Annotated in this window: 61 protein-coding genes and 3 tRNA genes (2 of these 64 cut by a window edge); 9 read left to right on the top strand and 55 right to left on the bottom strand. The window is 61.4% G+C overall.

Translation table 11 applies throughout. The annotated features are described in order from the left end of the window. The 6 genes from J1C56_RS03335 to J1C56_RS03310 form a co-directional block, all read left to right on the top strand. Positions 1-988 carry the 3' portion of a DNA polymerase III subunit delta' gene (locus J1C56_RS03335; RefSeq protein WP_214386660.1) on the top strand. It extends 68 nt beyond the left edge of the window, so 988 of the gene's 1056 nt are visible here — the last part of the coding sequence; its start codon lies beyond the left edge, outside the window; its stop codon occupies positions 986-988. Positions 989-1074: 86 nt separating this feature from the next. Then, a complete protein-coding gene (gene metG / locus J1C56_RS03330) occupies positions 1075-2616 on the top strand; it encodes a methionine--tRNA ligase (protein ID WP_214385934.1) in 1542 nt (513 codons plus the stop codon). 11 nt (positions 2617-2627) lie between these two features. Further along, a complete protein-coding gene (locus J1C56_RS03325; RefSeq protein WP_214385932.1) occupies positions 2628-3410 on the top strand; it encodes a TatD family hydrolase in 783 nt (260 codons plus the stop codon). A gap of 4 nt (positions 3411-3414) precedes the next feature. Next, on the top strand, positions 3415-4230 hold the full coding sequence (locus tag J1C56_RS03320) for an MBL fold metallo-hydrolase (protein WP_214385931.1): 816 nt from the start codon (positions 3415-3417) through the stop codon (positions 4228-4230). A gap of 390 nt (positions 4231-4620) precedes the next feature. Further along, a complete protein-coding gene (locus J1C56_RS03315) occupies positions 4621-6048 on the top strand; it encodes an ISNCY family transposase (protein WP_214385929.1) in 1428 nt (475 codons plus the stop codon). Between the two features lie 261 nt (positions 6049-6309). Then, positions 6310-6930: a class I SAM-dependent methyltransferase gene (locus J1C56_RS03310; RefSeq protein WP_214385928.1), complete on the top strand. Its 621-nt coding sequence runs from the start codon at positions 6310-6312 to the stop codon at positions 6928-6930. Between the two features lie 51 nt (positions 6931-6981). Here the strand turns inward: J1C56_RS03310 and J1C56_RS03305 are convergent, their stop codons facing one another. The 36 genes from J1C56_RS03305 to rpsL all read right to left on the bottom strand — a co-directional run bounded on the left by J1C56_RS03305 (position 6982) and on the right by rpsL (position 30289). After that, positions 6982-7410 carry a DUF6691 family protein gene (locus tag J1C56_RS03305; RefSeq protein ID WP_214385927.1) on the bottom strand — a complete coding sequence of 143 codons (429 nt, stop codon included), beginning with the start codon at positions 7408-7410 and terminating at the stop codon, positions 6982-6984. Positions 7411-7412: 2 nt separating this feature from the next. Continuing rightward, complete coding sequence (locus J1C56_RS03300; RefSeq protein WP_214385926.1) at positions 7413-7841, bottom strand: YeeE/YedE family protein; 429 nt, start codon at positions 7839-7841, stop codon at positions 7413-7415. Beyond that, the gene (locus tag J1C56_RS03295; protein ID WP_214385925.1) at positions 7834-8163 is read right to left on the bottom strand and encodes an ArsR/SmtB family transcription factor; all 330 of its coding nucleotides are present in this window, start codon (positions 8161-8163) and stop codon (positions 7834-7836) included. Before J1C56_RS03295 ends, J1C56_RS03300 begins: the two co-directional genes overlap by 8 nt. Before the next feature lie 299 nt (positions 8164-8462). Continuing rightward, entirely contained in the window at positions 8463-9773 is a 1311-nt protein-coding gene (locus tag J1C56_RS03290) for a replication-associated recombination protein A (RefSeq protein ID WP_214385924.1), read from the bottom strand. A gap of 61 nt (positions 9774-9834) precedes the next feature. Beyond that, positions 9835-11316: a DegQ family serine endoprotease gene (locus tag J1C56_RS03285; RefSeq protein WP_214385922.1), complete on the bottom strand. Its 1482-nt coding sequence runs from the start codon at positions 11314-11316 to the stop codon at positions 9835-9837. Between the two features lie 195 nt (positions 11317-11511). After that, a complete protein-coding gene (rplQ, locus tag J1C56_RS03280; protein WP_109577111.1) occupies positions 11512-11940 on the bottom strand; it encodes a 50S ribosomal protein L17 in 429 nt (142 codons plus the stop codon). Positions 11941-12048: 108 nt separating this feature from the next. Further along, positions 12049-13059, bottom strand: coding sequence for a DNA-directed RNA polymerase subunit alpha (locus J1C56_RS03275; RefSeq protein WP_055976463.1), 1011 nt, complete (start codon positions 13057-13059; stop codon positions 12049-12051). Positions 13060-13155: 96 nt separating this feature from the next. Continuing rightward, entirely contained in the window at positions 13156-13545 is a 390-nt protein-coding gene (gene rpsK / locus J1C56_RS03270) for a 30S ribosomal protein S11 (RefSeq protein ID WP_184774718.1), read from the bottom strand. 130 nt (positions 13546-13675) lie between these two features. Then, a complete protein-coding gene (gene rpsM / locus J1C56_RS03265) occupies positions 13676-14044 on the bottom strand; it encodes a 30S ribosomal protein S13 (RefSeq protein ID WP_214385920.1) in 369 nt (122 codons plus the stop codon). 188 nt (positions 14045-14232) lie between these two features. After that, complete coding sequence (locus J1C56_RS03260) at positions 14233-14823, bottom strand: adenylate kinase (RefSeq protein WP_214385918.1); 591 nt, start codon at positions 14821-14823, stop codon at positions 14233-14235. Further along, a complete protein-coding gene (gene secY / locus J1C56_RS03255) occupies positions 14820-16160 on the bottom strand; it encodes a preprotein translocase subunit SecY (RefSeq protein WP_184774722.1) in 1341 nt (446 codons plus the stop codon). Before secY ends, J1C56_RS03260 begins: the two co-directional genes overlap by 4 nt. Positions 16161-16293: 133 nt before the next feature. Further along, the gene (gene rplO / locus J1C56_RS03250; RefSeq protein WP_184774723.1) at positions 16294-16767 is read right to left on the bottom strand and encodes a 50S ribosomal protein L15; all 474 of its coding nucleotides are present in this window, start codon (positions 16765-16767) and stop codon (positions 16294-16296) included. 21 nt (positions 16768-16788) lie between these two features. Further along, positions 16789-16986 (bottom strand): 50S ribosomal protein L30, encoded by a 198-nt coding sequence (gene rpmD / locus J1C56_RS03245; protein WP_109577106.1) that lies wholly within the window; start codon positions 16984-16986, stop codon positions 16789-16791. Positions 16987-17014: 28 nt separating this feature from the next. Beyond that, positions 17015-17584: a 30S ribosomal protein S5 gene (gene rpsE, locus J1C56_RS03240; RefSeq protein ID WP_214385916.1), complete on the bottom strand. Its 570-nt coding sequence runs from the start codon at positions 17582-17584 to the stop codon at positions 17015-17017. A 128-nt stretch (positions 17585-17712) separates the two neighbouring features. Continuing rightward, entirely contained in the window at positions 17713-18072 is a 360-nt protein-coding gene (rplR, locus tag J1C56_RS03235) for a 50S ribosomal protein L18 (protein ID WP_214385914.1), read from the bottom strand. Positions 18073-18159: 87 nt separating this feature from the next. Then, positions 18160-18693 carry a 50S ribosomal protein L6 gene (rplF, locus tag J1C56_RS03230; RefSeq protein WP_214385912.1) on the bottom strand — a complete coding sequence of 178 codons (534 nt, stop codon included), beginning with the start codon at positions 18691-18693 and terminating at the stop codon, positions 18160-18162. A gap of 35 nt (positions 18694-18728) precedes the next feature. Then, on the bottom strand, positions 18729-19127 hold the full coding sequence (gene rpsH / locus J1C56_RS03225) for a 30S ribosomal protein S8 (protein WP_067961896.1): 399 nt from the start codon (positions 19125-19127) through the stop codon (positions 18729-18731). 12 nt (positions 19128-19139) lie between these two features. After that, a complete protein-coding gene (rpsN, locus tag J1C56_RS03220; protein ID WP_214385909.1) occupies positions 19140-19445 on the bottom strand; it encodes a 30S ribosomal protein S14 in 306 nt (101 codons plus the stop codon). A gap of 27 nt (positions 19446-19472) precedes the next feature. Beyond that, a complete protein-coding gene (gene rplE, locus J1C56_RS03215; protein ID WP_184774729.1) occupies positions 19473-20030 on the bottom strand; it encodes a 50S ribosomal protein L5 in 558 nt (185 codons plus the stop codon). Then, positions 20023-20337, bottom strand: coding sequence for a 50S ribosomal protein L24 (gene rplX, locus J1C56_RS03210; protein WP_214385907.1), 315 nt, complete (start codon positions 20335-20337; stop codon positions 20023-20025). Before rplX ends, rplE begins: the two co-directional genes overlap by 8 nt. Before the next feature lie 12 nt (positions 20338-20349). Further along, entirely contained in the window at positions 20350-20718 is a 369-nt protein-coding gene (gene rplN, locus J1C56_RS03205; RefSeq protein WP_006205457.1) for a 50S ribosomal protein L14, read from the bottom strand. 68 nt (positions 20719-20786) lie between these two features. Beyond that, positions 20787-21026, bottom strand: a complete 240-nt coding sequence (gene rpsQ / locus J1C56_RS03200; RefSeq protein WP_115732103.1) for a 30S ribosomal protein S17 — start codon at positions 21024-21026, stop codon at positions 20787-20789. Positions 21027-21037: 11 nt separating this feature from the next. Next, positions 21038-21238, bottom strand: coding sequence for a 50S ribosomal protein L29 (gene rpmC / locus J1C56_RS03195; protein ID WP_108608185.1), 201 nt, complete (start codon positions 21236-21238; stop codon positions 21038-21040). A 13-nt stretch (positions 21239-21251) separates the two neighbouring features. Next, the gene (rplP, locus tag J1C56_RS03190) at positions 21252-21665 is read right to left on the bottom strand and encodes a 50S ribosomal protein L16 (protein ID WP_055976423.1); all 414 of its coding nucleotides are present in this window, start codon (positions 21663-21665) and stop codon (positions 21252-21254) included. Between the two features lie 27 nt (positions 21666-21692). Then, complete coding sequence (gene rpsC / locus J1C56_RS03185) at positions 21693-22412, bottom strand: 30S ribosomal protein S3 (RefSeq protein ID WP_214385905.1); 720 nt, start codon at positions 22410-22412, stop codon at positions 21693-21695. Further along, positions 22412-22801 carry a 50S ribosomal protein L22 gene (gene rplV / locus J1C56_RS03180; protein ID WP_055976417.1) on the bottom strand — a complete coding sequence of 130 codons (390 nt, stop codon included), beginning with the start codon at positions 22799-22801 and terminating at the stop codon, positions 22412-22414. Before rplV ends, rpsC begins: the two co-directional genes overlap by 1 nt. A 1-nt stretch (position 22802) precedes the next feature. Next, a complete protein-coding gene (gene rpsS, locus J1C56_RS03175; RefSeq protein WP_055976414.1) occupies positions 22803-23081 on the bottom strand; it encodes a 30S ribosomal protein S19 in 279 nt (92 codons plus the stop codon). 15 nt (positions 23082-23096) lie between these two features. Continuing rightward, positions 23097-23930, bottom strand: a complete 834-nt coding sequence (gene rplB, locus J1C56_RS03170) for a 50S ribosomal protein L2 (protein ID WP_055976411.1) — start codon at positions 23928-23930, stop codon at positions 23097-23099. A gap of 22 nt (positions 23931-23952) precedes the next feature. Next, entirely contained in the window at positions 23953-24246 is a 294-nt protein-coding gene (locus J1C56_RS03165; RefSeq protein WP_067961884.1) for a 50S ribosomal protein L23, read from the bottom strand. Then, positions 24243-24863 carry a 50S ribosomal protein L4 gene (rplD, locus tag J1C56_RS03160; RefSeq protein ID WP_214385903.1) on the bottom strand — a complete coding sequence of 207 codons (621 nt, stop codon included), beginning with the start codon at positions 24861-24863 and terminating at the stop codon, positions 24243-24245. The genes J1C56_RS03165 and rplD overlap by 4 nt, the downstream gene beginning before the upstream one ends. After that, positions 24863-25573, bottom strand: a complete 711-nt coding sequence (gene rplC, locus J1C56_RS03155; protein WP_214385901.1) for a 50S ribosomal protein L3 — start codon at positions 25571-25573, stop codon at positions 24863-24865. The genes rplD and rplC overlap by 1 nt, the downstream gene beginning before the upstream one ends. Positions 25574-25631: 58 nt before the next feature. After that, entirely contained in the window at positions 25632-25940 is a 309-nt protein-coding gene (gene rpsJ, locus J1C56_RS03150) for a 30S ribosomal protein S10 (protein WP_006205468.1), read from the bottom strand. Between the two features lie 64 nt (positions 25941-26004). Then, positions 26005-27180, bottom strand: a complete 1176-nt coding sequence (gene tuf, locus J1C56_RS03145) for an elongation factor Tu (protein ID WP_214385878.1) — start codon at positions 27178-27180, stop codon at positions 26005-26007. A gap of 67 nt (positions 27181-27247) precedes the next feature. Continuing rightward, positions 27248-29338 carry an elongation factor G gene (fusA, locus tag J1C56_RS03140; protein ID WP_214385899.1) on the bottom strand — a complete coding sequence of 697 codons (2091 nt, stop codon included), beginning with the start codon at positions 29336-29338 and terminating at the stop codon, positions 27248-27250. Positions 29339-29370: 32 nt separating this feature from the next. Next, positions 29371-29841: a 30S ribosomal protein S7 gene (gene rpsG / locus J1C56_RS03135; protein WP_067961877.1), complete on the bottom strand. Its 471-nt coding sequence runs from the start codon at positions 29839-29841 to the stop codon at positions 29371-29373. Positions 29842-29917: 76 nt separating this feature from the next. Further along, on the bottom strand, positions 29918-30289 hold the full coding sequence (gene rpsL, locus J1C56_RS03130) for a 30S ribosomal protein S12 (RefSeq protein ID WP_008837709.1): 372 nt from the start codon (positions 30287-30289) through the stop codon (positions 29918-29920). A 475-nt stretch (positions 30290-30764) separates the two neighbouring features. On the opposite strand from rpsL, the gene J1C56_RS03125 reads away from it, so the two are divergent. After that, positions 30765-31046, top strand: a complete 282-nt coding sequence (locus J1C56_RS03125; RefSeq protein WP_214385897.1) for a transcriptional regulator — start codon at positions 30765-30767, stop codon at positions 31044-31046. A gap of 28 nt (positions 31047-31074) precedes the next feature. On the opposite strand, the gene J1C56_RS03120 is transcribed toward J1C56_RS03125, so the two are convergent. From J1C56_RS03120 to J1C56_RS03045, 16 genes are all read right to left on the bottom strand, one after another. Then, positions 31075-32496, bottom strand: coding sequence for an APC family permease (locus J1C56_RS03120; RefSeq protein WP_246591086.1), 1422 nt, complete (start codon positions 32494-32496; stop codon positions 31075-31077). 219 nt (positions 32497-32715) lie between these two features. Next, positions 32716-33810: an esterase-like activity of phytase family protein gene (locus tag J1C56_RS03115; RefSeq protein WP_214385895.1), complete on the bottom strand. Its 1095-nt coding sequence runs from the start codon at positions 33808-33810 to the stop codon at positions 32716-32718. Between the two features lie 135 nt (positions 33811-33945). After that, positions 33946-38142, bottom strand: coding sequence for a DNA-directed RNA polymerase subunit beta' (gene rpoC, locus J1C56_RS03110; protein WP_214385893.1), 4197 nt, complete (start codon positions 38140-38142; stop codon positions 33946-33948). 180 nt (positions 38143-38322) lie between these two features. Beyond that, positions 38323-42456, bottom strand: a complete 4134-nt coding sequence (gene rpoB / locus J1C56_RS03105) for a DNA-directed RNA polymerase subunit beta (protein WP_214385891.1) — start codon at positions 42454-42456, stop codon at positions 38323-38325. 201 nt (positions 42457-42657) lie between these two features. Beyond that, positions 42658-43029 (bottom strand): 50S ribosomal protein L7/L12, encoded by a 372-nt coding sequence (rplL, locus tag J1C56_RS03100; protein ID WP_214385888.1) that lies wholly within the window; start codon positions 43027-43029, stop codon positions 42658-42660. Between the two features lie 54 nt (positions 43030-43083). After that, entirely contained in the window at positions 43084-43602 is a 519-nt protein-coding gene (rplJ, locus tag J1C56_RS03095) for a 50S ribosomal protein L10 (protein WP_214385886.1), read from the bottom strand. 388 nt (positions 43603-43990) lie between these two features. Next, a complete protein-coding gene (rplA, locus tag J1C56_RS03090) occupies positions 43991-44689 on the bottom strand; it encodes a 50S ribosomal protein L1 (RefSeq protein ID WP_214385884.1) in 699 nt (232 codons plus the stop codon). Between the two features lie 4 nt (positions 44690-44693). After that, entirely contained in the window at positions 44694-45122 is a 429-nt protein-coding gene (rplK, locus tag J1C56_RS03085; RefSeq protein WP_055973823.1) for a 50S ribosomal protein L11, read from the bottom strand. Between the two features lie 155 nt (positions 45123-45277). After that, positions 45278-45805, bottom strand: coding sequence for a transcription termination/antitermination protein NusG (gene nusG / locus J1C56_RS03080; protein WP_115732114.1), 528 nt, complete (start codon positions 45803-45805; stop codon positions 45278-45280). A gap of 26 nt (positions 45806-45831) precedes the next feature. After that, positions 45832-46032: a preprotein translocase subunit SecE gene (gene secE / locus J1C56_RS03075; RefSeq protein WP_184774692.1), complete on the bottom strand. Its 201-nt coding sequence runs from the start codon at positions 46030-46032 to the stop codon at positions 45832-45834. Positions 46033-46334: 302 nt separating this feature from the next. Next, positions 46335-46410: transfer RNA gene (locus J1C56_RS03070), tRNA-Trp, on the bottom strand. Positions 46411-46572: 162 nt separating this feature from the next. Then, positions 46573-47052, bottom strand: coding sequence for a group II truncated hemoglobin (locus J1C56_RS03065; protein ID WP_214385882.1), 480 nt, complete (start codon positions 47050-47052; stop codon positions 46573-46575). A 175-nt stretch (positions 47053-47227) separates the two neighbouring features. After that, positions 47228-48829 carry a hypothetical protein gene (locus J1C56_RS03060; protein ID WP_214385880.1) on the bottom strand — a complete coding sequence of 534 codons (1602 nt, stop codon included), beginning with the start codon at positions 48827-48829 and terminating at the stop codon, positions 47228-47230. Positions 48830-48956: 127 nt separating this feature from the next. Further along, complete coding sequence (gene tuf / locus J1C56_RS03055; RefSeq protein ID WP_214385878.1) at positions 48957-50132, bottom strand: elongation factor Tu; 1176 nt, start codon at positions 50130-50132, stop codon at positions 48957-48959. Positions 50133-50328: 196 nt separating this feature from the next. Next, positions 50329-50402: transfer RNA gene (locus J1C56_RS03050), tRNA-Gly, on the bottom strand. A gap of 122 nt (positions 50403-50524) precedes the next feature. Further along, positions 50525-50609 (bottom strand) — tRNA-Tyr (locus tag J1C56_RS03045). A gap of 198 nt (positions 50610-50807) precedes the next feature. Here J1C56_RS03045 and rlmB point away from each other — a divergent pair. Further along, positions 50808-51656 (top strand): 23S rRNA (guanosine(2251)-2'-O)-methyltransferase RlmB, encoded by an 849-nt coding sequence (gene rlmB, locus J1C56_RS03040; RefSeq protein WP_214385876.1) that lies wholly within the window; start codon positions 50808-50810, stop codon positions 51654-51656. A 117-nt stretch (positions 51657-51773) separates the two neighbouring features. Further along, positions 51774-52649, top strand: coding sequence for a WD40/YVTN/BNR-like repeat-containing protein (locus tag J1C56_RS03035; RefSeq protein WP_214385874.1), 876 nt, complete (start codon positions 51774-51776; stop codon positions 52647-52649). 115 nt (positions 52650-52764) lie between these two features. Here the strand turns inward: J1C56_RS03035 and J1C56_RS03030 are convergent, their stop codons facing one another. The 3 genes in view from J1C56_RS03030 to gcl are tightly spaced (at most 33 nt apart) and all read right to left on the bottom strand, a layout consistent with a single transcriptional unit that may run on beyond the window. Continuing rightward, positions 52765-53682, bottom strand: coding sequence for a 2-hydroxy-3-oxopropionate reductase (locus tag J1C56_RS03030; RefSeq protein WP_214385872.1), 918 nt, complete (start codon positions 53680-53682; stop codon positions 52765-52767). Between the two features lie 33 nt (positions 53683-53715). Beyond that, positions 53716-54513, bottom strand: a complete 798-nt coding sequence (gene otnI, locus J1C56_RS03025; RefSeq protein WP_214385870.1) for a 2-oxo-tetronate isomerase — start codon at positions 54511-54513, stop codon at positions 53716-53718. 19 nt (positions 54514-54532) lie between these two features. Continuing rightward, on the bottom strand, positions 54533-54993 hold the final stretch of the coding sequence (gene gcl, locus J1C56_RS03020) for a glyoxylate carboligase (RefSeq protein WP_214385868.1). It continues 1321 nt past the right edge of the window; 461 of the gene's 1782 nt are visible here — the last part of the coding sequence; the start codon falls outside the window, past its right edge; the stop codon is at positions 54533-54535.

The following is a 54993-nucleotide window of genomic DNA, read 5'->3' as shown; positions in this document are numbered from 1 at the left end:
CCCGCGCCTTTTCGGCCACGAGCAGGCGATCGCAATGCTGACCGCAGCCTACCGCTCGGGGAAGCTTCCGCATGCGCTGATCCTCGCCGGACCGGTCGGCATCGGCAAGGCGACGCTCGCCTTCCACCTCGCCCACCATTTGCTGCGGTATCCTGACTATCGCAACGCACCGGAAGAGCTGGCCGATCCGGACCCAAGGTCGGGACTGTTCCGCCAGGTCGCCACCGGCGCCCATCCGTCCGTGCTGCACCTGACGCGGCCGCAGAACGACAAGACCAAGGGTTTCAAGTCGGTCGTCACCGTCGACGAGATCCGAAAGGTGTCGCGTTTCCTGTCGATGACCTCGCATGATGGCGCCTACCGTGTCGTCATCGTCGATCCGGCCGACGACATGAACACCAATGCCGCCAATGCGCTGCTGAAGAACCTCGAGGAGCCGCCGGCGCGCACGCTGTTCATCCTGATCGTCCATGCACCCGGAAGCCTTTTGCCGACGATCCGTTCGCGCTGCCAGACGATCCGGCTGACCCCGCTCGACGACGGCGCCCTGTTGTCTGCACTTGCCGGTACCGATCAACCGGCGCCGGATGAGCCCGAAGCACGCGCAGCACTGGTGCAGCGGGCAGGGGGCAGCGCCCGCGCCGCGATCCTGCTCACCCAGTATGGCGGGCTGGAGATCGCCGACGCGCTCGACAAGATCGTGCAGTCGGGACGCAATGACATAGCCGCCGCGTACAGGCTTGCCGATGCGGTGGCGGGCAGGGACAACACGATCCAGTTCGACGTCTTCAACCGCCGCGCGCTCGACCTTTTGTCCGACACGGCAACCGAGGCCGCCCGCAACTCGGATCTTTCGCGGGCCAACGTCTTGTCCGATGCTTGGCACGACGCGCAAAACGCGATATCCGAGACCGAGACCTACAATCTCGACAAGAAACAGCACGTCCTGGCCATGATCGACCGCTTGAATGCCGCATTGCGAATGTGACGCTCGTCCGAGCCGGATGGCAAACGCCATGCCGATGCGCTATCTGACCGCGACCCTTTCAATCCGACATTCATGACGGCCCATCCATGTCCCGCGAAAAATTCTACATCACGACCGCGATCTCCTACCCGAACGGCAAGCCGCATATCGGCCATGCCTACGAGCTGATCGCCACCGACGCGCTCGCCCGCTTCCAGCGCCATGACGGCAAGGATGTGTTCTTCCTTACCGGCACTGACGAGCACGGCATCAAAATGCTGCAGACGGCCAATCGCGAGGGCATTTCAGCGCGCGAGCTGGCTGATCGCAATTCGAATGAATTCAAGAAGATGGCAACACTTCTGAATGCGTCGAACGATGATTTCATCCGCACCACCGAAGAGCGCCACTACGCCGCCTCCCAGGCAATCTGGACAGCGATGGCGGAGAAGGGCGACATCTACAAGAGCAGCTATGCCGGCTGGTACTCGGTGCGCGACGAAGCCTATTACGGCGAGGAAGAGACTGAAGTCCGCCCTGACAACATTCGCTACGGCCCGCAGGGCACGCCGGTCGAATGGGTCGAGGAAGAGAGCTACTTCTTCCGCCTGTCGGCCTATCAGGATAAGCTGCTGGCGCTGTACGACACCCAGCCAGACTTCATCGGCCCCAACGAGCGCCGCAACGAGGTGGCAAGCTTCGTCCGCTCGGGCCTGAAGGACCTGTCGATCTCGCGCACCACCTTCGACTGGGGCGTGCCGGTGCCCGGCGACGACAAGCATGTGATGTATGTCTGGGTCGACGCGCTGACCAACTACATCACAGCCCTTGGCTATCCCGACACCAGCGCCGAGAATTGGGCCTACTGGCCCGCCGTGCACATCATCGGCAAGGACATCGTGCGCTTCCACGCCGTCTACTGGCCGGCGTTCCTGATGTCAGCCGGCATAGAATTGCCAAAGCGCGTGTTCGGCCACGGCTTCCTGTTCAACCGCGGCGAGAAGATGTCGAAATCGCTCGGCAACGTCGTCGATCCGTTCACCATGGTCGAGCATTACGGCCTCGACCAGGTGCGCTATTTCCTGTTGCGCGAGGTGCCGTTCGGCCAGGACGGCAGCTACAGCCATGAGGCGATCGTCAACCGCACCAACGCGGACCTCGCCAACGATCTCGGCAATCTGGCGCAGCGCTCGCTGTCGATGATCGCCAAGAACTGCAATGGTGTCGTGCCGCAGCGCGGCGAACTGGCCGACGCCGACAAGGCGATCCTGGATCAGGCAACCGCAGCTCTGGTGACCGCGCGCAAGGCCATGGCGGAGCAGGGCATCCACCACGCCCTTGCCGCGATCTTCGCCGTCGTTGCCGAGGCCAACCGCTATTTCGCCGCACAGGAGCCCTGGGCGCTGAAGAAGACCGATCCGGCGCGCATGGAAACGGTGCTGTGGACCACCGCCGAGGTGATCCGCCGCGTCGGCATCATGTGCCAGCCGTTCATTCCGGCCTCGGCGGCGAAGTTGCTCGACCTGCTTGCCATCACCGACCGGGACTTCGTCCATGTCGACGCCGCGCATGCGCTGGTCCCCGGCGCGGCTTTGCCGGCACCGCAGCCGGTGTTCCCGCGCTATCTCGAACAGGCGACGGAAAGCTGAGGCCGGCAGAAATGTTGGTAGACAGTCACTGCCATCTCGATTTTCCCGATTTCGCCGAGGAGCGCGCGCAGATCATCGCGCGCGCCAAGGCGGCCGGGGTCGAGCCCATGGTCACCATCTCGACGCGCGTGAAGCGCTTCGAACAAATCCTTGCGATCGCTGAGGAATTCGACGAGGTTTTCTGCTCCGTCGGCACCCATCCGCACAACGCCGCCGAAGAGCTCGACATAACCACGGCCGATCTGGTCAGGCTGGCTGCGCACCCGAAAGTGGTGGCGATCGGCGAGGCCGGCCTCGACTATTTCTACGACAAGGCGCCGCGTGATGCACAGGCCCAGGGCCTGCGCGTCCATATCGCGGCGTCCCGCGAAACCGGATTGCCGCTGGTCATCCATGCCCGCAACGCCGACGACGACATGGCTGATATCCTCAGGGACGAAATGGGGAAGGGCGCATTCCCCTTCATCCTGCACTGCTTCTCCTCGGGTGCCGAGCTTGCACGCATCGGCGTCGAGCTTGGCGGCTATGTCTCATTCTCCGGTATTTTGACGTTCAAGAACTCGGCCGAGCTACGCGAGATCGCCAAGGACGTGCCGCGCGACCGCCTGCTGGTCGAAACAGACGCGCCGTACCTTGCGCCGCCGCCGCATCGCGGCCAGCGCAACGAACCGGCATTCGTGGCGCACACGGCCGCCGTGCTCGCCGAGACGATCGGCACAAACGCTGCTGAAATCGCCGATATCACCACAGCCAACTTCTTCCGGCTGTTCACCAAGATGCCGAGGCCAGCCTGACGCCATGGCCGACGTGCTGCGCCTCACCATTCTGGGCTGCGGCTCGTCGCCGGGCACACCGCGCATCACCGGCGACTGGGGCGCCTGCGACCCCAAAAATCCGAAGAACAGGCGCACGCGCGCGGCCGCCATGGTCGAGCGCATTTCCGACACCGGCGTCACGCGCGTCGTCATCGACACCGGGCCGGATTTTCGCGCCCAGATGCTGGCCGCCGGGGTCCGGCACATCGACGCCGTTGTCTACACGCACCCACATGCCGACCATATCCACGGTATCGACGACCTCAGGGGCTATGTGCTCGAGCGCGGCAGCCTGATCGACATCCACGCCGACCAGTTCACGCTGGAGCGCCTGACGCAAGCCTTCGGCTACTGCATCGAAACCCCGCCGGGAAGCTCGTATCCGCCGATCGTGCGGCCACACATCATCGCGCACGATCAGCCGTTTGTCGTAACGGGAGAGGGGGGTGCCCTCACCTTTCTGCCGCTGCCGCAGATCCATGGCGACATCGTTTCACTCGGATTTCGCGTCGGCCCGCTGGCCTATTGCTCCGATGTCAGCGACTTCCCTGCGGCCACGGCTGCACTGATGACCGGCCTTGAGCTGCTGGTCGTTGACGCGTTGCAGCACAGGCCGCATGTCAGCCATCTGTCGTTGTCGGAAGCGCTGGAGTGGATAAACAGGCTAAAGCCGAGCAAGGCCGTGCTGACGCATATGCATGTGCCGCTGGACTACGCTGCCGTCATGGACGCGACGCCGGCGCATGTCGAGCCTGCCTATGACGGCATGATCATCGAAATGTCTTATCCGTCAGATTGATAAGACGACTGCTTGATGCAGTCAGGCATCAATGCTTGTCTCGCGACGACCACAGATTCCAGCCGTAGCTTCAGCGTCCGAGGACTGGCTCGCGCCAATGCATGCTTCGCACCATTGATGTGCAAGCGCGCCATTGCCACGGGGCGGAAGAGCCGATCTGCTGGGCAGGCCTGCAGACTTGCTCGATGGCCAAACGGCGTTGCGGTGTATCGTATAAGTTCCATAATCTATCTTATGCGACTTTCTGATGTAGGGGCTATTTAGTAATGCGACAGTTGGGCCAGTTAGAGATGCGGCAGTCTCGCCTCTCGACGTTCTGGTCAATGCCAACGTTAGGAGCAAGGATGACGACCTCCAGCCTGGTCGAGACCATGAGCGGTCGGAGTCGTCATGTCCTGTTTGATCACCATGTCGCAGAAAGAATTGCATCGCCTCGGAGTCATTCAGAAGATCCGTGATCAGCGCTTGAGCGTCGTCCAGGCCGCTGAGCTGCTTGGGCTCAGCCGAAGTCAGATGCACAGGCTGCTGCAGGCCTATGACCATTCCGGTGCGGCCGGCCTGGTTTCGAAGACGCGCGGCCGGCCGAGCAACCGGCGCCACAGCGAGGAGTTTCGCAATGCGGCGCTGGATCTCATCCGCGAACGTTATCTGGATTTCGGTCCGACGCTGGCGCGCGAGAAGTTGATCGAACTGCATCATATTTCGGTGGCGAAGGAAACGCTGCGTCAATGGATGACCGAGGCCGGTATCTGGGTCTCGCGCCGGGAACGCAAGAAGCGGGTTTTCCAGCCCCGTGGCCGGCGCGATTGTTTCGGCGAGCTCGTTCAGATCGATGGGTCGCATCACTGGTGGTTCGAGAACCGCGGCCCCAAATGCGCTCTGCTTGTCTATATCGATGACGCCACCGGCAAATTGCTGCATCTGCGGTTCGCTGGGTCAGAGAACACGTTCGACTACCTGCATGCGACAAAGGCCTATCTGCAGCAATGGGGCAAACCTCTGGCCTTCTACAGCGACAAGCATGGTGTTTTCCGTAGCACGCATGCGTCGGAGAAAGATCGGACGAGCGGCCTGACGCAGTTCGGCCGGGCGCTTTATGAACTCAACATCGACATCATCTGCGCCAACACCCCGCAGGCCAAAGGTCGCGTGGAACGCGCCAACCAGACGCTGCAGGATCGGTTGGTGAAGGAGTTGCGGCTGCGTGGTATCGATACCATCGCGGCCGCCAACGCTTATGCGTCAGAATTCATTGCGGATTTCAATTCCCGCTTTGGCAAGCCGCCACGCAATCCAAAGGACATGCATCGGCCATTGGCTGATCAGGAGAACCTTGACGGCGCCATGTGCCGGAAGGAAGTCCGTACTCTGTCGCAATCCCTGACGCTGCGCTACGACAAGGTGCTGTTCATCCTTGAGCCGACCGGTCTTTCCAGGTCCCTGGCGGGTAAGAAGGTCGTCGTTTGCGACTATCCGGACGGCCGCCTCGAAGTCATGCACGAGAGCTTTGCCCTGCCCTACAGAACCTTTGACACCTTGCGATCAGTTCACAGGCCCGAAGTGGTCGAGAACAAGCGTTTGGACGATATGCTGTCGATCGTCGCCGAGCTGCAGGCCGGACGCGAACAGCAACGTAGCAAGGGCGGCCCGTGCCGCACTGGCCAGACGGATCATATGTTCGGCATTCGCGATGGCAGTCAGAGCAATGGTTATCAGAAACGCGGCCGCAAGCCGGGCCGGCGGACGGATTTCGTGAATGATCCGGAGGTCATCGCAAAAAGGCAGAAGGCCCTGGCTCGGATGGAAGCGGCGGAATGAATGGCGGCGGAGGTAGATTCAAAGCTAAAGCCGACGACGTGCTCTCCCACCCGCCCCCGCTCCTCCCTTTCAACCCGGCCCAGCCGGTCGGATCGGGGCTGGCCCTATGTGCCAGTGTCGCGTTTCTAACTGGCTGACAGCGTCGCGTCCCTAATCAGCTTTGACATCTGACACGCTAGCCAACTGAGGCCAAATCATATCCCCTTTGATGTTCGAACCACGCGAAATGGTTGGATACGTTAGGACGATTGGAGCTGTGCTGTGAGCGACGACCGCGCCTCGCATTGGGAAACCATCTACCAGACCAAGGCGGAAGATCAGGTCAGCTGGTTCCAGCCAACGCCCGAGCCGTCGCTGACGCTGCTTGGCCTTGCAGGTGCAACGCCTGATGCGGCAATCATCGACATTGGCGCCGGCGCGTCGCATCTCGTCGACGCGTTGATCGGCCAAGGCTTTGCCGACGTCACCGTGCTTGATATCTCGCAGGCGGCACTCGGGGCCGATCGCACGCGTCTCGGAGCGGAGGCAAATCGCATCCGCTGGGTCTGCAGCGACGTGACAGCCTGGCAGCCAAGCCGCAGCTACGACATCTGGCATGATCGCGCCGCGTTCCATTTCCTGATCGACGCCGCCGATCAGGCAACCTACGCCACGGTCTTGACGAGAGCGCTGAGACCCGGCGGCCATGCGATCATCGGGACATTCGCCCCTGATGGCCCCGAAAGATGCAGCGGCCTGCCGATTGTCAGGCATGACGCCGACAGCATCGGCAAGCTGCTGGGCGACGGCTTCGAGCTTGTCGACAGCCGACATCATGAACACAAGACGCCGTGGGACAGTGTGCAGTTGTTCCAGTTCAGCACGTTCCGCAAACGGAGCTGATAGCGCCCCTGCCCGCATATTAGCCATCACTGGATTACCAGCGATGGCAGATCAAGCCGGTGCCACAACGCGCCTGGCTGCAAGCGTCCTGGCCAGCCACATGCCGACAAACATCATCGGCAAGAAGGCATAGGTGCCGGCAGATCCCAGCATGGTTGCCGTCAGTGCCGGCCCCGGGCAAAATCCACCAAGGCCCCAGCCGATGCCGAAGATGGCCGATCCGACGAGTATAGGACGGTCGATCTCCTTCTCGGCCGGCAGCTGGAACGAGTTTGCAGCCAACGGCTTTTGGCGTTTGAATACAAGGCGATAGCCGACGAATGCGGTGATGACGCCACCACCCATGACAAAGGCCAGCGAAGGATCCCAGCTGCCGAACAGATCAAGGAAATTCAACACCTTGGCCGGGTCGGACATGCCTGAAACGACGAGGCCGATGCCAAACAGCAGACCAAGAGCGAGATTGACGACAAAGGACATGGTCAGGTTCCCAGCGCGTGCCGGACGATGAAGACAGTGGCGAAGGCCGTGGCCATGAAGGTGATGGTCGCCACCAGCGAGCGAATGGAAAGCCGCGACAGCCCGCAGACACCGTGTCCGCTGGTGCAGCCACTGCCATATGCCGAACCGAAGCCAACCAGCAGGCCGGAGACGGCCATCAGCGGCAGGTTCGATGAAACGGTCTGAAGCACCTCGTTGCCGGTCACCAGCAGATAGACCAGCGGTGCGGCGACCAAGCCGAGAACGAAGCCAAGGCGCGACGGGAAGGCGCCGTCAGCGTATGGCGGCAACAGGCGGCTGGCGATGCCGCTGATACCGGCAATACGGCCTTCCCAGGCCATCAAAAGCACTGCTGAAAGGCCGATCAGGATGCCACCGACGGTGGAGGCGATGGGCGTGAATTCAGTCATTCCTACTGCCTTCCATTGAAACGGCGTCAACGCCTGGCTTGCAGAACATGCGGTAGAGCAGCGAAACGATTTCCGCGACGCGCTCGTCGGCCAAGCGGTAGAAGACGGACTTCGATTCTTTGCGACCGGCGATCAGTCCAGCTTCGCGCAGTTCCGCGATCTGCTGCGACAGCCCAGGCTGGCGGATGCCAAGGCTGTCTTCGAGATCGCGCACCGAGCGCTCGCCATCGACAAGCGCACAGACGATCATCAGGCGGTTGGGGTTGGCGAGCTTTTTCAGGAACTCCGAGGCTTCCCCTGCCCGTTCAAGCAGTTCGGACATCGCCGTATCGGGTCCTAGCTTCACGATGTTGACCTTGGTTCGCTACCGCGCGCCCGTCCCGACTTTCGTTACGCTGGTCGGATGTTTCGGGCGCTTCACTCATAAAACGTCGCCGCAACGACATCGCCATTACGCTTACATATACACGATTGCATTTTTTCGCAATCGATTTTTCGCAGCGACTGGAGGCTTGGCACAAAACACCTGCCCTGCCCTCTACTCATCGCGTTCGCGTCAGAGCTTGGTCGAATGATCGAGCGGCGACCGGCCAGAAGGTTCAACGACGTCACCGTTGACGGCTATTCGTCCGACTGGCTGCGATTGGCCTTGTTGCGCGCCCAGAACTCAAGCCGCTTCTTGATGTCGCGTTCGAAGCCGCGTTCATTCGGCGCGTAGAATTCGGGACGGTTCGCCCCTGCAAGCTCGTCCGGCATGAACTCCTGCCCCGAAAACGCATCGGGATAGTCGTGGTCGTAGCGGTAACCCTCGTGGTAGCCGAGCTCCTTCATCAGCTTTGTCGGCGCGTTGAGGATGTGCTTGGGCGGCGCCAGCGAGCCGGTCTGCTGGGCCATGGCTATCGCCTGGTTGAAACCCATGTAGGAGGCGTTCGACTTGGGCGCTGTCGCCACATAGGTGATCGCCTGGGCCATGAACAGGCGCCCTTCCGGCCACCCTACCCGCTCGAACGCCGTCCAGGCTGCGATGACCTGCGGCATCGCCTGCGGGTCGGCCATGCCAACATCTTCGGATGCCGCGCATGCCAGCCGGCGGAAGATCGTGGCCGGAGATTCGCCGCCGACAACCATGCGCGCCGCCCAGTAGAGCGCCGCCTGCACATCGCTGCCGCGCAGGCTCTTATGGAAGCAACTGAGCAGGTTGTAATGCTCTTCTTGGCCCTTGTCGTAAATCGGGGCACGCTTCTGCACCGTTTCGGCAAGACCCGCGACATCCAGTACCGTGCCGGACGGCAATGCGAGCAGCTCCTCGCAAAGCCCGATCAGATAGCGCCCGTCGCCATCCGCCATGGTCAGCAGCGCGTCGCGCGCGTCGGCATCCAGCGGCAGTTTCCTGTCCGCGTGTGCTTCCGCGCGTTCGGCGAGGACGGCAAGGTCTGGCTTTTCGAAGCGCTTGAGCGTGTAGACCTTGGCGCGTGATAGCAGTGCCGCGACCAGGCTGAAGCTCGGGTTCTCCGTCGTGGCGCCGATCAGAACGATGGTGCCGTCCTCGACATGGGGCAGCAGCGCGTCCTGGGTGGTCCGGTTGAAGCGGTGGAGTTCGTCGACGAACACTACGGTCTGACGCCCTGCCCCGCTGCGGAGCTGTTTGGCGGCATCGACGACCTTTCGCAGGTCGGCAACGCCCGAGAGAACCGCCGAGAGCTGGACGAAATCGAGACCGATTTCCTTGGCCACCAGCCGGGCAATCGTCGTCTTGCCGACGCCTGGCGGCCCCCACAGGATAAACGACGAAGCCTTCTTCGACTTGACCATGCGCCCGATCGGGCCGTCGGGCCCGAGGATATGGTCCTGTCCTATGACCTCGCTGAGGCTTTGCGGGCGCAATGTCTCGGCGAGCGGACGCGGAACGAACTCGTCGAAGAGAGAGCTCAAGGAATGGCCCTCCCCGCGATCCAGTTACATGCCACGACCTTTTCAAGCATGGTGCCGGTGCTCAGTAGCGCAGCATCTGCCGCATGATGCGACCGTCGCGCTCGACGGTGAACCGCCACCAGCGCGTATCTTCCTCGGCAAGCTGCTTGAGCTTCTCAGCGGTGTCGATGGTCTCGCCGTTGAGTTCACGCACGATGTCACCCGCCTGGAAACCGAAACCTGCGGCGGCCGAACCGCCGTCGACGCCGACGATCACCACACCCTTGGTGTCGGTCGCGACACGCAGGCGCTGGGCCAGCCGCGGCGACAGCGCGGCGACCTTGGCGCCGGCAAACGGGCTGCGCCCGCCCAGGAGGACCTCGTTGGTGCTGGCGCCTTCGGGCGCGCGCTCGAGCGCCACCTCGACGGCCTTTTCCTCGCCCTTGGTCAGGACAGACAGCGTCGCCTTGCCGCCGACCGGCTGGGTTGCCAGGCGATAGTCGAGCGCTTCCATATGCTCGATCGCGGCACCGTTGAACGACAGCACGACGTCGCCGGGCTTGAGGCCGGCGCGTGCCGCCGGGCCATTCTCGTCAACCGACGAGATCAGTGCGCCCGAAGGATGGTCCATGCCGAGCGACTCGGCGATCTGCGGCGTCACAGGCTCGAACGAGGCACCGATGAACGGTCGCTCGAAGAACTCGGCGCCGCCCTTGGCGGCTTCGGTGAACGCACGCACCATATTGGAAGGAATGGCAAAGCCGATGCCGATCGAGCCGCCGGTACGGCTGAAGATCGCCGTGTTGATGCCGATGAGCTGGCCGCCCATGTTGATCAGCGCACCACCCGAATTGCCCGGGTTGATGGCGGCGTCAGTCTGGATGAAGAAGCCCGAATCGGACACGCCGATATGCGTGCGGGCGAGTGCCGAGACAATGCCGCTGGTCGTGGTCTGGCCGACGCCGAAGGGATTGCCGATGGCGAGCACAAGATCACCGACCTGCAGCGCGTCGGAATCGCCGATGGCAATCGTCGGAAACGGCTTGTCGGAATCGATCTTCAGCACTGCGAGGTCGAGCGTGTCGTCCTTGAGCAGAACCTTGGAGGTAAATTCGCGGCCGTCCGACAGCGCCACCTTCACCTGGTCGGCGTCCTGGACGACGTGATTGTTGGTGACGACGATGCCGCTTGCATCGACCAGCACGCCAGAACCAAGCGAAGACCGATTACGCGGCGCACCGCGGCCGAAAAACTGTTCGAAGAACGGATCGCCTTCAAAAGGCGAACGCGCCTTCACCTGCTTGGAGGCATAGACGTTGACCACCGCGGCAGCCGTATCCTTGACCAGCGGCGCGAACGAAAGCTGCATCTCCTCGCGGCCGAAGGGCACGCGACGATCGGGACCAGGCGTGGCAGTACCGTCCTTGCCGCCGTTCAGAAGATCGGTCAGCACGTCCGACAGGCCGGGATCCTCGGCGGGTTTCGTCGCCTCCTGGGCAGAGACACCACCTGCAACAGCCATCCAGGCGCACAGCGCAAGCAGCAAATATCGTTTCGCACGCATTGCGAATCCTCCAACGTCTAGTCGGCGCCATTGTCGTGACGATTGTGCAAATTGAAAGGCTGTATGCGCGTGAAAGCGGTTATTTCCGCATAGTTGGCGAGCAATGCGAAAGAACCGCTGCAGGCTTACGGGCGATTACCCAAAACAAAAGGGGCCACCAGGGCCCCTTCGGTTCAAATCAACGGTGCGGACAGCTTATGCAGCTTCAGCTTCGTTGGCAGCTTCGGCTTCGAGGCGAACGCGGTCGCCGGCGCCCTTGGCCGAGGTGTCGCGATCGACGAACTCGATGACAGCCATCGCGGCGTTGTCACCGCGGCGGAAGCCAGCCTTCATGATGCGCAGGTAGCCGCCCTTGCGGTCAGCGTAACGCGGCGCAACTACGTCGAACAGACGCTTCACGACGTTTTCGTTGCCGATCTGGGCGATCACCTGGCGGCGGGCATGCAGGTCGCCGCGCTTGCCGAGCGTCACCAGCTTCTCGACGATCGGACGCAGGTCCTTCGCCTTTTCGAGCGTGGTCACGATCTGCTCGTGCTCGATAAGCGAGACCGAGAGGTTGGCGAACATGGACTTGCGGTGGCTTACGCTGCGGGCGAAGCGGCGGCCTTTAAAACCGTGACGCATGGCTCTTTTCCTTCTTCAATGATCAAGAGGCCACGGCCCCTGATGGTTTTCCGCATGGCCGTCGGACCGGAATATCCGGTCCTCGGTACCATGCTCGACTAGGTCTTTTTAGTACTGGTCTTCGTATCGCTTGGCGAGGTCTTCGATGTTTTCCGGCGGCCAGTCCTGCACTTCCATACCGAGGTGCAGGCCCATGGCGGCCAGAACTTCCTTGATCTCGTTGAGCGACTTGCGGCCGAAATTCGGGGTCCGCAGCATCTCGGCTTCCGTCTTCTGGATCAGGTCGCCGATGTAAACGATGTTGTCGTTCTTGAGGCAGTTGGCCGAACGGACCGAAAGCTCCAACTCGTCGACCTTCTTGAGCAGCGCCGGGTTGAAGGCGAGCTCTGTAACGGCCTCGGCTGCAACTTCCTTCTGCGGCTCGTCGAAGTTGACGAACAGTGCAAGCTGGTCCTGCAGGATGCGAGCAGCGAATGCCACTGCGTCCTCGCCGGTGATCGAACCGTCGGTCTCGATGGTCATGGTCAGCTTGTCGTAGTCCAGAACCTGGCCCTCGCGGGTGTTCTCGACCTTGTACGAAACCTTCTTGACCGGCGAGTAGAGGCTGTCGACCGGGATGAGACCGATCGGAGCATCTTCAGCACGGTTGCGTTCAGCAGGCACATAACCCTTGCCGGTGTCGACGGTGAACTCCATACGGATCTCCGCGCCCTCGTCGAGCGTGCAGATGACGTGGTCGGGGTTCAGGATCTCGACGTCGCCGACAGTCTGGATGTCGCCAGCGAGCACGGCACCGGGGCCCTGCTTGCGAACGACCATGCGCTTCGGGCCGTCACCTTCCATGCGGATGGCGATTTCCTTGATGTTGAGCACGATGTCAGTGACGTCCTCACGAACGCCGCCGATGGACGAGAACTCATGCAGCACGCCGTCAATCTGGACGGCCGTGACGGCAGCGCCGCGAAGCGACGACAGCAGCACGCGACGCAGGGCATTGCCGAGCGTCAGGCCGAAGCCACGCTCGAGCGGCTCGGCGACCAGCGTGGTCAGCGTCTTCTTCTTGGACGAGAACTCGATCTTGTTTGGCTTGATCAGTTCCTGCCAATTTTTCTGGATCATATTCGCTTCCTTCCGTAGCCCCGCCACCATCCAATCGTGACGGGCGACCTGGAAACCGCAGACGAGCGCACAAGGCGCTCGCGCGGCGGTGAAATATTAGACGCGACGCTTCTTGCGCGGACGGCAACCGTTGTGCGGGATCGGCGTCACGTCGCGGATCGACGTGATGGTGAAGCCCGCAGCCTGAAGCGCGCGCAGAGCCGACTCACGACCCGAACCGGGACCGCAAACTTCGACTTCCAGCATACGCATGCCGTGTTCCTGTGCCTTCTTGGCAACGTCTTCAGCAGCCATCTGAGCAGCGAACGGGGTCGACTTGCGCGAACCCTTGAAGCCCTGCGCACCAGCCGACGACCAGGCAATCGTGTTGCCCTGTGCATCGGAGATGGTGATCATGGTGTTGTTGAAGGTCGAATTCACGTGGGCAACGCCCGACGAGATGTTCTTGCGTTCGCGACGGCGAACGCGGCCGGCTTCCTTAGCCATGGTAGTCCTTTCAGTTGATCTCTTCACCGCCGTAATACCAGCGGCTACACCAGCCTGCGTTTAAGGTGTCAGGCCGAACACCCGCCCATAAAAGGCGAAACCGGCGGGCCTAAACCCGCCGGGAATGAAATTACTTCTTCTTGCCGGCAATTGCCTTGGCCGGGCCCTTACGGGTGCGCGCATTGGTATGCGTGCGCTGGCCACGAACCGGAAGCGAACGACGGTGACGCAGGCCGCGGTAGCAGCCGAGGTCCATCAGACGCTTGATGTTGATCGAAACTTCGCGGCGCAGATCGCCTTCGACCTGATAGTCGCGGTCGATCGTCTCGCGGATCGACAGAACTTCGGCATCGGTCAGCTGGTTGACGCGACGCTCGGCCGGGATGCCGACCTTCTCGACGATCTCAGCTGCGAACTTCTTGCCAATGCCGTGAATGTACTGAAGCGCGATCACAACGCGCTTGTTGGTCGGAATATTTACGCCGGCTATACGAGCCATCTTTTCACTCCATTTGGGCCGGACAATGCCGGCGCTTCAAGTTGCCCCGCGTCCGGTGGAGGCCGGCCCTTGCGGGTTTTCCGTATCAATATGACTGTGCACCCTAATGGGCAAACAACATCATGCCTGAATGGAAGACGGGCCGCCATACTCCAGTACGGCCCGTCAGTCAAGCACGTCAGCTGTTTTTAGTGCGTGACCGCGGCGAGAACAGCTTCGATCTGCGCGGTAACATCGTCCATATCGGCCATGCCGTCGACCTGCTTGAGCAGGTCGTTGGCGTAGTAGTAGCCGATCAGCGGCGCGGTCTTCTTGTAGTACTCGCGCAGCCGTTCTTCGAACACCTCGGCGTTGTCGTCCTTGCGAACCGGCTGGCCAGCAGCATGTGCTTCCTCGGCGCGCTTCAGGATCCGACCAACAAGTGCCTTGTCGTCGACGACCAGTTCGATGACCACATCGAGATGCAAGCCGCGTTCGGCCAGCATGTCGGCGACCGCATCGGCCTGCGCCAGCGTGCGCGGATAACCGTCGAGGATGAACCCCTTGGCGCAGTCGTCCTGGTCGATGCGCTCGGCGACGATCGCGTTGACGATCTCGTCTGAAACCAGTTCACCGGCGTCCATGACGGCCTTGGCGCGCTTGCCAACTTCCGTTTCAGCCTTCACCGCGGCCCGCAGCATGTCGCCAGTCGACAATTGCGGGATGCCGTGCTTCTCGACCAGTCGTTGCGCTTGCGTCCCCTTGCCCGCTCCCGGCGGCCCAAGCAAAATCAGCTTCATCTTCCCCTCTTACCTCCACGGAGCTTCGACTTCTTGATCAGCCCCTCATACTGGTGGGCGATCAGGTGACCCTGAATCTGCGCCACGGTATCAAGGGTTACATTGACCACGATCAGAAGCGAAGTACCACCAAGGTAGAACGGAACGCCGGTAGCCGAAATCAGGAACTCGGGCATCAAGCAGACAAAGACGAGATAGGCAGCGCCGATGACCGTGACGCGCGTCAGCACGTAGTCGATATATTCCGCCGTGCGCTCGCCGGGGCGATAGCCTGGGATGAAGCCCGAATGCTTCTTCAGCTGGTCGGCCGTGTCCTTCGGATTGAACACGATCGCCGTGTAGAAGAAAGCGAAGAAGACGATCATCGCGGCGTAGAGCAGCATGTACAGCGGCTGGCCATGGCCAAGTGCTGCCATCATCGTGCTCACCCAGCCGGGCAACGTGGCGGTGTTCGAGAAGCCCGCGACGGTTGCCGGCAGAAGCAGCAGCGACGACGCGAAGATCGGAGGAATGACGCCGGCGGTGTTCAGCTTCAGCGGCAGGTGCGACGTATCGCCCTGGAACATGCGGTTTCCCACCTGGCGCTTCGGATACTGGATCAGAAGGCGGCGCTGGGCACGCTCGAAGAAGACGATCAGCGCGATGACGACGACCGCGAGCACGATGATCGCTAGAATCAGGCCGGTCGACAGGGCGCCGGTGCGGCCGAGTTCGAGCGTACCGCTGATGGCGCTCGGAAGGCCTGCGACGATGCCTGCGAAGATGATCAGCGAAATGCCGTTGCCGATGCCGCGCGCGGTGATCTGCTCGCCAAGCCACATCAGGAACATGGTGCCGCCGACAAGCGTGATGACGGTCGAGGCGCGGAAGAACATGCCCGGATCGGTGACGATGCCGTTGCCGCCCTCAAGACCGGCGGAGATGCCGTAGGCCTGAACGACCGCAAGAAGAACGGTGCCGTAGCGGGTGTACTGGTTGATGACCTTGCGGCCCTGCTCACCTTCCTTCTTCAACGCTTCAAGCGACGGAACGACCGACGTCATGAGCTGCATGATGATGGAGGCGGAGATGTAGGGCATGATACCGAGCGCAAAGAGCGCCATGCGCTCAACAGCACCACCGGCAAACATGTTGAAGATGCCGAGGACGCCGCGGCTTTGCTGGGTGAAAGCCTGCGCGAATGCGTCGGGATTGATTCCCGGGAGCGGGATGTAGGTACCGAGGCGGTAGACCAAAAGCGCGCCAAGGGTGAACCAGATACGCTTCTTGAGATCTTCGGCCTTGGCGAAGGCTGCGAAATTCAGATTGGATGCTAGTTGTTCAGCAGCCGATGCCATTCAGGGTACTCCGCTTGGTCACGCCGAAATGCCGCGATGGGCGCGGCGCGTGTCACCGAAGCCACGAGATAGGCTCCGGACGGCAAACATGCAAGCGGCGGTATCTCTACCGCCGCTTACTTTGCAAAGCCTTTTACTCGGCAGCTGCCACTTCAGGCAGCTTCACCGATCCTCCAGCCTTTTCGATCTTCTCGATCGCCGGCTTGGAAGCGCCGGCAACGTCGAAGGCCACCTTGGCCTTGAGTTCGCCGTCGCCGAGGATGCGAACGCCGTCCTTGACGCGGCGAATCACGCCGGCCTTGACGAGGGCTTCCGCCGTCACGGTCTCCTTGGCGTCGAGCTTCTTGGCATCGATCGCGACCTGGATGCGGGCCAGCGAAACGGTGTTGTAGCTCTTGGCAAAGATGTTGGTGAAGCCGCGCTTCGGCAGGCGACGATAGAGCGGCATCTGGCCACCCTCGAAGCCGTTGATCGCGACGCCCGAACGAGCCTTCTGGCCCTTCACGCCGCGGCCGCCGGTCTTGCCGGTGCCGGAGCCGATGCCACGGCCAAGACGCTTCTTGGAGTGGGTCGCGCCGGCGTTGTCACGCAGATCGTTGAGTTTCATCTTCTATCTCCTGCGATCGGCCTACGCCTCGTCCACAACGCGGACGAGATGCTGGACAGCTGCGATCATGCCGCGCACGGAAGGAGTATCCTCCAGGGTGCGCTTGCGATGCATCTTGTTGAGGCCGAGGCCGACCAGCGTGGCACGCTGTTCCTTCGGCCGGCGGATCGGGCTACCGATCTGCTCGACGGTGACGGTCTTGGTTACTTTCTTGGCCATGGTCATTGTCCCTGGTCAGCTCGAGCGACTATTCTTCAGCCGCTACGGCGGTGCCGCGGCGGGCCTGAAGCGTCGAATACTTGATGCCGCGCTGTGCAGCCACATCCTTGGGATGCATCTGGCTCTTCAGCGCATCGAAGGTCGCACGAACCATGTTGTATGGGTTCGACGAACCCATCGACTTGGCGACGACGTCGTGCATGCCTAGCGTCTCGAAGACAGCGCGCATAGGACCGCCGGCGATGATGCCGGTACCCAGCTTGGCAGAACGCAGCAGAACGCGACCAGCGCCCCAACGGCCTTCAACATCGTGATGCAGAGTACGGCCCGAACGGAGCGGCACAAAAATCATGTCGCGCTTGGCCGATTCGGTTGCCTTGCGGATCGCTTCCGGCACTTCGCGGGCCTTGCCGTGACCAAAGCCAACGCGGCCCTTCTGGTCGCCGACAACGACGAGTGCTGCAAAACCGAAACGCCGGCCGCCCTTGACGACCTTGGCAACGCGGTTGATGTGGACGAGCTTGTCGACGAATTCGCTGTCGCGCTCTTCGCGGTCACGGCTACGGTCGCGACCACCTTCCCTACGTTCTTGTGCCATATTCCTATCCTTATTTTTTTCCGGAAGCACGGGGGTTAAAAACCAAATCCGGCGTCTATAGCGTCGCCGGATTTATTGCAACTGATCAGTGATGCGGCGCAGCGCCGCGCGCTACGCCGTAAACTGCATCAGACGTTGAGGCCACCTTCACGCGCAGCTTCGGCAAGTGCCTTGATGCGGCCGTGATAGATGTAGGCGCCACGATCGAAAACGACGTCCTTGACGCCAGCCTTCGAAGCGCGCTCGGCGATCAGCTTGCCAACCGCGGTCGCAGCAGCAGTGTCTGCACCGGTCTTGAGCGTGCCCTTGAGATCCTTCTCGAGGGTCGAGGCAGCAGCGAGCGTGCGGCCGTTGGCGTCGTCGATGACCTGGACGTAGATATTCTTCGACGTGCGGTGAACCGACAGGCGCGGACGGCCGTTGGCGACCTTCTTGATCTGGCGGCGGATGCGCGCCGAACGGCGCAGAGTGGTTTCTTTCGAAGCCATAATAGTGGTTCCTTGCCTTCTGAAACGGGCGCGGCCATCTGCGGTAAGCCAAAATGCTTCCCGCGACCGCGCACCGCGGCGTTGTTGTTACTTCTTCTTGCCTTCTTTGCGGACGATCTTCTCGCCTGCATAGCGCACGCCCTTGCCCTTGTAGGGCTCGGGGCCGCGATATTCGCGGATCTCGGCGGCAACCTGGCCAACCTGCTGCTTGTTGATGCCGTTTATCACGATTTCGGTCGGCTTCGGCACCGTAATGGTGATGCCTTCCGGCGTCTGGTAGACGACGTCATGCGAGAAGCCAAGTGCGAGCTGCAGGTTCTTGCCCTGGAGCGCTGCACGGTAACCGACGCCGGTGATCTCGAGCTTCTTTTCGAAGCCGTCCTTTACACCCGTCAGGATGTTGACGATCTGGGTCCGCGACATGCCCCACTTGGAGCGCGCGTCCTTCGACTGGTCGCGCGGCTGAACAGCGATCTCGCCATTTTCCATCGTGACCAGAACTTCGTTGTTGACCACGAACTTCAGCTCGCCCTTGGGGCCCTTCGCCGTGACGGTCTGACCATCAACGGCGGCGGTGACGCCCTGCGGAAGCTGAACGGGTTTCTTGCCAATACGAGACATAGTCCTCGTGCCTTTCTTGTTTCAGCCTACGCAGATCAGAAGATCTGGCAGAGGATTTCCCCGCCGACGTTCTGTTCGCGCGCTTCGTGGTCGGCCATCACGCCCTTCGGGGTCGAAAGGATCGAGATACCGAGGCCATTGGCAACAGGCGGAATCGACTTGGACGAGACGTAGACGCGGCGGCCCGGCTTGGAGACGCGGGCGATTTCGCGGATAACCGGCTGGCCGTCGAAGTACTTCAGCTCGATTTCGATCTCGGACTTGCCGTTTTCGAAGTCGGTCTGGCTGTAGTCGCGGATGTAACCTTCCGCCTTCAGCACGTCGAGGACACGAGCGCGCAGCCTGGACGCCGGCGTCGACACGGTCGACTTCTTGCGGCCATAGGCATTGCGGATGCGGGTCAGCATATCGCCGAGAGGATCACTCAAAGACATATCAAATGCTCCTTACCAGCTCGACTTGACCAGGCCGGGGATTGCTCCCGTCGAACCCAGGTCACGAAGCGCGATACGCGACATCTTAAGCTTGCGATAATAGGCACGCGGACGGCCGGTGATTTCGCAGCGATTACGGATACGGATCTTGGCCGAGTTGCGCGGCAGCGCGGCGAGCTTGAGCTGCGCGCGGAAACGTTCCTCGATCGGCTTGGACTGATCCATGATGACGTCCTTGAGAGCCTTACGCTTGGCAGCGTACTGGTCCACAAGCTTGCGGCGCCGGTTATTCTTCTCGACTGAGCTGGTCTTTGCCATTTCAGATTTTTCCTTTTCTCGCTGCCGTTACTGCCGGAACGGGAAGTTGAAAGCCTTGAGCAGAGCCCGGGCCTCTTCATCCGTCTTGGCGGTCGTGCAAACGATGATGTCCATACCCCACATCTGATCAACCTTGTCGTAGTTGATCTCGGGGAACACGATATGCTCCTTGAGGCCCATAGCGTAATTTCCGCGGCCGTCAAAGCTTTTCGGGTTCAGGCCGCGAAAATCGCGAACGCGCGGCAGTGCGATGTTCACGAGACGGTCCAGAAACTCGTACATGCGCTCCTGGCGAAGCGTCACCTTGGCACCGATCGGCATCTGCTCGCGCACCTTGAAGCCGGCGATCGACTTGCGGGCGCGGGTGATGACCGGCTTCTGGCCGGCGATCATTGCCAGGTCCTCGGCTGCAACGGCGGGCTTCTTCGAATCCGCGGTGGCTTCGCCGACACCCATGTTGAGCACGATCTTGTCGATGCGCGGAATCTGCATGACGTTGTCGTACTTGAACTGTTCCTGCATCGCCTGGCGGATGGTCTCGTTGTAGACCGTCTTCAGACGCGGAGCGTTGGTTGCGTTAGCCATTGATGACTTCTCCCGAGCGCTTCGCGACACGGACCTTCGTGCCGTCCTTCTGGACCTGGAAGCCGACGCGGGTCGCCTTTCCGTCCTTGGGGTCGGCAAGCGCGAGGTTCGACAGATGGATCGGCGCTTCCTTGGTGATGATCCCGCCCTCTTGGGTCTGGGATTGCTTCTGGTGGCGGCGGATCATGTTCACGCCGCGGACAAGTGCCTTGTCTTCCTTCGGCTGAACAGACAGCACCTCGCCGGTGCGGCCCTTGTCCTTGCCGGCCAGAACGACAACCTTGTCGCCTTTACGGATCTTCTGCATTGTTCCGGCTCCTTACAGCACTTCGGGCGCGAGCGAGATGATCTTCATGTGGTTCTTGGCGCGGAGTTCGCGCGGAACCGGCCCGAAGATACGCGTGCCGATAGGTTCTTTCTTGTTATCGACAAGAACGGCCGCGTTCTTGTCGAAACGGATCACGCTGCCGTCCGGGCGACGAATGTCCTTGGCCGTGCGAACCACGACCGCCTTCATCACATCACCCTTCTTTACGCGGCCGCGCGGAATGGCTTCCTTGATCGACACCACGATGATGTCGCCAACAGAAGCATACTTCCGCTTCGAGCCGCCCAGCACCTTGATGCACATGACACGACGGGCGCCGGAATTATCCGCGACGTCGAGGTTTGTTTGCATCTGAATCATGACTGGCCGCCTTCTTCTTCTCTAACGGGATGGGCTACCGCCCTCCCCGGCTTGTCCAAAATTCGTTGTTACGCCTGGTCCGGGGTAATGACGACCCAGCGCTTGTCCTTGGAAATCGGCTTCGATTCCTGGATAGCCACCTGATCGCCTACCTTGTGGGCGTTGTTTTCGTCGTGCGCCTTGTAGTTCTTCGACATACGCACGGTCTTCTTCATCACCGGGTGCGTGAAGCGACGCTCGACCTTGACGACGACCGTCTTCTCGTTCTTGTCGCTGACGACCGTACCCTGCAGGATGCGCTTTGGCATGGTTTTCGTCCTTAAGCCTTCTTGCCGGCCGATTTTTCGGCGGCGATGGTCTTGATACGCGCGATGTCCTTACGAACTTGCTTCACGCGCGCCGTCTTTTCCAGCTGACCGGTCGCCTTCTGGAAGCGCAGGTTGAACTGCTCCTTCTTGAGGCTGCCGAGCTCGTCGGTGAGCTGGTCCTGGGTCTTCGTCCTGATGTCCGAGGCTTTCATGATCAGCCCTTCCTTATTCTGCGATGCGCTGAACGAAGCGCGTCCTGACCGAGAGCTTGGCGGCGCCGAGACGCAGCGCTTCACGCGCCACTTCCTCGGAAACACCATCGATCTCGAACATCACGCGACCTGGCTTGATGCGGCATGCCCAGTAGTCGACGGCGCCCTTGCCCTTACCCATGCGGACTTCGGTCGGCTTCGACGTGACCGGAACGTCTGGGAAAATACGGATCCAGACGCGGCCCTGACGTTTCATTTCGCGGGTGATCGCGCGGCGAGCCGCCTCGATCTCACGCGCGGTGACGCGGTTTGGCTCAAGCGCCTTCAGTCCGAAGCCGCCGAAATCCAGGTTGGTGCCACCCTTCGCGGTACCGTGGATGCGGCCCTTGAACTGCTTACGGAACTTTGTGCGCTTTGGCTGCAGCATCGTTCTAACTCCAAATTCCTATGCGTGTCAGGCGTTTTCGCGACGACGGCGCTCGGGGCGCTCGCCAGCATGCGAATGCTCGCCTTCGGTTGCGCGACGCTCGGAAGCCATCGGATCATGCTCAAGGATCTCGCCCTTGAACACCCACACCTTGACGCCACAGATGCCGTAGGCGGTCTTTGCCTCGGCAGTGCCGTAGTCGACGTCAGCGCGCAGGGTGTGCAGCGGAACGCGACCTTCGCGATACCACTCCATACGAGCGATTTCAGCGCCGCCGAGGCGGCCCGAGCAGTTGATGCGGATGCCCTCTGCGCCGAGACGCATGGCCGACTGCACCGCGCGCTTCATGGCGCGACGGAAGGCAATGCGGCGCTCGAGCTGCTGCGCGATCGACTGAGCGACCAGCGTAGCGTCGGTCTCCGGCTTGCGAACCTCGACGATGTTGAGGTGCGTCTCGGACTTCGTCATCTCCATCAGCTTCTTGCGAAGCTTCTCGATGTCGGCGCCCTTCTTGCCGATGATCAGGCCCGGACGTGCGGCGTGAATGGTCACGCGGCACTTCTTGTGCGGACGCTCGATCACGACCTTGGAGATCGCGGCCTGCTTCAGCTCGTTCTCAAGATACTTGCGGATCTTGATGTCTTCGTGAAGCAGCTGGCCGTACTCGCCGGTATTTGCATACCAGCGCGAGTCCCAGGTGCGGTTGATGCCGAGGCGGAGACCAATAGGATTGATTTTCTGGCCCATTATGCGGCCTCCCCTTTCTCTTCGACTTCACGAACGACGATCGTGAGGTGCGAAAACGGCTTCTCAATGCGGCTGGCGCGACCACGGCCACGAGCGTGGAAACGCTTCATGACGATCGACTTACCGACAAAGGCTTCCGCCACCACCAGTGCATCGACATCGAGGTCGTGATTGTTTTCCGCGTTGGCGATAGCCGATTCGAGGGTCTTCTTAACCGTTCCGGCGATGCGCTTGCGCGAAAATTCCAGATCCGAAAGCGCGGTCGCTACCTTCTTGCCGCGGATAAGCGCGGCAACGAGGTTGAGCTTCTGCGGGCTGACCCGGATCGTGCGGAGAACCGCACGTGCCTCGTTGTCAGCAAGCCTGCGCGGAGCTTTGGCCTTGCCCATGTTACTTCCTCTTTGCCTTCTTGTCCGCGCCGTGACCGTAGTAGGTCCTGGTGGGAGCGAACTCACCGAACTTGTGGCCGACCATGTCCTCGTTCACCGAGACCGGGACGTGCTTCTGGCCGTTGTAGACACCGAAGGTGAGGCCGACGAACTGCGGCAGGACGGTGGAGCGACGGCTCCACATCTTGATCACCTCATTGCGACCACCTTCACGAACCTTCTCTGCCTTCTTGAGCAGATAGCCGTCAATGAACGGGCCTTTCCAGACTGAACGAGTCACTGGCGTTACCTCTTCTTAGCTCTTGCGCTGATGGCGCGAGCGCAGGATGAACTTGTCGGTCGCCTTGTTGGACCGCGTCTTCTTGCCCTTGGTGGGCTTGCCCCACGGGGTCACCGGATGGCGTCCGCCCGAGGTGCGGCCTTCACCACCGCCGTGCGGATGGTCGACCGGGTTCATGGTCACGCCGCGGTTGTGCGGGCGCTTGCCACGCCAGACCGTGCGGCCTGCCTTGCCGTCGTTGATGTTGCCATGGTCCGGGTTGGACACGGCACCGACGGTGGCTATGCAGAGACCGCTGACGACGCGCTGTTCACCCGAGTTGAGGCGAAGGATCGCCATGCCCTGGTCGCGGCCGACGAGCTGGGCGTAGGCACCAGCCGAACGAGCGACCTGGCCGCCCTTGCCGGGCTTCAGCTCGATGTTGTGCACGATCGTGCCGACCGGCATCGAAGCGAGCGGCATTGCGTTGCCCGGCTTCACGTCGACCTGCTCACCAGCGATGATCTTGTCGCCGGCCTGCAGACGCTGCGGAGCAATGATGTAGCTCAGCTCGCCGTCGTCGTACTTGATCAGCGCGATGAACGCGGTGCGGTTCGGATCGTATTCCAGACGCTCGACCGTGCCGACAACGTCGAACTTGCGACGCTTGAAGTCGATGATGCGGTACGAACGCTTGTGACCACCGCCGATGAAGCGAGCCGTGATGCGACCGTAGTTGTTACGGCCGCCCGACTTCGTCAGGCCTTCGGTCAGACCCTTGACGGGCTTGCCCTTGTGCAGGCCCGAGCGGTCGACGATGACCAGCTGGCGGGTGCTCGGCGTTACTGGCTTGAATTTCTTAAGTGCCATTGTCCTGTCCTCTCAGCCCAGCTCAGAGACCCGTCGCGACGTCGATCGACTGGCCATCTGCCAGCGTCACTACCGCCTTCTTGACGTCGCTCTGGCGGCCGATCGTGCCGCGGAAGCGCTTCACCTTGCCCTTGCGGACCAGGGTGTTCACAGCAGTCACCTTCACGCCGAACAGCGCTTCGACGGCAGCCTTGATCTCGGGCTTGCTCGCCTTCTTGGCGACATTGAAGACGACCTGGTTGTTTTCAGAAGCCATGGTCGACTTTTCGGTGATCGCCGGGCTGACGATCACGTCGTAGTGGCGGAGATCCGTCATTTGAAGCGCTCCTCGAGAGCCTCGACGGCGGCCTTCGAAAGGACCAGCGTGCCGCGGCGCAGAATGTCGTAAACGTTGATGCCCTGGATCGGCAGGACATCGATGTTCGGGATGTTGGTCGCTGCGCGCTTGAAGTTGACGTCAAGCTCAGCACCGCCAATCACCAGGGCGTTGGTCAGGCCCAGCGTCGCGAAGTTCGCCAGCAGTGCCTTGGTCTTGCCCTCGGCGAGCGTCAGCTCGTCGACGATGATCAGGTTCGATGCCTTGGCCTTGGCCGACAGGGCGTGCTTCAGGCCGAGAGCGCGGACCTTCTTGGGAAGGTCATGCTCGTGGCTGCGAACGACCGGGCCGTGGGCCTTGCCGCCGCCGCGGAACTGCGGAGCGCGTGCCGAGTGGTGACGGGCGCGGCCCGTACCCTTCTGCTTGTACATCTTGGCGCCGGTGCGTGCGATTTCCGCGCGACCCTTGGCCTTGTGCGTGCCCTGCTGTTTCTTGGCGAGCTGCCAGCGCACGACGCGCTGGAGAACGTCTTCGCGCGGGTCGAGGCCGAAGATCTCTTCCGAGAGCTCAACCTTGCCGGCATCTAAGCCTGCGAGGGTTGTAATCTTGAGGTCCATTATTCCGCTCCCTCGTTGGCCGGAGCCTTGTTGCTGGCAGCGCGGATCGCGGCCGGCTTCGGCGCGTTCTCAGGAAGCGCAACCTTTGCGGCGTCGCGAACCAGGATCCATGCACCCTTCGAACCCGGAACCGCACCGCGGATCAGGATGAGACCGCGATCGGTGTCGGTCGAGACGACTTCGACGTTCTGGGTGGTGACGCGAACGTCGCCCATGTGGCCGGCCATCTTCTTGCCCTTGAACACCTTGCCCGGATCCTGGCGCTGACCAGTCGAACCGTGAGTACGGTGCGAGACCGAGTTACCGTGGGTAGCGCGACCGCCACCGAAGTGGTGACGCTTGATAACGCCCTGGAAACCCTTACCGATCGTCGTGCCCGTCACGTCGACCTTCTGGCCGGGGACGAAATGCTCAACGGTGATCTCCGAGCCGACATCCAGCATGTTGTCGGCGGAAACGCGGAACTCCGCGACCTTCGACTTCGGCTCGACGGAAGCGGCAGCGAAGTGACCGCGCAACGCCTTCGTCGTATTCTTGACCTTGGCCAGGCCAACGCCGAGCTGAACGGCGGTGTAGCCATTCTTCTCTTTGGTCAGCTGTGCCACGACCTGGCAGTTCTCCATGCGGAGAACGGTGACGGGAACGTGTTCGCCAGCGTCATTATAGACGCGGGTCATTCCCACCTTCTGTGCAATTACACCTGAACGCATCGGTTCGTTTTCCTTCAGAGGAGCCGGTTGGATCTTCTCGCGCGGCTCATGTTAGCTCTTAGAGCTTGATTTCGACGTCGACGCCTGCTGCGAGGTCGAGCTTCATCAGAGCATCGACGGTCTGCGGGGTCGGATCGACGATGTCCAGCAGACGCTTGTGCGTGCGCATTTCGAACTGCTCGCGGCTCTTCTTGTCGACGTGCGGCGAGCGGTTCACCGTGAACTTCTCGATCCGCGTCGGCAGCGGGATCGGGCCGCGAACATTGGCGCCGGTGCGCTTCGCGGTCGACACGATCTCACGCGTCGAAGCGTCGAGAACCCGGTGGTCAAACGCCTTGAGGCGGATGCGGATATTCTGTCCGTTCATGGTCACTTCCTTGTTCTGGCGCGGCGCGGGCGTATTCCCGCCCGCGACAGATCGTTAATTCGGATTATTCTTTGATCGAAGCGACGATGCCGGCGCCGACGGTACGGCCACCTTCACGGATAGCGAAGCGGAGCTTCTCTTCCATGGCGATCGGCACGATCAGCTCGACATCGACGGTGATGTTGTCGCCGGGCATGACCATCTCGGTGCCTTCCGGCAGCGTCACGATGCCGGTCACGTCAGTCGTGCGGAAGTAGAACTGCGGACGGTAGTTGGTGAAGAACGGCGTGTGACGGCCACCCTCTTCCTTGGTCAGGATGTAGGCTTCAGCCACGAACTTCTTGTGCGGCTTGACCGAACCCGGCTTGCACAGGACCTGACCGCGCTCGACGTCTTCACGGCCAACGCCACGGATCAGCGCGCCGATGTTGTCGCCAGCCTGGCCCTGGTCGAGCAGCTTGCGGAACATTTCAACGCCGGTAACCGTCGTCGACGTGGTTGCCTTGATGCCGACGATCTCGACAGTCTCGCCAACCTTGACGATGCCGCGCTCGACGCGACCGGTGACGACGGTGCCGCGGCCCGAGATCGAGAACACGTCTTCGATCGGCAGCAGGAACGGACGGTCGATCGGACGCTCAGGCGTCGGGATGTAGGCGTCGACAGCGGCCATCAGCTCGCGGATCGCGTCTTCACCGATCTTCTTGTCGGAATCGTTGAGTGCAGCAACAGCCGAACCCTTGATCATCGGAATGTCGTCGCCCGGATATTCGTACTTCGACAGCAATTCGCGAACTTCGAGCTCGACCAGTTCGAGCAGCTCGGCGTCGTCGACCAGGTCGACCTTGTTGAGGAACACGACGAGTGCCGGAACGCCGACCTGGCGGGCGAGCAGGATGTGCTCGCGGGTCTGCGGCATCGGGCCGTCGGCGGCCGACACGACCAGGATCGCGCCGTCCATCTGGGCGGCACCGGTGATCATGTTCTTCACATAGTCGGCGTGGCCGGGGCAGTCGACGTGGGCGTAGTGACGAGCAGGCGTCTCGTATTCGACGTGGGCCGTCGAAATGGTGATGCCGCGAGCCTTTTCTTCAGGCGCTGCGTCGATCTGGTCGTAGGCCTTGAACTCGCCGAAATACTTGGTAATCGCCGCCGTCAGCGACGTCTTGCCGTGGTCAACGTGACCAATCGTGCCGATGTTCACATGAGGCTTATTACGCTCGAATTTACCTTTTGCCATGTGAGGTCTCCATTCTTGCTAGCCCGATAAGGGCGTTGAATTAATAAAACGCTGCAATTCGTTGGAATTACGCGTATTTCTTTTGAACTTCCTGAGCGACCGCGGTCGGAACCGGCTCGTAGTGGTCGAACTGCATCGTGTACTGGGCGCGGCCCTGTGACATCGAACGCAAGCTGTCCACGTACTTGAACATGTTGGCCAGCGGCACCATCGCGTTGACGACGACGGCGATACCACGGCTTTCCTGGCCCTGGATCTGGCCACGACGGCTGTTCAAGTCGCCAATGACGTTGCCGACATAGTCTTCCGGCGTCACGACTTCGACCTTCATGATCGGCTCGAGCAGCTGGACACCCAGCTTCGGAGCGGCTTCGCGAAGGCAGGCGCGGCCGGCGATTTCGAAGGCGAGCACCGAGGAGTCGACGTCGTGGTAGGCACCGTCGATGAGCGTCGCCTTGACGCCGATCATCGGGAAGCCGGCGAACGGACCAGACGACAGAACGCTGCGGAGGCCCTTGTCGACGCCGGGGATGTATTCCTTCGGAACCGAACCGCCAACGATCTTCGAGTCGAAGACGAAATCTTCGCCCTCTGGGTTCGGTTCGAACACGATCTTGACGCGAGCGAACTGACCGGTACCACCCGACTGCTTCTTGTGGGTGTAGTCCTGCTCGTGGGTGCGGGTGATCGTCTCGCGATACGCAACCTGCGGCGCGCCGACGTTTGCCTCAACCTTGAACTCGCGACGCATGCGGTCGACGATGATGTCGAGATGCAGCTCGCCCATGCCGGCGATGATGGTCTGACCCGACTCTTCGTCCGACTTGACGCGGAACGAAGGATCTTCAGCAGCCAGGCGGTTGAGCGCGAGGCCCATCTTTTCCTGGTCGCCCTTGGTCTTCGGCTCGATCGCGATCTGGATGACCGGCTCGGGGAATTCCATGCGCTCTAGGATGACCGGGTGCAGCGGATCGCAGAGCGTGTCGCCGGTGGTCGTTTCCTTGAGGCCTGCCAGAGCGACGATGTCGCCAGCGAAAGCCTCGTCGATGTCGGAGCGCGAGTTCGAGTGCATCTGCAGCATACGGCCGAGACGCTCTTTCTTGCCCTTGACGGTGTTTTCGAGCGAAGCGCCCTTGACCACCTTGCCCGAATAGATGCGGCAGAAGGTCAGCGAGCCAACGAACGGGTCGTTCATGATCTTGAAGGCCAGCATCGACAGCGGCTCGCTGTCGTCAGCATGACGCTCGATCTCGGCTTCGGTCTTGGCGTCGATGCCCTTGATGGCGGGAACGTCGAGCGGCGAAGGCAGGAACTCGACGACGCCGTCGAGAAGCGGCTGCACGCCCTTGTTCTTGAAGGCCGAGCCACAGAACATCGGGAAGAACTTGACGGCGATGGTGCCCTTGCGGATCAGCGCGCGCAGTTCGTCGTTCGTCGGCATCTTGCCTTCGAGGTAGTTCTCGAGAGCCGTCTCGTCCATTTCGACGGCGGTCTCGATCATCTTCTCGCGGAACTCGTCGGCCTTCGCCTTGAGGTCGTCCGGGATCTCGACGACATCCCAGGCAGCGCCCAGGCTCTCGTCGCGCCAGACCAGCGCCTTCATCTCGATAAGATCGACGACGCCCTTGAACTCGGACTCAGCGCCGATCGGCAGCTGGACAGCGACCGCAGTGGCGCCGAGGCGCGACTTGATCATGTCATAGGAGCGATAGAAATCCGCGCCGATCTTGTCCATCTTGTTGCAGAAGATCATGCGCGGGACGTTGTACTTGTCCGCCTGGCGCCACACGGTCTCGGTCTGCGGCTCAACACCAGCGTTGGCATCGAGCAGCGCGATGGCGCCGTCGAGAACGCGCAGCGAACGCTCGACTTCAATGGTGAAGTCGACGTGGCCGGGGGTGTCGATGATGTTGAAGCGGCGCAGATTGCCGTCACGGCCCTTCCAGAAGGTCGTGGTCGCAGCGGACGTGATCGTGATGCCGCGTTCCTGCTCCTGCTCCATCCAATCCATGGTGGCAGCGCCGTCATGGACTTCGCCGATCTTGTGCGACTTGCCCGTGTAATAAAGGATGCGCTCGGTGGTCGTGGTCTTGCCGGCGTCGATATGCGCCATGATACCGAAATTGCGGTAGTCTTCGATCTTATATTCGCGGGCCATGGGAGGTGCCTCTCAGTCGTTCGGTCGCGCTATTACCAGCGGTAGTGCGCGAAGGCGCGGTTGGCTTCCGCCATCTTGTGGGTGTCTTCACGCTTCTTCACGGCGGTGCCGCGGTTGTTAGCCGCATCCATCAGCTCGCCCGAGAGGCGGTCGACCATGGTGGTCTCGTTGCGGTTGCGGGCGGCAGTGATCAGCCAGCGAATGGCGAGTGCCTGACGGCGCTCGGGGCGCACATCGACCGGAACCTGGTAGGTAGCGCCGCCGACACGACGCGAACGCACTTCCACGTGCGGCGCGACATTGTCGAGCGCCTGATGGAAGACGGTGACCGGCTCCTGCTTGGTCTTAGCCTGGACCTGGTCGAGCGCACCATAGACGATCGTTTCGGCGATCGACTTCTTGCCGTCATACATGACGGCATTCATGAACTTGGTGACAACCAGATCGCCAAACTTGGGATCCGGGTTGATTTCGCGCTTATCTGCACTGTGACGACGGGACATGTTCTTGTCTCTCAAACTTGGCCGGCGCTCTATTACGCGGAGAACCTCGCGCAGCGCCTAAATTGCAGAACCCGAATTACTTCGGACGCTTCGCACCGTACTTCGAACGACGCTGCTTGCGGTTCTTCACGCCCTGCGTGTCGAGCACGCCGCGGATGATGTGATAGCGCACACCCGGAAGATCCTTCACGCGGCCGCCGCGGATCATAACCACGGAGTGCTCCTGAAGGTTGTGGCCTTCGCCGGGGATGTAGCCGATCACTTCAAAACCATTGGTCAGGCGGATCTTCGCGACCTTGCGCAGAGCCGAGTTCGGCTTCTTCGGCGTCGTCGTATAGACGCGCGTGCAAACGCCCCGCTTCTGCGGGTTGGCCTGCATGGCCGGAACCTTGTTGCGCTTCACCGGCGCAATGCGCGGCTTGCGGATCAGCTGGTTGACGGTAGGCATTAAACCCTCTTGTCTCTCAATTCCGTGTCTCAAGCCCGTTCGGGGCGGCTTCAAGCGCAAAATCCATACGCGAATTCGGGCCCCAAACCGCGATCTGCGGTCTTGCCCGAACAAAGGCAGAGGAAGCGAATCCGCTTCATGCACGCCGGAAATGTCTTCTCGCTCGTAAAAAACGAACCCTGTTTGAGGTGAACTCTAAAGCTTGTCGCTTCGGAAAGACCAACCTCACATCGGCTCAGACGAGGCGGTATCTACTCGCATGACCGCGAACCGTCAAGCCCGTCCCCTTAAAAACCTTAACGAAACCGGGGCTTCCGGCGGTGTAAGGGGCCTGGAGCAATTTTATTGCGCTGCAACATAGCGCGGAAGCCGATTTGTGACACTGTTTACCCTGTCTCGCATCCGCTCTTCATGCGAAAATCGACGAAACCGGGGCGAATCCCCCCTCAAACGAATCTAAATCCAGGGAATCACCATGAACGACAACGACGAACGGCCTGTGACAATCATCACCGGCCGAGTCTGGCGCAAGAAGGGAGGAAAGCCCGAAGGCGCGCATATCATGCTCGTCGCACCAGATGACGACACCGCCGTGCGCATGGCGCTCGACGCGCTGGCCAAGGAGGGCTACGCGGAAGCCGAACTGGACCAGATCGGCGACATGCAGGGCGAACCCGAAGACGAGCCGCACATCTCCGCCTATCAGGGTGCGCTGGAAGGCGAGGTCTCGATCGTCACCTTCAACGAGCCGTTCTGACCCCGCATCCCATTTGGATGCGCCGAGGTCAGTTGACCGGCCCTGCCCCGCCGATGTCAGCCATGTCAGGTTCGGCGGGCTTCTGGCCAGTGGCGCGATTGACCAGCACGGTCACGAACCACAGCACCACGCCAATGCCGATCAGGACGCCGGCGATCTTGTATTGGACCGGATCGCGCCCCGTCCACGGTCCGGCAAAGAAGGCGCAAGCCACGGCCCCCAGGATCGGCAGCGGCGTCGGCGTCCGGAAGTGATCGTGCCCTACCGTGTCCTTGCGCAACACCAGCACCGCGATGTTGACCACGGTAAAGACGCACAGCAACAGCAGTGCTGTCGTGCCTCCCAGTGCCGGAACCTCGCCAACGAAGGTAATCAGCGCGAAAGCAAGCAAGGTGGTGAAGCCGATCGCGATGTAGGGCGTGCGGCGTGAGGCATGAACCTTGCCGAGCACTTCCGGCAACACATGTTCGCGGCTCATGCCATAGACGAGGCGGCTGGCCATCAGCATATTGATGAGCGCGCTGTTGGCGACAGCGAACATGGTGATGAAACCGAATATCTCGACCGGAAAGTTCGGCGCGCCGGCCTGAACCACCTTGAGCAGGGGCGTTTCGCCCTCGCCCAGTTGTTCCGGCGGCACCAGAGTGATCGCAGAGATCGACACCAGCACATAGATCACGCCGGTGATCAGCAGTCCGGTCAGCAGCACCTTCGGGAAGATGCGCGTCGGGTCCTTGCACTCCTCGGCCATGTTGACCGAGTCCTCGAAGCCGACCATGGCAAAGAAGGCAAGCGTGGTCGCCGCGATCACCGACCAGAAGGCGCTGCGGTCGGGCGCCGAATGGAACTCCATCACCCTGGAGACATCGCCCTCGCCCGCACCGATCGCCCACAGACCGATGACAATGATGATCATCAGGCCGGTGAATTCGACGCAGGTCAGCACGACATTGGCTTTGACGCTCTCGCCGACGCCGCGGAAGTTTACCGCCGCGACCACTGCCATGAACCCCAGACCGATCAACGTGATGCCGTAGGTTCCGGTGAGGCCGAGATCGAAGGCGCCCGACAGATTGGCTGCAAAGGCGCGCGAGGCGGTCGATGCAGAGGTGATGCCGGAGCACATCACAGCGAAGGCGACGATGAAGGTGATGAAATGGATGCCAAACGCCTTGTGGGCATAAAGGGCGGCGCCGGCCGCCTTCGGATATTTGGTGACCAGCTCGAGATAGCTGAAGGCGGTGATGACGGCGACGATGAAGGCGACAAGGAACGGCAGCCAGACCACACCACCGACCTGCTTGGCCACCTGCCCCGTCAGGGCGTAGATGCCAGTGCCGAGAATATCGCCGACGATGAAGAGCAGAAGAAGCCAGGGGCCCATCACACGATGGAGGCTCGGCTCGACCGATACCGCCTGTCCTTTCGCATCGGAGGGGACGTCGGTCATCGGGCACTCCTCTTTGGGCTGATGCACTTCGAGGCAAAGGCTATTTTTGTAAGTTCACGATGTCAAACGGCCCAAATACATTAGCCTCACCTTGGGGAATGCGCTGCACAGCCGCAAATCGACGCCAGGCCGGCGAGATTGCGAAGAAAAACCGCCGGATCGCTCCGGCGGCATTTTGCGAGTCGTCGAGATGCTTGCGGCCAATGGGGCAGCAACCGGTCAATTCGTGGCAGCGTCGAGTTTCAGCACAACGAACTGCGTGAACTGTTCCGAGCTGAAGTTGTTGTCCGAGGCAATGACCAATGTTCGCTGGCCGTCTACCTCCGGGCCCCAGCTCACCGACTCGATGTTGTCGATGTCGAGCCCGAAGTCGCCCTCCCCGATCTTCAGCACTTTGCGCTTGGACATCGCTTTTGCCCCGACGTCCTTGATCGAGCCAGCATCCTTGATGTTTGTCGCACCTGAGAAGCTCGCCAGGTAGAAATCTATCTCGCTGCCGATACCAAGCGCGAAGGAACGTTCGACCGTCAAAAGCTCATCAGGTCCAAAGAACAGGAATTCGGAGAGCCCGTTGTCGTTGTAGTGCGGCTCCTTCGTCGCCTTGGCGAAGATCGGCCCGTTTTCATAGACATACTCGACCGCGACAGTGCCGCTTGCGATATCGAAGCCGATGATGCGCGATGGGCTGCCAGCCTCCAGCGTCGCCTTTTCGCCGTCTTGGGCCAGTGCGTTCTCGGTCCCTGCCCAAAGGGTCTTGCCGTCAGGTGAAATGGCGAGGCTTTCGAACGAAAGGTTGCTGCGAACGCCGCGGGTCTTGTCAGCATTGGGCAGATAGGCTTCGGGAATGACGAAGCTCCTGATTTGGCTGCCGTCGGGCTTGGCTTCGTAGATCGCCGGCCGGCCGGCGGCATCGCCCTCGCTCGACCAGAATATCCGATTTGCCGAAGCATCGAAGCGGATCGCCTCGGGGTCGACATCCTTCCTGGCGAAGAGAGTGCCTTCGGCCTTGCGCAGATCATGACTCGACACGATGTCAATGCCGTGGACGCCTTTGCCGTCGATCGCAAGCTTCAGCGTATAGAGCCGCGCCGGCGCACGTTCCGAGCGGTCGTCCGAAATGGCGTAGAACAGCCCGTTCGCGGCATCGTAGTCGAGGCCGGAGATGCCACCGAACTCGGTTCCCGCAGTTTTCAGCCCGGTCGGCAGGACGATCTCACCGAGCAAGGTCGCCCTGAACGGCGCAGCATCCTGCGCGTGGGCGGTCACAGCTGCCGAAGCCAGCAAGCCAGCAATGGCGGAAACAAGAAACTTCATGATGACGACCACCTGCAATGCGCGTTGAACCAGCATTGCTAGCGGCGGCATTTGACAGCGGCATGAAGCCAAGGTGTCGCCCAAATGAAAAAAGGGGGCCGAAGCCCCCTTTCCCAGTTCTTCCAAACGACGCCCTTACTGAGCGGCGTTGACCATGTCGGTCAGGATCGGCTCGGCGATCTCGACACCCGAGAGCTTGCGGCGCTCGTCGAGGATCAGTTCGTCGCGCGAGGTGGCGATGCGCCGGATCTGGCTCATCATGCCGCCCGTGCCGGCCGGGATAAGACGGCCGACGATGACGTTTTCCTTGAGACCCTGCAGCATGTCGGTCTTGCCGGCGACTGCAGCTTCGGTCAGCACCCTGGTCGTTTCCTGGAAGGAAGCGGCCGAGATGAAGGACGGCGTCTGCAGCGATGCCTTGGTGATGCCGAGCAGAACCGGCTGACCTTCGGCAGGCTTCTTGCCTTCCTCGATCAGGCGATCGTTGACCTCGTCGAACTCGATGACGTCGACATGATCGCCCGGGATGTAGATCGAGTCGCCCTGTACGGTGATCTCGACCTTCTGCAGCATCTGACGAACGATGACCTCGATGTGCTTGTCGTTGATCGACACGCCCTGCAGACGGTAGACTTCCTGGATTTCGTTGACGAGGTAGGACGCAAGCGCCTCCACGCCCTTGATGGCCAGGATGTCGTGCGGTGCCGGATTGCCGTCGAGGATGTAGTCGCCCTTCTCGATGGCGTCGCCATCCTGGAGATGGAACGGCTTGCCCTTCGGGATCAGGTATTCGACAGGCTCAAGCGTCGAGTCATGCGGCTCGATGATGATGCGGCGCTTGTTCTTGTAGTCGCGGCCGAAGCGGACCGTACCATCGATCTCGGCGATGATGGCGTGATCCTTCGGACGGCGGGCTTCGAAGAGCTCGGCAACACGCGGCAGACCGCCGGTGATGTCCTTGGTCTTCGCGCTTTCCATCGGGATACGCGCCAGAACGTCGCCGGGCTGCACATGCGCACCCGGTTCGACCGACAAAATGGCCTCGACCGAGAGCAGGAAGCGCGCATCGCCACCCTTCGACAGCTTGCCGACCTTGCCCTTGGCGTCCTGAACGACCATCGCCGGCTTCAGATCGTTGCCGCGCGGGGTCGAACGCCAGTCGATGACCTCACGCTTGGTGATGCCGGTCGACTCGTCGGCCGTTTCCTGAACGGAAATGCCGTCGACCAGATCCTCGAACGCCACACGGCCTTCGATTTCGGTGAGGATCGGACGGGTGTAGGGATCCCACTCGGCGACGCGCTGGCCGCGCTTCACCTTGTCGCCATCGTCCACGAAGATACGCGAACCATAGGTGACACGGTGCGTGGCACGCTCCTTGCCGGCTTCGTCGAGGATCAGGATCGCCATGTTGCGGCCCATCACGACGAGGTTGCCGTCGGAGTTGCGAACCACGTTGCGGTTGCGGATCTCGACCTTGCCCTCATACGAGGCTTCAAGGAACGAGCTGTCCACCACCTGCGCGGTGCCGCCCATGTGGAAGGTACGCATGGTGAGCTGCGTGCCCGGCTCGCCGATCGACTGAGCAGCAATGACGCCGACAGCTTCGCCCTGGTTGACAGGGGTACCGCGTGCCAGGTCGCGACCGTAGCAGACCGCGCAGACGCCGACCTTGACTTCGCAGGTCAGGGCCGAACGGATGCGGACGGACTGGACGCCAGCCTTCTCGATGACCTCGATGTCGCGCTCGTCCATCAGCGTGCCGCCCTTGACCAGCAGATCGCCAGTGACCGGGTGGTTGATGTCATCGAGCGACGTACGGCCGAGGATACGCAGACCGAGCGAAGCGACAACCTGGCCGGCATCGACGATCGGCTGCATGGTGAGGCCCTTGTCGGTGCCGCAATCAACCGAGTTGACGATGCAATCCTGCGCCACGTCGACGAGACGACGGGTCAGGTAGCCGGAGTTGGCCGTCTTCAGAGCGGTATCCGCGAGACCCTTGCGGGCGCCGTGGGTCGAGTTGAAGTACTCGAGAACCGTCAGACCTTCCTTGAAGTTGGAAATGATCGGCGTCTCGATGATTTCACCCGACGGCTTGGCCATCAGGCCGCGCATACCGGCAAGCTGACGCATCTGGGTGGGCGAACCACGCGCACCGGAGTGCGACATCATGTAGATCGAATTCATCGGCTTCTGACGGCCGTTGTCTTCGAACTCCACCGCCTTGATGCGGGCCATCATTTCGTCGGCGACCTTTTCCGAGCACTTGGCCCAGGCGTCGACGACCTTGTTGTACTTCTCGCCCTGAGTGATCAGGCCGTCATTGTACTGCTGCTCGTATTCCTTGGCCAACGCCTCGGTGTCGGCGACCAGCTTCTCCTTGGTATCGGGGATCAGCATGTCGTCCTTGCCGAACGAAATGCCGGCGCGGCAGGCATGGGCAAAGCCCAGAGCCATGATGCGATCGCAGAAGATGACCGTCTCTTTCTGACCGCAGTGGCGGTAGACGGTGTCGATCATCTTGGAGATGTTCTTCTTGGTCATCTCCTGGTTGGCTGTGTCGTAAGGCACGTTGACGTTCTTCGGCAGCAGCTCGCCGATGATCATGCGGCCAGGCGTGGTGTCGTGGATCTTGGACACGACATTGCCGTCGGCGTCGACCGTACGGAAGCGGCCCTTGATCTTGGCGTGCAGCGTGACAGCCTTGGTCTCAAGCGCGTGCTGGAGTTCGCCCATGTCGGCGAACGCCATGCCCTCGCCCGGCTCGTTCTGGTTGACGATCGAGAGATAGTAGAGACCGAGAACCATGTCCTGCGACGGCACGATGATCGGCGCGCCGGAAGCCGGGTGCAGGATGTTGTTGGTCGACATCATCAGCACGCGTGCTTCGAGCTGAGCCTCGAGCGACAGCGGAACGTGGACAGCCATCTGGTCGCCGTCGAAGTCGGCGTTGAAGGCCGTGCAGACGAGCGGGTGCAGCTGTATGGCCTTGCCTTCGATCAGAATGGGCTCGAAGGCCTGGATGCCTAGGCGGTGCAGCGTCGGCGCACGGTTCAGCAGCACCGGATGCTCGCGGATGACCTCGTCGAGGATATCCCAGACTTCCGGCTTTTCCTTCTCGACCAGCTTCTTGGCCTGCTTGACGGTCGAGGAGTAACCCTTGGCGTCGAGGCGGGCATAGATGAACGGCTTGAACAGCTCGAGCGCCATCTTCTTCGGCAGGCCGCACTGGTGCAGCTTGAGCTCCGGACCGGTCACGATGACCGAACGGCCGGAATAGTCGACGCGCTTGCCGAGCAGGTTCTGACGGAAGCGGCCCTGCTTGCCCTTGAGCATGTCGGACAGCGACTTCAGCGGACGCTTGTTGGCACCGGTGATGACGCGACCACGGCGACCGTTGTCGAACAGTGCGTCGACGGCCTCCTGCAGCATGCGCTTTTCGTTGCGGATGATGATGCCAGGCGCACGCAGCTCGATCAGCCGCTTCAGACGGTTGTTACGGTTGATGACGCGGCGATAGAGATCGTTCAGGTCGGAGGTCGCAAAGCGGCCGCCATCCAGCGGGACCAGCGGGCGCAGGTCCGGCGGGATCACCGGCACGACCTTCATGATCATCCACTCGGGACGATTGCCCGATTCCATGAAGTTCTCGACGACCTTGAGCCGCTTCAGATACTTCTTCTGCTTCAGCTCGGACGTGGTCGTGGCGAGCTCGGAACGCAGATCGCCGGCGATCTTTTCGAGATCCATGCCGGCGAGCAGGTCGTGGATGGCCTCAGCGCCGATCATGGCGGTGAACGAATCCTCGCCATACTCGTCGACTGCGATCTGGTACTCTTCTTCGCCAAGGAGCTGGTGCTCCTTGAGCGCGGTCAGGCCCGGCTCGGTGACGATGTAGTTCTCGAAATAGAGAACACGCTCGATATCCTTGAGCGTCATGTCGAGCAGCGTGCCGATGCGGCTCGGCAGCGACTTCAGAAACCAGATGTGGGCGACGGGCGCTGCGAGCTCAATGTGGCCCATGCGCTCGCGGCGAACGCGCGACAGCGTCACTTCGACGCCGCACTTCTCGCAGATGACGCCCTTGTACTTCATGCGCTTGTACTTGCCGCACAGGCACTCGTAGTCCTTGATCGGGCCAAAGATACGGGCGCAGAACAGCCCGTCACGCTCCGGCTTGAAGGTGCGGTAGTTGATCGTCTCCGGCTTTTTGATTTCGCCGAACGACCAGGACAGAATCTTCTCAGGGCTGGCGAGCGAAATCCGGATGGAATCGAACACCTGCGCAGGCGCCTGGGGGTTGAAGAGATTCATGACCTCTTGGTTCATGCCGTTCTCCTTTTCGGGGCCCACGAAAGCCCCTTTTCATCTTGTGCGGGCCAGAGCGCCCGCCTGCTGTGTCGGCCGTCGCCGAAAAATTCTCATCGAACGAGCGCGATCAGTACCCAACATCGGGGATCGTGCTCAGCGGCGACGCCGCGGGAAAATCCCGCGGCGTGCCTTTAGTGCTTACTCGGCAGCGTTTGGCAGCCGGTGGTTTTCGTCGACCTTGGTGTTCTCAAGCTCGACATTGAGGCCCAGCGAACGCATTTCCTTGACGAGAACGTTGAAGCTCTCGGGAATGCCCGCTTCGAACGTGTCGTCGCCGCGCACGATCGCCTCGTAGACCTTGGTACGGCCTGCCACGTCGTCCGACTTCACGGTCAGCATTTCCTGCAGCGTGTAGGCGGCGCCGTAAGCTTCGAGCGCCCAGACCTCCATTTCGCCGAAGCGCTGGCCACCGAACTGCGCCTTGCCGCCCAGCGGCTGCTGGGTAACGAGCGAGTAAGGTCCGATCGAACGGGCGTGGATCTTGTCGTCGACCAAGTGGTGAAGCTTGAGCATGTAGATGTAGCCCATGGTCACCTTGCGGTCGAACGGCTCGCCCGTACGTCCATCGTACAACTGCGACTGGCCCGAGGTGTGAAGACCCGCCTGCTCCAACATGATGTTGATGTCGGCTTCGTGCGCACCATCGAACACCGGGGTCGCGATCGAGACGCCACGCTTCATCTGCTCGCTGAGGCGAACGATGCTTTCGTCGTCATAATCGCGGACCGGCTCGTTGCGGTCGTTGGCCGGAATGAAGCTCTCGAGCGTCTCGCGCAGCGGCTTGATATCGCCACCCGCCTTGTACGCCTCGATCAGTTCACCGATCTTCTTGCCCATGCCTGCGCAGGCCCAGCCCAGATGCGTTTCCAGAATCTGGCCGACATTCATGCGCGAAGGCACGCCGAGCGGGTTGAGCACGATATCAGCATGCGTTCCATCTTCGAGGAACGGCATGTCCTCGACCGGAACGATACGCGACACGACACCCTTGTTGCCGTGACGGCCGGCCATCTTGTCGCCGGGCTGCATCTTGCGCTTCACCGCAACGAAGACCTTGACCATCTTCATGACGCCGGGCGGCATCTCGTCGCCGCGCTGCACCTTTTCGACCTTGTCCATGAAGCGCTGCTCGAGCTGCTTCTTGGAGTCGTCGTACTGGCCGCGGAGAGCTTCGAGCTCGCCCTGCATCTTCTCGTCTTCGACGGCGAACTGCCACCACTGCGAACGCGGATAGTCGTCCAGCGTCTCCTTGGCGACGGTCGAGCCCTTCTTGAAGCCCTTCGGTCCAGCAATCGCGTCCTTGCCGACGAGCATGTCGCTCAGGCGGCTGTAGACGTTGCGATCGAGGATCGCCTGCTCGTCGTCACGGTCCTTGGCGAGACGCTCGATTTCCTCGCGCTCGATCGCCATGGCGCGTTCGTCCTTCTCCACGCCGTGGCGGTTGAAGACGCGCACTTCGACGACGGTACCGAAGGTTCCGGGCGGCATGCGCATGGAGGTGTCACGGACGTCGGACGCCTTTTCACCGAAGATGGCGCGCAGAAGCTTTTCTTCCGGCGTCATTGGGCTTTCGCCCTTCGGCGTGATCTTGCCGACCAGGATGTCGCCCGGTGCAACTTCCGCACCGATGTAGACGATACCGGCTTCGTCGAGGTTCTTCAGCGCTTCTTCCGAAACGTTCGGAATGTCGCGGGTGATTTCTTCAGGCCCGAGCTTCGTATCACGCGCCATGACCTCGAACTCCTCGATGTGGATCGAGGTGAAGACGTCGTCGGCCACGATGCGCTCGGAGAGCAGGATCGAGTCCTCGTAGTTGTAGCCGTTCCACGGCATGAACGCGACGAGCACGTTACGGCCGAGGGCCAGATCGCCGAGCTCGGTCGACGGGCCGTCAGCGATGATGTCGCCCTTGTTGACCCGGTCACCCATACGAACCAGCGGACGCTGGTTGATGCAGGTGTTCTGGTTCGAACGCTGGAACTTCATCAGACGGTAGATGTCGACGCCGGACTTGCCCGGATCGAGGTCTTCGGTCGCACGGATAACGATACGGGTCGCGTCGACCTGGTCGACGATGCCGCCGCGGCGAGCGCCAATGGCAGCGCCAGAGTCACGGGCAACGATCGGCTCCATGCCGGTACCGACGAACGGAGCTTCGGCACGCACCAGCGGCACGGCCTGACGCTGCATGTTCGAGCCCATCAGAGCGCGGTTGGCGTCGTCGTTTTCCAGGAACGGGATCAGCGCTGCTGCAACCGACACCATCTGCTTGGGCGAAACGTCCATAAGATCGACGTTTTCGCGCGGCGCCATCATCACTTCACCAGCGTTACGGCAAATGACGAACTCGTCGACGAAGTGGCCATCCTTGTCGAGCTCGGCGTTGGCCTGGGCAACGAAGTGCTTGGCCTCTTCCATAGCCGACAGGTAGACGACCTCATTGGTCAGCGTGCCATCGACGATCTTGCGGTACGGGCTCTCGATGAAGCCGTACTTGTTGACGCGTGCGAAGGTCGCGAGCGAGTTGATCAGACCGATATTCGGGCCTTCCGGCGTCTCGATCGGGCAGATACGGCCGTAGTGGGTCGGGTGCACGTCGCGGACTTCGAAGCCAGCGCGCTCGCGGGTCAGACCACCGGGTCCAAGCGCCGAAAGACGACGCTTGTGGGTGATCTCCGACAGCGGGTTGGTCTGATCCATGAACTGCGACAGCTGCGAGGAACCGAAGAACTCGCGCACGGCGGCAGCCGCCGGCTTGGCGTTGATCAGGTCCTGCGGCATGACCGTGTCGATCTCGATCGAGGACATACGTTCCTTGATCGCGCGCTCCATGCGGAGCAGACCGACGCGGTACTGGTTTTCCATCAGCTCGCCGACCGAACGGACACGGCGGTTGCCGAGGTTGTCGATGTCGTCGATCTCGCCCTTGCCGTCGCGCAGTTCGACAAGCGTCTTGACCACGGCAAGGATGTCATCCTTGCGCAGGACACGGACGGTGTCTTCAGCGTCGAGTTCGAGACGCATGTTCATCTTGACGCGGCCGACGGCCGAAAGGTCGTAGCGCTCGCTATCGAAGAACAGCGAGTTGAACATCGCCTCGGCGGTGTCGATGGTGGGCGGCTCGCCCGGACGCATCACTCGGTAGATGTCGAACAGCGCATCCTGGCGGCTCTCGTTCTTGTCGACCGTGAGCGTGTTGCGGATGTAGCCACCGACATTGATATGGTCGATGTCGAGGATCTTGATCTCTTCCTCGCCGGCAGCGAGCAGAACCTTCAGGGTCTTTTCATCGATCTCGTCGCCGGCTTCGAGGAAGATCTCACCGGTGGCGTAGTTGACGATGTCCTCGGCGAGATAGCTGCCGAAGAGATCGTCTTCGGTCGCCTTGATCGCCTTGAGGCCCTTCTCGGCAAGCTGCTTGGCCTGACGCGCGGTGATCTTCTTGCCGCCTTCGACGACGACTTCGCCGGTGTCGGCGTCAACCAGATCGCCGACGGCCTTGAGACCGCGGAAACGGTCGACCGAGAACGGAATGCGCCAGTGATCGCCCGACTTCTTGTAGGTGATCTTGTTGTAGAAGGTCGACAGGATCTCTTCGCCGTCCATGCCGAGCGCCATCAGCAGCGACGACACAGGGATCTTGCGGCGACGGTCGATACGGGCGTGGACGATGTCCTTGGAGTCGAACTCGATGTCGAGCCAGGAACCGCGATAGGGGATGACGCGCGCGGCAAACAAAAGCTTGCCCGACGAGTGCGACTTGCCCTTGTCGTGGTCGAAGAAGACGCCCGGCGAACGGTGCATCTGCGAGACGATGACGCGCTCGGTGCCGTTGACGATGAAGGTGCCGTTGGACGTCATGAGCGGCATGTCGCCCATGTAGACGTCCTGCTCCTTGATGTCCTTGATCGACTTCGCGCCGGTATCCTCGTCAATATCGAACACGATGAGGCGCAGCGTCACCTTGAGCGGCGCGGCAAACGTCAGGTCGCGCTGACGGCACTCGTCGACGTCGAACTTCGGTGCTTCAAACTCGTACTTGACGAACTCCAGCATCGAAGCGCCGGAGAAGTCGGAAATCGGGAAGACCGACTTGAAAACGGCCTGCAGTCCTTCGTCGGGACGACCGCCCTTGGGCTCGTCCACCATCAGGAACTGGTCGTAGGATGCCTTCTGAACCTCGATGAGGTTCGGCATCTCCGCAACTTCAGGGATCTTTCCGAAGAACTTGCGTACGCGTCTGCGGCCATTGAAAGTCTGGATCTGGGCCATCGTCGCTCCTTGCTGCCTTTCTTGGGATGAGCGTCGCTAATGCTCACCTTGCATGCGCGCCGCCTCGGCGGCGGCCTATCCAAAACGGGCGAAAACCCGTTTCCTGAAGGCCGCTTGCGGCACTCAGGAAATAGGTTCCCTACAATTCCCCCGGGTCACGGGAGCCGGTGGGCGACACGGGGCCGCCCACCGAAACCGTGCTTACTTAAGCTCGACCTTGGCGCCAGCTGCTTCCAGCTGAGCCTTGAGCTTCTCGGCGTCGGCCTTGGAAACGCCTTCCTTGACGGGCTTGGGAGCGCCTTCAACGAGGTCCTTGGCTTCCTTGAGGCCCAGGCCGGTGATGGCGCGGACTTCCTTGATGACTTCGATCTTCTTGTCGCCGGCAGCTGCCAGGACGACATCGAACTCGGTCTTCTCTTCGACCGGGGCAGCAGCAGCGCCAGCGGCAGCAGCAGCTGCAACCGGAGCAGCGGCGGAAACGCCCCACTTCTCTTCGAGGAGCTTCGACAGCTCAGCCGCCTCGAGGACGGTCAGGGCCGACAGGTCGTCAACGATCTTTGCGAGATCAGCCATTTTACTATTCCTTCAATCAGTTCGAACGTGTGTTGATGATAGCGAGGAACGGCCTCATGCCGCCTCGTCCTTCCGGGCATAGGCGCCAATGACGCGCGCGACCGAAGCCGCCGGCGCATTGACGATCTGGGCGATCCGGGTAGCCGGGGTGGCGATCATGCCAACCAGCTTTGCACGCAGCTCGTTGAGCGACGGGAGCGCGGCCAAAGCCTTGACACCGTCGGCATTGAGCGGGGTCGTGCCCATCGAACCACCAAGGATGACAAGCTTGTCATTGATCTTGGCGAAGTCGGACGCGACCTTCGGCGCTGCAATCGGATCCTCCGAATAGGCAACCAGCGTCTGTCCCTTGAACAGATCGATGATGCTTTCGGATTCCGTGCCCTGAAGAGCGATTTTGGCGAGACGGTTCTTCGCGACTTTGACGGTGCCGCCGGCCTGACGCATCTTCACGCGAAGATCGTTCATTTGCGCGACGGTAATACCGGCATAGTGGGCCACGACGACTGAACCTGCGTTCGAGAACGCGTCATTCAGGCCCGTGACGAGTTCGCGTTTTTCCGCTCTGTCCACTGCCTATCTCCAGTTGACCGCCTCCCATTTGCGGGTGAGCGGTCGGGTTGCCTTTTGCCGGGCGGCCAATCCAGAAATTCCAGATCACCCGAACGGCGCTCGAGGATCCTGCCCCCTTTCGCCACACCTGACGGGCTTGTGGCCCGGCGCGATGCGCAGACAAAAGGCAAACACGGTTCGAACCTTTCATTGGAGCAAAGGCTCCTTTGTCTGGTCTTCACCCCGTCTCATGCAGGCCCATTCGAATTAAGGACCAAGGGTCGCTTGGACCGCCTGCAATCTCGGACAGGAAATTCGAAAGCCGTTTCCAGCCTTCGAAAATCCGGGCCCGGAGGCCCGGAATTCTTTTCAGGATCTGGCCGTTGCCGGCCGATCCGAATTCAAATCATCAGGACGCTGCAAGCGTGCCGAGTTCGACCTTGAGGCCAGGGCCCATCGTCGAGGTGACGGACACCTTCTTGACGTACACGCCCTTGGCGCCGGCCGGCTTGGCCTTGTTCACCGCGTCAGCAAAAGCGCGGATGTTTTCTTCCAGCGCCTTGACGTCGAACGAGACCTTGCCAACGCCGGCGTGGATGATGCCGGCCTTCTCGACGCGAAACTCGACGGCGCCGCCCTTGGATGCCTTGACGGCTCCGGCGATGTCGGTGGTCACGGTGCCGACCTTCGGGTTCGGCATCATGCCGCGCGGGCCGAGCACCTTACCGAGACGGCCGACCAGCGGCATCATGTCAGGAGTGGCGATGCAGCGATCGAAGTCGATCTGGCCCTTCTGGACGATATCGACGAGATCTTCCGCACCAACGATGTCAGCGCCGGCTGCGCGGGCTTCATCAGCCTTTGCATCACGTGCGAACACCGCGACGCGGACCGTGCGGCCCGTGCCGTTCGGCAGGTTGACCACGCCGCGGACCATCTGGTCAGCGTGGCGCGGGTCGACGCCGAGGTTCATGGCGACTTCGATGGTCTCGTCGAACTTGACCGACGAGCGAGCCTTCAAAAGCTCGATCGCTTCACCAAGGCCATAAGCCTTGTTGACGTCGATGCCTTCGCGGGACTTGGAAACGCGCTTTGCAATCTTAGCCATGATCTCAGCCCACCACTTCCAGGCCCATCGAACGAGCCGAGCCTTCGACCATCTTGATGGCGGCTTCGATGTCGTTCGCGTTCAGGTCCTTCATCTTGACTTCGGCGATCTCGCGCACCTTGGCGCTGCTGATCTCGCCAGCCTTGATCTTGCCCGGCTCCTTGGAGCCCGACTTGAGGTTGGCAGCCTTCTTCAGGAAGTAGGCCACCGGCGGCGTCTTCATGACGAAGGTGAACGACTTGTCCTGGTAATAGGTGATCACGACCGGGATCGGGGATCCCTTCTCGAGCTCCTGGGTCTGCGCGTTGAACGCCTTGCAGAACTCCATGATGTTGATGCCACGCTGACCAAGCGCCGGACCGATCGGGGGCGACGGCGTCGCCGAACCCGCGGAAACCTGGAGCTTGAGCTGGCCCGCAACTTTCTTAGCCATCTCTTTCCTGCTTTCGTTTTATGCCGGATGACCCGGCGGTTGCAGTTTGGTGGTGCGAAAAAGACAACCGGCTAAGCCGCCTCTTCTCCCACCATGCTTGCGCCAGGCCTGCGCCCGGCACTGCCCACCACCGAGACCGGTGACGGGCGTTTCGATCAGCCCTTTTCGACCTGACCGAATTCGAGATCGACAGGCACAGCGCGCCCGAAGATCGAAACTTCCACCTTGAGGCGCGCCCGCTCCTCGTCCACTTCCTGGACGAAACCGTTGAACGACGCGAACGGACCGTCGGAAACGCGAACCGCCTCGCCGATCTCGAACGTGACGGACGGCTTGGGACGCTCGACGCCTTCCTGAACCTGGTTCAGGATACGCTGGGCCTCAGCTTCCGTGATCGGCACCGGCTTCGAATCGCCAAGGAAACCAGTGACCTTCGGCGTGTTCTTGACGAGCGAGAAGACGGCGTCGGTCAAATGGGCCTTCAGCAGCACATAGCCCGGGAAGAACTTGCGCTCGGCATCAACCTTGCGGCCGCGGCGAACCTCAACGACCTTCTCGGTCGGAACAACGATCTGCTCGATCTGCTCGCTCAGGCCCTTCTGCTTAGCCTTGTGCTCAATGTCCTCGGCGACCTTCTTTTCGAAGTTCGAATAGGCGTGGACGATATACCAGCGCGCAGTCATCTCAGGAATTCTCCGTATTCGCAGCCTTAGCGGCCAATGCCCAAGATCTGCTCGACAGCGAATGCCATCAGCTGGTCAGCGGCAAAAAAGAAAATCATCGCAATAATTGCAAAGCCGAGAACCATGACCGTGGAGATCATCGTCTCGCGCCGTGATGGCCACGTCACCTTCGCCGTTTCCGACCTTACCTGCTGCAGAAAGGTGAAGGGGTTCGTGGTTTTCGCCATGTGCCGCTCTGCTCTCAACGTCCGTTGACCGGACTTCTGGATGATCCCGTGACCGGGAGATGCCACCACATGAACGATATCAACGCCGAATCAGCGACATTTCGCCCATGCAATTCGGACGCGTAAAGCCGGATCCCCAGCTCCACGCGCCGCGTGTCTGTTTCGCTTACATAAAACCGATTCTCTCTCCACGCAAGTGGCAGGAACAAGCTTTACGTATAAACGCCGCGTCGGAACCATCCAGTCGTTCCGTTCCGGCTATAAGAAGTCCTTATGCCTGAATTAGCGAATTCTGGCAAGACTGGCACGGGCAGCAGGGCTCGAACCTACGACCTGCGGTTTTGGAGACCGCCGCTCTACCAACTGAGCTATGCCCGTGCATCTCGCCGCGCATCATCTGCGCAGCACGGGCTTCCTAAGGATTTCCACGCCGTCTGTAAAGAGCGCAATGCGTGATGTCGCGAACATTCACAGGCGGAATTCGCTAGGCGCAACGCAGGCGCCCTCGCCCGCTCGGCCTGGGCAGATCCGGGCTTCAGATCACGATTTGCCCGACGGCACGTAAGGTCCGCCCGGAACGCCCCAGCCCCAGCGGGGCATCGGCTCGTGGAGCGCGGGCGCGGCACCGTCCTGCGAGTTCAGCTTGGCCAGCCGTGTGCCCCATTCGAGGTAAGCGACGAACGCCGAACGGAACTCGGGATCGTCGGGCAGCTCCACCTCATCGGCGGCATCGAGCAACAGCGCGATCCACTGCCGGCGCTGCGCCTCGGTGAGGTGCCTGTTGAGGTGATGGCTGATCATCGCGGGATGGCCGCCATGGGTCTCGCTGTAGTCCTTCGGCCCGCCAAACACCTCCCCGATGAAGGCGGCGACATGCGCGGGATGGTCGCCGGACATGTTCCGGAACACCGGTTCGAGCAGCGGATCGCTACGCACCTTGTCATAGAATACACGCGTCAGCCGGTGGAGCGCCGCGGCGCCTCCAGCCCACTCGAACAATGTCGGCACGTCCTTTTGCATTGCCTTCCTCCTATTGCGTTGGAGGCATATGGGGAGCGGAACCGTGGGACGGAAGTCCACGAAGAAAAGCACCTCAATATCCGAGGTCAACAGCCTAGGATCGTTTCAACCACAGCCCAGTCATGGCAGCTTCGTCGATCTGCTTGAGCAGGCGCCACTACGCGCCACCTACCGACTATTGCAGTGCCCGGCAGTTCACCGGCCGAGGTGAAGTCCGGCAAAGGCCACTGTCGATCAGAAGTTGGACAGAACCCGACCTGGTCGTCAGATAGCCCTCCCGGAGGAGAGCCAGCGCAACTTCATCCAACTTACCAAAACCGGGTGCCGCATCGCCTACTTTCGGTCCAACCCCCATCTGCACGAGGTAGTGATTGCGTATTGGAGCGTCCAGTGCCGGACTGGGACCCCAGCCAGCAGGAACTCCCTCGCCAAGCAGTCGGGTCTTTCCTGCCGACAGCACCAAAAGGCAACTCTCGCCACATTCCGCCCCACCTGATCCCGCTATGCCCAGATATGGCCGCCCGTCACCTTGCCAGCCGGTGCAGCCCTTACCGTTCGGCTTGCAGCCGGCAAAGAACGTGCGCCCAACGGCCACATCAAGGCCGTTTGCGCGGACAACGCGCCCCATCAGCATCGCGGCAATCGGATCTCCCTCGCTTGAGGAAATTACCAATGGCAGCTTTATGTCACCTAGTTCCTTGAGCAGAGTTTCCAGCCGCCGCGGTGCAGCGTCATCGACCTGCCCTTCGGCGGAGATCCATTCGGGGCAATCAGGTTCACAGGCCCCGACCGAACGCACGACTGCCAGCCACATCCCGGGTTCTTTGGCGACGAGTGGCTTGGGGTAGGAATCGGACGCAAGCTTTTGTCCTGGCGCCAGAATGCAGTTCGCGGCTGGGGTCGCGATCCTGCAGCTCTCGATGCTCACCAGGACGTCGGTCGCATCCAGGCTGGTGATCAGGTTCATGCCGAGCATCTCGACGGGTGTCAGCTGGCGCATCTCGGCGGCCGGAGTGCTTTGCCCGATCTCGTACATCGCCTGCTTGACCCCCATCTCCTTGAGATAGGCCAACATCGTGGCGTTGAACGCCTTGCCCATCTTGGTGGTGGTGTAGCTGCCCACCGTCTTGCGGCGGACGACCTTGCGGCTGACGGTCTTCCGCTTGCCTTTCACGACCTTGTAGGTCTCACGATAGGTGATCTTCTGCTGCGTGACATGCGACGTCACCTGATGCACGCCCATATAGGCCCACTGGCCGACATGCCGGCGCACGCCGCCCGCAAACATTATCGAACAGGCCGAGGCACAGTAGGCGCCGGCCGAGTATAGCGCGCCCTGATAGATACCTTTTCTGGCTGGATCGAGCTTGCAACCCTTTTGCTCGGGCGCGCATTCGACGAAACGCGTCAACCCGACGCCAATGTCGAGCTTGCGGGCACGCAACATGCGCCCCAGTTCCAATGCTGCCTCGACCCGGCCGCCTGGCGAGGTCACGATGACCGGCAACCGCTTGTCGCCGAGCTTCTTGAGAAACTTCTTGAAAGCAGCAGGCGTCGCTGGCGTGATCGCGCCCTCGGCTGAAATCCATTCCGGACAGAACGGCTCACATCCCGGCGAAGAGCTGCGCACGACGACGAAGCGCATGGGTGGACCGTCATTTTCCGGAGCTTTGGTCTTGGCAGCCTGCGCCGAGGCCGGGAGCAACAACGCGACGGCAATGGCAAGGGCAAAAAACAGGACAAGGTCCTGCCAGACCGCGCGCGAGCCCTTCCCCATGGCGGATCCCCCAAACCAGCCGCTACCCAGCGATAGTACTGCCGGAGCCGGGACTTGCAACGTATCGGGCAAACAAAAAAGGCGGCCCGAAGGCCGCCCTTGATGCAATTCGACGAAAGGACGTCGATTATTCTTTGATCGAAGCGACGATGCCGGCGCCGACGGTACGGCCACCTTCACGGATAGCGAAGCGGAGCTTCTCTTCCATGGCGATCGGCACGATCAGCTCGACATCGACGGTGATGTTGTCGCCGGGCATGACCATCTCGGTGCCTTCCGGCAGCGTCACGATGCCGGTCACGTCAGTCGTGCGGAAGTAGAACTGCGGACGGTAGTTGGTGAAGAACGGCGTGTGACGGCCACCCTCTTCCTTGGTCAGGATGTAGGCTTCAGCCACGAACTTCTTGTGCGGCTTGACCGAACCCGGCTTGCACAGGACCTGACCGCGCTCGACGTCTTCACGGCCAACGCCACGGATCAGCGCGCCGATGTTGTCGCCAGCCTGGCCCTGGTCGAGCAGCTTGCGGAACATTTCAACGCCGGTAACCGTCGTCGACGTGGTTGCCTTGATGCCGACGATCTCGACAGTCTCGCCAACCTTGACGATGCCGCGCTCGACGCGACCGGTGACGACGGTGCCGCGGCCCGAGATCGAGAACACGTCTTCGATCGGCAGCAGGAACGGACGGTCGATCGGACGCTCAGGCGTCGGGATGTAGGCGTCGACAGCGGCCATCAGCTCGCGGATCGCGTCTTCACCGATCTTCTTGTCGGAATCGTTGAGTGCAGCAACAGCCGAACCCTTGATCATCGGAATGTCGTCGCCCGGATATTCGTACTTCGACAGCAATTCGCGAACTTCGAGCTCGACCAGTTCGAGCAGCTCGGCGTCGTCGACCAGGTCGACCTTGTTGAGGAACACGACGAGTGCCGGAACGCCGACCTGGCGGGCGAGCAGGATGTGCTCGCGGGTCTGCGGCATCGGGCCGTCGGCGGCCGACACGACCAGGATCGCGCCGTCCATCTGGGCGGCACCGGTGATCATGTTCTTCACATAGTCGGCGTGGCCGGGGCAGTCGACGTGGGCGTAGTGACGAGCAGGCGTCTCGTATTCGACGTGGGCCGTCGAAATGGTGATGCCGCGAGCCTTTTCTTCAGGCGCTGCGTCGATCTGGTCGTAGGCCTTGAACTCGCCGAAATACTTGGTGATCGCCGCCGTCAGCGACGTCTTGCCGTGGTCAACGTGACCAATCGTGCCGATGTTCACATGAGGCTTATTACGCTCGAATTTACCTTTTGCCATTGTCTCTTTCCTTGAGCATCGGGACCTTGGTTCCGGTCGGATGCGGGGCGATTACCGATAAAGGCCGAAAAAGACAAGCACCTTTTGGCCAAACGACCAGGTCGCGGCCAAAAGCTAAGCTGCTCTTTCAGTGCAGGACGCACATATGGGGGCAAGCGGATGCAAATAAAAGGCTTCTTGCTTCAGCGAAAAGCCCTGGAGCGGGTAGCGGGAATCGAACCCGCGTATTCAGCTTGGAAGGCTGCTGCTCTACCATTGAGCTATACCCGCGCCCTGAGCGCCTCGCGCCTGTTCAGGAGCGAAGCACGCTCTGGTATTCACCTTGCCGCGTGGTGCCTTGGAAAGATGAGATCACCTTTCGAGGGCAGCGTTTATGGCTTCCGGGCCGGCAGTGGTGGAGGAGGTTGGATTCGAACCAACGTAAGCTGAGCTAACGGATTTACAGTCCGTCCCCTTTAACCACTCGGGCACTCCTCCAACTGCTTTGCCGGAGCCATGCTACGAGGCTTTTTCGATCCCGGTTCCGAGCGAAGCGCCCTGCCCCGAAATCTGCGTGGGCTTATGGCGACAAGGATTTGGCCTGTCAACCGGACAGGGCGCGTTTTCATGCGGATTATTCAAAGCGCCGACTAACGGGCCGTATCCAAAGCCCAGAGCTGGCGCTATAGCAGGCGCATGAACGATACAAAAAAGCCCGGAACACCCAAGGATAGCCACTACGCCAAGCTGCGTCGCACCTTTCGCGACCAAAAGAGCGGTGGCGCGCCTGAATTTCGCCCGAAGCGCCATGTGCCGCCAGGCGAGAACGCCGCCGACGGACTGGTGCGCCTCTACGGGATCCATACGGTACGCGCAGCGCTCGACAATCCGCGCCGCAAGATCCGCCAGATGTGGGTTACGCGCAATGCGATGGAACGGCTTGAGATCGCCGACCTTGGCGCCCTGCCCTTCGCCACCGAATTGGTTGAGCCAAGAGAAATCGACAAGATCACGGGCACGGACGCCGTTCACCAGGGCGTGCTGATCGAGGCCGAGCCACTGAAAGCCAAGGCGCTGTCGGCGCTGGGCGATTCGCCGCTGATTCTTGTGCTCGACCAGGTGACTGACCCGCACAATGTCGGAGCGATCATCCGCTCCGCGGTGGCGTTCGGCGCGGGCGCACTGATCGTGACGCAACGCCACAGCCCGCATGAGAGCGGCGTGCTCGCTAAGTCGGCCTCGGGCGCCCTCGAACACATCGACCTGATCGAAGTTCGCAATCTCGCCGACGCGCTCGGCGAGCTGCACGAGGCCGGCTTCCAGACCATCGGACTTGATTCGGCAGGCCCGGCGGAACTCGAAAAGACGTTTGCCGGCGACAAGCTGGCACTCGTGCTCGGCGCCGAAGGCAAAGGCCTGCGCCAGAAGACGCGCGAGACAGTGACCGTATTGGCGCGACTCGACATGCCCGGTGCGATCCACTCGCTCAATGTGTCGAACGCGGCAGCTGTGTCGCTGTACGCGGCGCGGAAATTCCTGCGCTGAAGCCCATGGCTGGCCAGCAGGCCAGCCATGTCGGCACCACCGCGGAAACAAGACGCCGCGCCTCTTGACCTTCCACTTGGCGGAAGCCGTAGCCTGCAGGCACAACGGAGTCTTGTCATGGCGCGTCGCCTCACGCTTTTCGCCCTCTTCTCAGCCAGCATCGCGCTCGGCGCCGCCCTGCCCGCAGCCGCACAGGGAAACAGCGTCGCTGAGCTCGCCGGAAAGACGCATATCCACGGGCTCGCCTTCGACCGTGCCGATCCATCGAGCGTCCTGATCGCCACCCACCACGGGCTGATGAAAGCTGCGCCCGACGGCACGGTGACGCCGGTTTCGGAAAGCCGTGACGACTTCATGGGCTTTGTGCCGCACCCGACCGATTCCAAGGTTCTGTTCGCCAGCGGCCACCCCCAGGGCGGCGGCAATCTCGGCTTCATCAAGTCGACAGATTCGGGAAAGAGCTGGGCGAAGATCGCGCCCGGCGTCGACGGTCCTGTCGACTTCCACCAACTGGCGGTCAGTCCTTCGAACCCTGATGTGCTCTACGGCGCGTATGGCGCGATCCAGACCAGCCGCGACGGCGGCAAAACCTGGGCGATTGCGGGCGATGCGCTGGCCAAGCTGATCGACCTGGCCGTCTCGCCGTCAAACCCTGACGTCGTCTACGCAGCAACCGAAGACGGGTTGATGGTGAGCCGTGATGGTGCCGGCAGCTGGCAGCAGCCCATCTTGGCCGGCGTGCCGGTCACAACGGTCGAATTGACCCCTGACGGCACGATCTACGCCTTTGCGCCGGGGCGCGGGCTGTTGCGGGCCGCAGAGACGGCGCCGACCTTCGAGAGGCCGGCCGAAGGACCTGATCCGGCAGGCTACATTCTTCACCTGGCGATGGACCACCAGGCGCCCGCGCGCATGGTCGCGGTAACAGGCACCGGCGCAATCGTCGTCTCCAGAGACGGCGGTGCAAACTGGACGGTGCTGGGCGGCAATTGATCTGCACCAGCCGAGCCGAACGGTGAACGGGCCCGCTGCGCTGGCGCAGGAGCCCGTTCATCGACAGTGATAAGAAAGATGCGGCGTTGGGAACTTCCGCCGCGCCCCTCCCTGCCTATGCCGCCTTGCCTTTGGTGTCAGCCGCATCCGAGCCGACCTCGAAATTGGCCATGCGCTCCAGCGCGCGCACCAGTGCTGAATGGTCTTCCCTGGCCCCGCCATTGGCGACGCAGGAATTGAACAGTTCCTGCGTCATCGAGGTGTTCGGCAGGGACACGCCGAGTGCCTTGGCGCCCTGAAGTGCCAAGTTGAGGTCCTTCTGGTGCAGCTCGATGCGGAAGCCGGGCGCGAAGGTGCGCTTGTACATACGCTCGCCATGCACTTCGAGGATGCGCGAGGCAGCCAGGCCGCCCATCAGCGCCTGACGGACCTTCGCTGGATCGGCGCCCGCCTTGGACGCGAACACTAGCGCTTCGGCGACCGCCTCGATGGTGAGGGCGACGACGATCTGGTTGGCGACCTTGGTGGTCTGGCCGACGCCGTTGGGGCCGACAAGCGTGATGTTCTTGCCCATCTTCTCGAACACCGGACGGGCGCGCTCGAACGGCTTGTCCTCACCGCCGACCATGATCGTCAGCGATGCAGCCTTGGCGCCGACCTCGCCACCCGACACTGGGGCATCGAGATAGTCGCAGCCGAGCGCATTGATCTTCTTGGCAAATTCCTTGGTCTCGATCGGCGAGATCGAACTCATGTCGATCACGAGCTTTCCCTTGGAAAGACCTGATGCAACACTATTTTCGCCGAAGAGAACGTCAGCCACCTGCGGCGTGTCGGGCACCATCAGGATGATGATGTCACAAGCCTTGGCCAGTGCCTGGTGCCCGGTGACCGACTTCAGCCCCTTGCCAACCAGCTCGGCTGGCAGCGCGCCGCGATGGTCGCTGGCGATGACCTCGTAGCCGGCATCGAGCAGATGCCCCGCCATTGGCGCGCCCATGATGCCCAGGCCGACAAATCCGATTTTTTCCATTTCAATATTCCTTCAATTCCAATGGCCGCGCGATCAGGCGGCAGCGCTGCCCTTGTCGGCAAAACCCGCGAACCAGCCCAGGCCTTCGACCGTCCCGGCCTTGGGCTTGTATTCGGCACCAACCCAACCGGCGTAGCCAATGCGGTCGAGATGCTCGTAGAGGAACGGGTAGTTGATCTCGCCCGTGCCCGGCTCGTGACGACCGGGGTTGTCCGCCAGTTGCACATGCGCGATGCGGGCGAGATTGGCCTCGATGGTGCGGGCCAGATCGCCCTCCATGACCTGCATGTGGTAGATGTCGTATTGCAGGAAGAGATTGTCCGAGCCGACCCTGTCGATGATGCCGAGCGCCTGCCTGGTGTTGGTCAGAAAGAAGCCCGGGATGTCCCTGGTGTTGATCGGTTCGATCAGCAGGCGAATGCCCGCCGTCTTCAGTTTTTCCGCCGCGAAGGCGAGATTTTCGACAAAGACATTTTCCAGCACGTCACGGGCGTTTCCGGCCGGCGCGATGCCCGCCAGGCAATTCACCTGCTCGCAGCCGAGCGCATGCGCATAGGTGATCGCCTTGGCAACGCCCTGGCGGAACTCGTGGATGCGGTCGGGCAGCACGGCGATGCCGCGCTCGCCAGCCGCCCAGTCGCCGGGCGGCAGGTTGAACAGCGCCTGGGTCAGGCCGTTCTTCTTGAGGCGCGCGGCAACGACGTCAGGCGCGTGGTCGTAAGGCGCGATGTACTCGACACCCTTGAAGCCGGCGCGCGCAGCGGCGTCGAAGCGGTCGAGAAAGTCATGCTCGCCAAAGAGCATCGAAAGATTGGCTGAGAACTTGGGCATTTGCGTTTTCCTCGGAAAATCAGTCGAGCAGCATGATTGCGGTCGGTGCGTCTTCGTTGCTCTCGGCAAGCTCTTCGAACTCGACGACGTTGTCGATCTCGACGCCCATGGAGATGTTGGTGACGCGCTCGAGAATGAACTCGAGGACGACAGGCACCTGATGCTCCTTCATGAGTTGCTTGGCCTGCTTGAAGGCAGCGGCAAATTCCTCCGGCTTGCGCACGCGAACCGCCTTGCAGCCCATGGCTTCGGCAACAGCGACATGGTCGACACCATAACCCGCTTCGGGGTCGCCTGAACGGTTGATGTTTTCGAACGACAGGCTGACCTCGAAGTCCATCGCAAAGCCGCGCTGCGCCTGGCGGATCAGGCCGAGATAGGCGTTGTTCACGACGACGTGGATATAGGGCAGCTTGTGCTGGGCACCGACGGCCAGTTCTTCGATCATGAACTGGAAGTCGTAGTCGCCCGACAAGGCAA

The sequence above is a fragment of the Aminobacter anthyllidis genome (assembly GCF_018555685.1).
In the GTDB taxonomy this organism is placed as follows: domain Bacteria; phylum Pseudomonadota; class Alphaproteobacteria; order Rhizobiales; family Rhizobiaceae; genus Aminobacter; species Aminobacter anthyllidis.
The sequence above is the reverse complement of the archived record's forward strand: the minus strand, read 5'-3'. Positions and strand labels throughout refer to the sequence as shown.

Excerpts from the sequence above, each read along its gene's own strand:
- tuf (WP_214385878.1), bottom strand. The coding sequence starts at position 27,180 with ATGGCAAAAGGTAAATTCGAGCGTAATAAGCCTCATGTGAACATCGGC.
- rplX (WP_214385907.1), bottom strand. The coding sequence starts at position 20,337 with ATGCAGAAGATCCGTAAAGGCGACAAGGTTGTCGTTCTGGCCGGCAAG.
- rplR (WP_214385914.1), bottom strand. The coding sequence starts at position 18,072 with ATGGCTTCGAAAGAAACCACTCTGCGCCGTTCGGCGCGCATCCGCCGC.
- J1C56_RS03300 (WP_214385926.1), bottom strand. The coding sequence starts at position 7,841 with ATGACTGAATTCACGCCCATCGCCTCCACCGTCGGTGGCATCCTGATC.
- rpsE (WP_214385916.1), bottom strand. The coding sequence starts at position 17,584 with ATGGCACAAGAACGTAGGGAAGGTGGTCGCGACCGTAGCCGTGACCGC.
- J1C56_RS03120 (WP_246591086.1), bottom strand. The coding sequence starts at position 32,496 with ATGACCGACGTCCCCTCCGATGCGAAAGGACAGGCGGTATCGGTCGAG.
- otnI (WP_214385870.1), bottom strand. The coding sequence starts at position 54,513 with ATGCCCAAGTTCTCAGCCAATCTTTCGATGCTCTTTGGCGAGCATGAC.
- rplO (WP_184774723.1), bottom strand. The coding sequence starts at position 16,767 with ATGAAACTCAACGATCTGCGTGACAACGCCGGCGCGACCCACTCCAAG.
- rplD (WP_214385903.1), bottom strand. The coding sequence starts at position 24,863 with ATGGACCTCAAGATTACAACCCTCGCAGGCTTAGATGCCGGCAAGGTT.
- rpsN (WP_214385909.1), bottom strand. The coding sequence starts at position 19,445 with ATGGCAAAGACCAGCTCAGTCGAGAAGAATAACCGGCGCCGCAAGCTT.
- J1C56_RS03275 (WP_055976463.1), bottom strand. The coding sequence starts at position 13,059 with ATGATCCAGAAAAATTGGCAGGAACTGATCAAGCCAAACAAGATCGAG.
- J1C56_RS03260 (WP_214385918.1), bottom strand. The coding sequence starts at position 14,823 with ATGAAGCTGATTTTGCTTGGGCCGCCGGGAGCGGGCAAGGGGACGCAA.
- J1C56_RS03305 (WP_214385927.1), bottom strand. The coding sequence starts at position 7,410 with ATGTCCTTTGTCGTCAATCTCGCTCTTGGTCTGCTGTTTGGCATCGGC.
- J1C56_RS03115 (WP_214385895.1), bottom strand. The coding sequence starts at position 33,810 with ATGAAGTTTCTTGTTTCCGCCATTGCTGGCTTGCTGGCTTCGGCAGCT.
- rlmB (WP_214385876.1), top strand. The coding sequence starts at position 50,808 with ATGAACGATACAAAAAAGCCCGGAACACCCAAGGATAGCCACTACGCC.
- tuf (WP_214385878.1), bottom strand. The coding sequence starts at position 50,132 with ATGGCAAAAGGTAAATTCGAGCGTAATAAGCCTCATGTGAACATCGGC.
- J1C56_RS03030 (WP_214385872.1), bottom strand. The coding sequence starts at position 53,682 with ATGGAAAAAATCGGATTTGTCGGCCTGGGCATCATGGGCGCGCCAATG.
- fusA (WP_214385899.1), bottom strand. The coding sequence starts at position 29,338 with ATGGCCCGCGAATATAAGATCGAAGACTACCGCAATTTCGGTATCATG.
- nusG (WP_115732114.1), bottom strand. The coding sequence starts at position 45,805 with ATGACTGCGCGCTGGTATATCGTCCACGCCTATTCGAACTTCGAAAAG.
- J1C56_RS03285 (WP_214385922.1), bottom strand. The coding sequence starts at position 11,316 with ATGCGTGCGAAACGATATTTGCTGCTTGCGCTGTGCGCCTGGATGGCT.
- rpsQ (WP_115732103.1), bottom strand. The coding sequence starts at position 21,026 with ATGCCAAAGCGCATCCTGCAGGGTACGGTCGTCAGCGACAAGAACGAG.
- rplQ (WP_109577111.1), bottom strand. The coding sequence starts at position 11,940 with ATGCGTCACGGTTTTAAAGGCCGCCGCTTCGCCCGCAGCGTAAGCCAC.
- J1C56_RS03125 (WP_214385897.1), top strand. The coding sequence starts at position 30,765 with ATGAACGACAACGACGAACGGCCTGTGACAATCATCACCGGCCGAGTC.
- rpoC (WP_214385893.1), bottom strand. The coding sequence starts at position 38,142 with ATGAACCAAGAGGTCATGAATCTCTTCAACCCCCAGGCGCCTGCGCAG.
- rpmC (WP_108608185.1), bottom strand. The coding sequence starts at position 21,238 with ATGAAAGCCTCGGACATCAGGACGAAGACCCAGGACCAGCTCACCGAC.
- rplA (WP_214385884.1), bottom strand. The coding sequence starts at position 44,689 with ATGGCTAAGATTGCAAAGCGCGTTTCCAAGTCCCGCGAAGGCATCGAC.
- secY (WP_184774722.1), bottom strand. The coding sequence starts at position 16,160 with ATGGCATCGGCTGCTGAACAACTAGCATCCAATCTGAATTTCGCAGCC.
- rpsH (WP_067961896.1), bottom strand. The coding sequence starts at position 19,127 with ATGTCTTTGAGTGATCCTCTCGGCGATATGCTGACCCGCATCCGCAAT.
- J1C56_RS03295 (WP_214385925.1), bottom strand. The coding sequence starts at position 8,163 with ATGTCCGAACTGCTTGAACGGGCAGGGGAAGCCTCGGAGTTCCTGAAA.
- rpmD (WP_109577106.1), bottom strand. The coding sequence starts at position 16,986 with ATGGCCAAGAAAGTAACCAAGACCGTCACCGTCGAGCAGATCGGTAGC.
- J1C56_RS03320 (WP_214385931.1), top strand. The coding sequence starts at position 3,415 with ATGGCCGACGTGCTGCGCCTCACCATTCTGGGCTGCGGCTCGTCGCCG.
- rplN (WP_006205457.1), bottom strand. The coding sequence starts at position 20,718 with ATGATTCAGATGCAAACAAACCTCGACGTCGCGGATAATTCCGGCGCC.
- rpsL (WP_008837709.1), bottom strand. The coding sequence starts at position 30,289 with ATGCCTACCGTCAACCAGCTGATCCGCAAGCCGCGCATTGCGCCGGTG.
- J1C56_RS03165 (WP_067961884.1), bottom strand. The coding sequence starts at position 24,246 with ATGACGGATCTCCGCCACTACGACGTGATCGTCAGCCCGGCGATCACC.
- J1C56_RS03315 (WP_214385929.1), top strand. The coding sequence starts at position 4,621 with ATGTCCTGTTTGATCACCATGTCGCAGAAAGAATTGCATCGCCTCGGA.
- rplL (WP_214385888.1), bottom strand. The coding sequence starts at position 43,029 with ATGGCTGATCTCGCAAAGATCGTTGACGACCTGTCGGCCCTGACCGTC.
- rplV (WP_055976417.1), bottom strand. The coding sequence starts at position 22,801 with ATGGGCAAGGCCAAAGCTCCGCGCAGGCTTGCTGACAACGAGGCACGT.
- rplB (WP_055976411.1), bottom strand. The coding sequence starts at position 23,930 with ATGGCACTTAAGAAATTCAAGCCAGTAACGCCGAGCACCCGCCAGCTG.
- rpoB (WP_214385891.1), bottom strand. The coding sequence starts at position 42,456 with ATGGCCCAGATCCAGACTTTCAATGGCCGCAGACGCGTACGCAAGTTC.
- rpsM (WP_214385920.1), bottom strand. The coding sequence starts at position 14,044 with ATGGCTCGTATAGCCGGCGTAAATATTCCGACCAACAAGCGCGTTGTG.
- rplK (WP_055973823.1), bottom strand. The coding sequence starts at position 45,122 with ATGGCTAAGAAAGTTGCGGGCCAGCTCAAGCTCCAGGTTTCCGCGGGT.
- metG (WP_214385934.1), top strand. The coding sequence starts at position 1,075 with ATGTCCCGCGAAAAATTCTACATCACGACCGCGATCTCCTACCCGAAC.
- secE (WP_184774692.1), bottom strand. The coding sequence starts at position 46,032 with ATGGCGAAAACCACGAACCCCTTCACCTTTCTGCAGCAGGTAAGGTCG.
- J1C56_RS03325 (WP_214385932.1), top strand. The coding sequence starts at position 2,628 with ATGTTGGTAGACAGTCACTGCCATCTCGATTTTCCCGATTTCGCCGAG.
- J1C56_RS03060 (WP_214385880.1), bottom strand. The coding sequence starts at position 48,829 with ATGGGGAAGGGCTCGCGCGCGGTCTGGCAGGACCTTGTCCTGTTTTTT.
- J1C56_RS03035 (WP_214385874.1), top strand. The coding sequence starts at position 51,774 with ATGGCGCGTCGCCTCACGCTTTTCGCCCTCTTCTCAGCCAGCATCGCG.
- rplE (WP_184774729.1), bottom strand. The coding sequence starts at position 20,030 with ATGGCTAACGCAACCAACGCTCCGCGTCTGAAGACGGTCTACAACGAG.
- rpsK (WP_184774718.1), bottom strand. The coding sequence starts at position 13,545 with ATGGCTAAGGAAGCCGGCCGCGTTCGCCGTCGCGAACGCAAGAACATC.
- rplC (WP_214385901.1), bottom strand. The coding sequence starts at position 25,573 with ATGCGTTCAGGTGTAATTGCACAGAAGGTGGGAATGACCCGCGTCTAT.
- rpsC (WP_214385905.1), bottom strand. The coding sequence starts at position 22,412 with ATGGGCCAGAAAATCAATCCTATTGGTCTCCGCCTCGGCATCAACCGC.
- J1C56_RS03065 (WP_214385882.1), bottom strand. The coding sequence starts at position 47,052 with ATGCAAAAGGACGTGCCGACATTGTTCGAGTGGGCTGGAGGCGCCGCG.
- rpsG (WP_067961877.1), bottom strand. The coding sequence starts at position 29,841 with ATGTCCCGTCGTCACAGTGCAGATAAGCGCGAAATCAACCCGGATCCC.
- rpsJ (WP_006205468.1), bottom strand. The coding sequence starts at position 25,940 with ATGAACGGACAGAATATCCGCATCCGCCTCAAGGCGTTTGACCACCGG.
- rplF (WP_214385912.1), bottom strand. The coding sequence starts at position 18,693 with ATGTCTCGTATTGGCAAGAAACCCGTTCAGCTTCCGCAGGGCGTCACC.
- rplP (WP_055976423.1), bottom strand. The coding sequence starts at position 21,665 with ATGCTGCAGCCAAAGCGCACAAAGTTCCGTAAGCAGTTCAAGGGCCGC.